At 71.9% G+C, this 57671-nt stretch carries 50 protein-coding genes, 1 pseudogene and 1 riboswitch (1 of these 52 cut by a window edge); of the genes and pseudogenes, 36 read left to right on the forward strand and 15 right to left on the reverse strand.

All coding sequences use genetic code 11. The features are described 5' to 3' along the window. Together OHB41_RS37305 and OHB41_RS37310 are read left to right on the forward strand one after the other, a co-directional pair. Positions 1-768, forward strand: partial view of an SDR family oxidoreductase gene (locus OHB41_RS37305; protein WP_266703585.1) — the 3' portion only. It extends 72 nt beyond the left edge of the window; 768 of the gene's 840 nt are visible here — the last part of the coding sequence; its start codon lies beyond the left edge, outside the window; it ends in the stop codon at positions 766-768. 95 nt (positions 769-863) lie between these two features. Further along, complete coding sequence (locus OHB41_RS37310) at positions 864-1412, forward strand: gluconokinase (protein ID WP_266703586.1); 549 nt, start codon at positions 864-866, stop codon at positions 1410-1412. A gap of 210 nt (positions 1413-1622) precedes the next feature. On the opposite strand, the gene OHB41_RS37315 is transcribed toward OHB41_RS37310, so the two are convergent. Further along, positions 1623-2057, reverse strand: coding sequence for a DUF6325 family protein (locus OHB41_RS37315; RefSeq protein WP_266706430.1), 435 nt, complete (start codon positions 2055-2057; stop codon positions 1623-1625). A gap of 187 nt (positions 2058-2244) precedes the next feature. Here OHB41_RS37315 and OHB41_RS37320 point away from each other — a divergent pair, with 187 nt between their 5' ends. From OHB41_RS37320 to OHB41_RS37375, 12 genes are all read left to right on the forward strand, one after another. After that, positions 2245-3630 carry a hypothetical protein gene (locus tag OHB41_RS37320; protein ID WP_266703587.1) on the forward strand — a complete coding sequence of 462 codons (1386 nt, stop codon included), beginning with the start codon at positions 2245-2247 and terminating at the stop codon, positions 3628-3630. Positions 3631-3761: 131 nt separating this feature from the next. Next, positions 3762-4694, forward strand: a complete 933-nt coding sequence (locus tag OHB41_RS37325) for a cyclase family protein (RefSeq protein ID WP_266703588.1) — start codon at positions 3762-3764, stop codon at positions 4692-4694. 223 nt (positions 4695-4917) lie between these two features. Further along, positions 4918-5811, forward strand: coding sequence for a YhjD/YihY/BrkB family envelope integrity protein (locus OHB41_RS37330; RefSeq protein ID WP_266703589.1), 894 nt, complete (start codon positions 4918-4920; stop codon positions 5809-5811). 166 nt (positions 5812-5977) lie between these two features. After that, positions 5978-7555: a GMC oxidoreductase gene (locus OHB41_RS37335; protein ID WP_266703590.1), complete on the forward strand. Its 1578-nt coding sequence runs from the start codon at positions 5978-5980 to the stop codon at positions 7553-7555. Beyond that, entirely contained in the window at positions 7552-8970 is a 1419-nt protein-coding gene (locus OHB41_RS37340) for a DUF2252 domain-containing protein (protein WP_266703591.1), read from the forward strand. Before OHB41_RS37335 ends, OHB41_RS37340 begins: the two co-directional genes overlap by 4 nt. Positions 8971-8982: 12 nt before the next feature. Then, positions 8983-10806: a glycoside hydrolase family 15 protein gene (locus OHB41_RS37345; protein ID WP_266703592.1), complete on the forward strand. Its 1824-nt coding sequence runs from the start codon at positions 8983-8985 to the stop codon at positions 10804-10806. Between the two features lie 225 nt (positions 10807-11031). Further along, positions 11032-11535: a hypothetical protein gene (locus tag OHB41_RS37350; protein WP_266703593.1), complete on the forward strand. Its 504-nt coding sequence runs from the start codon at positions 11032-11034 to the stop codon at positions 11533-11535. Continuing rightward, a complete protein-coding gene (locus tag OHB41_RS37355; protein ID WP_266703594.1) occupies positions 11505-12923 on the forward strand; it encodes a hypothetical protein in 1419 nt (472 codons plus the stop codon). Before OHB41_RS37350 ends, OHB41_RS37355 begins: the two co-directional genes overlap by 31 nt. 107 nt (positions 12924-13030) lie before the next feature. Beyond that, positions 13031-14497: a vWA domain-containing protein gene (locus tag OHB41_RS37360; protein WP_266706432.1), complete on the forward strand. Its 1467-nt coding sequence runs from the start codon at positions 13031-13033 to the stop codon at positions 14495-14497. Between the two features lie 274 nt (positions 14498-14771). Further along, the gene (locus OHB41_RS37365) at positions 14772-15884 is read left to right on the forward strand and encodes an ATP-binding protein (RefSeq protein WP_266703595.1); all 1113 of its coding nucleotides are present in this window, start codon (positions 14772-14774) and stop codon (positions 15882-15884) included. Next, positions 15881-18685: a DUF5682 family protein gene (locus OHB41_RS37370; RefSeq protein ID WP_266703596.1), complete on the forward strand. Its 2805-nt coding sequence runs from the start codon at positions 15881-15883 to the stop codon at positions 18683-18685. The genes OHB41_RS37365 and OHB41_RS37370 overlap by 4 nt, the downstream gene beginning before the upstream one ends. Positions 18686-19052: 367 nt before the next feature. Continuing rightward, positions 19053-19481: a hypothetical protein gene (locus OHB41_RS37375; RefSeq protein WP_266703597.1), complete on the forward strand. Its 429-nt coding sequence runs from the start codon at positions 19053-19055 to the stop codon at positions 19479-19481. 108 nt (positions 19482-19589) lie between these two features. Here the strand turns inward: OHB41_RS37375 and OHB41_RS37380 are convergent, their stop codons facing one another. From OHB41_RS37380 to OHB41_RS37395, 4 genes are all read right to left on the reverse strand, one after another. After that, positions 19590-20354 carry a YqjF family protein gene (locus OHB41_RS37380; RefSeq protein ID WP_266703598.1) on the reverse strand — a complete coding sequence of 255 codons (765 nt, stop codon included), beginning with the start codon at positions 20352-20354 and terminating at the stop codon, positions 19590-19592. A 55-nt stretch (positions 20355-20409) separates the two neighbouring features. After that, on the reverse strand, positions 20410-22146 hold the full coding sequence (locus OHB41_RS37385; RefSeq protein ID WP_266703599.1) for an LCP family protein: 1737 nt from the start codon (positions 22144-22146) through the stop codon (positions 20410-20412). Positions 22147-22470: 324 nt separating this feature from the next. Further along, the gene (locus OHB41_RS37390; RefSeq protein WP_526025007.1) at positions 22471-23685 is read right to left on the reverse strand and encodes a glycosyltransferase; all 1215 of its coding nucleotides are present in this window, start codon (positions 23683-23685) and stop codon (positions 22471-22473) included. A 255-nt stretch (positions 23686-23940) separates the two neighbouring features. Further along, on the reverse strand, positions 23941-24393 hold the full coding sequence (locus OHB41_RS37395; RefSeq protein ID WP_266703600.1) for a MarR family winged helix-turn-helix transcriptional regulator: 453 nt from the start codon (positions 24391-24393) through the stop codon (positions 23941-23943). A 185-nt stretch (positions 24394-24578) separates the two neighbouring features. Here OHB41_RS37395 and OHB41_RS37400 point away from each other — a divergent pair, with 185 nt between their 5' ends. Continuing rightward, the gene (locus tag OHB41_RS37400) at positions 24579-25556 is read left to right on the forward strand and encodes an alpha/beta hydrolase (protein ID WP_266703601.1); all 978 of its coding nucleotides are present in this window, start codon (positions 24579-24581) and stop codon (positions 25554-25556) included. Between the two features lie 274 nt (positions 25557-25830). Here the strand turns inward: OHB41_RS37400 and OHB41_RS37405 are convergent, their stop codons facing one another. Then, positions 25831-26310: a MarR family winged helix-turn-helix transcriptional regulator gene (locus OHB41_RS37405; protein WP_323138427.1), complete on the reverse strand. Its 480-nt coding sequence runs from the start codon at positions 26308-26310 to the stop codon at positions 25831-25833. 133 nt (positions 26311-26443) lie between these two features. On the opposite strand from OHB41_RS37405, the gene OHB41_RS37410 reads away from it, so the two are divergent. Further along, complete coding sequence (locus tag OHB41_RS37410) at positions 26444-27985, forward strand: MFS transporter (RefSeq protein WP_266703602.1); 1542 nt, start codon at positions 26444-26446, stop codon at positions 27983-27985. A gap of 283 nt (positions 27986-28268) precedes the next feature. Further along, positions 28269-28970, forward strand: coding sequence for an SDR family oxidoreductase (locus tag OHB41_RS37415; RefSeq protein WP_266703603.1), 702 nt, complete (start codon positions 28269-28271; stop codon positions 28968-28970). Positions 28971-28997: 27 nt separating this feature from the next. Here OHB41_RS37415 and OHB41_RS37420 read toward each other — a convergent pair whose 3' ends face one another. Both OHB41_RS37420 and OHB41_RS37425 read right to left on the reverse strand, forming a co-directional pair. Further along, positions 28998-30377, reverse strand: a complete 1380-nt coding sequence (locus tag OHB41_RS37420; RefSeq protein ID WP_266703604.1) for a VWA domain-containing protein — start codon at positions 30375-30377, stop codon at positions 28998-29000. Beyond that, positions 30374-31231, reverse strand: coding sequence for an AAA family ATPase (locus OHB41_RS37425; protein WP_266706438.1), 858 nt, complete (start codon positions 31229-31231; stop codon positions 30374-30376). Before OHB41_RS37425 ends, OHB41_RS37420 begins: the two co-directional genes overlap by 4 nt. A gap of 173 nt (positions 31232-31404) precedes the next feature. Here OHB41_RS37425 and OHB41_RS37430 point away from each other — a divergent pair, with 173 nt between their 5' ends. Next, positions 31405-31983 (forward strand): TetR/AcrR family transcriptional regulator, encoded by a 579-nt coding sequence (locus OHB41_RS37430; RefSeq protein WP_266703605.1) that lies wholly within the window; start codon positions 31405-31407, stop codon positions 31981-31983. A gap of 87 nt (positions 31984-32070) precedes the next feature. Here the strand turns inward: OHB41_RS37430 and OHB41_RS37435 are convergent, their stop codons facing one another. After that, a complete protein-coding gene (locus tag OHB41_RS37435; RefSeq protein WP_266703606.1) occupies positions 32071-33255 on the reverse strand; it encodes a CaiB/BaiF CoA transferase family protein in 1185 nt (394 codons plus the stop codon). A 237-nt stretch (positions 33256-33492) separates the two neighbouring features. Here OHB41_RS37435 and OHB41_RS37440 point away from each other — a divergent pair, with 237 nt between their 5' ends. Next, a complete protein-coding gene (locus tag OHB41_RS37440; protein ID WP_266703607.1) occupies positions 33493-34386 on the forward strand; it encodes a helix-turn-helix domain-containing protein in 894 nt (297 codons plus the stop codon). Positions 34387-34523: 137 nt separating this feature from the next. Then, on the forward strand, positions 34524-35531 hold the full coding sequence (locus tag OHB41_RS37445; protein ID WP_266703608.1) for an SMP-30/gluconolactonase/LRE family protein: 1008 nt from the start codon (positions 34524-34526) through the stop codon (positions 35529-35531). Positions 35532-35553: 22 nt separating this feature from the next. On the opposite strand, the gene OHB41_RS37450 is transcribed toward OHB41_RS37445, so the two are convergent. Then, a complete protein-coding gene (locus OHB41_RS37450; RefSeq protein ID WP_266703609.1) occupies positions 35554-36843 on the reverse strand; it encodes a YhgE/Pip domain-containing protein in 1290 nt (429 codons plus the stop codon). Between the two features lie 327 nt (positions 36844-37170). Between OHB41_RS37450 and OHB41_RS37455 the strand changes: the two genes are divergently transcribed. After that, positions 37171-37965 (forward strand): maleylpyruvate isomerase N-terminal domain-containing protein, encoded by a 795-nt coding sequence (locus OHB41_RS37455; protein ID WP_266703611.1) that lies wholly within the window; start codon positions 37171-37173, stop codon positions 37963-37965. 318 nt (positions 37966-38283) lie between these two features. On the opposite strand, the gene OHB41_RS37460 is transcribed toward OHB41_RS37455, so the two are convergent. Further along, positions 38284-38784 (reverse strand): MarR family winged helix-turn-helix transcriptional regulator, encoded by a 501-nt coding sequence (locus OHB41_RS37460; protein ID WP_266703613.1) that lies wholly within the window; start codon positions 38782-38784, stop codon positions 38284-38286. Between the two features lie 129 nt (positions 38785-38913). Between OHB41_RS37460 and OHB41_RS37465 the strand changes: the two genes are divergently transcribed. After that, the gene (locus OHB41_RS37465; protein ID WP_266703615.1) at positions 38914-39429 is read left to right on the forward strand and encodes a YceI family protein; all 516 of its coding nucleotides are present in this window, start codon (positions 38914-38916) and stop codon (positions 39427-39429) included. Between the two features lie 222 nt (positions 39430-39651). On the opposite strand, the gene OHB41_RS37470 is transcribed toward OHB41_RS37465, so the two are convergent. Together OHB41_RS37470 and OHB41_RS52395 are read right to left on the reverse strand one after the other, a co-directional pair. Continuing rightward, positions 39652-40428, reverse strand: a complete 777-nt coding sequence (locus OHB41_RS37470; protein ID WP_266703617.1) for a glutathione S-transferase family protein — start codon at positions 40426-40428, stop codon at positions 39652-39654. Between the two features lie 91 nt (positions 40429-40519). Beyond that, on the reverse strand, positions 40520-40594 hold the full coding sequence (locus OHB41_RS52395) for a putative leader peptide (protein ID WP_351724231.1): 75 nt from the start codon (positions 40592-40594) through the stop codon (positions 40520-40522). A gap of 36 nt (positions 40595-40630) precedes the next feature. Further along, positions 40631-40777: riboswitch (SAM riboswitch) on the reverse strand. 594 nt (positions 40778-41371) lie between these two features. On the opposite strand from OHB41_RS52395, the gene OHB41_RS37475 reads away from it, so the two are divergent. From OHB41_RS37475 to OHB41_RS37510, 9 genes are all read left to right on the forward strand, one after another. Next, a complete protein-coding gene (locus OHB41_RS37475) occupies positions 41372-42361 on the forward strand; it encodes an amino acid ABC transporter permease (protein WP_266703619.1) in 990 nt (329 codons plus the stop codon). Beyond that, positions 42358-43152, forward strand: coding sequence for an amino acid ABC transporter ATP-binding protein (locus tag OHB41_RS37480; RefSeq protein ID WP_266703621.1), 795 nt, complete (start codon positions 42358-42360; stop codon positions 43150-43152). Before OHB41_RS37475 ends, OHB41_RS37480 begins: the two co-directional genes overlap by 4 nt. Before the next feature lie 68 nt (positions 43153-43220). Continuing rightward, positions 43221-44252 carry an ABC transporter substrate-binding protein gene (locus tag OHB41_RS37485; protein ID WP_266703623.1) on the forward strand — a complete coding sequence of 344 codons (1032 nt, stop codon included), beginning with the start codon at positions 43221-43223 and terminating at the stop codon, positions 44250-44252. 40 nt (positions 44253-44292) lie between these two features. Beyond that, positions 44293-45048, forward strand: a complete 756-nt coding sequence (locus OHB41_RS37490) for a GNAT family N-acetyltransferase (protein WP_266703625.1) — start codon at positions 44293-44295, stop codon at positions 45046-45048. Between the two features lie 63 nt (positions 45049-45111). Continuing rightward, positions 45112-45228, forward strand: coding sequence for a putative leader peptide (locus OHB41_RS52095; RefSeq protein WP_323138428.1), 117 nt, complete (start codon positions 45112-45114; stop codon positions 45226-45228). 170 nt (positions 45229-45398) lie between these two features. Next, positions 45399-46595, forward strand: a complete 1197-nt coding sequence (locus OHB41_RS37495; protein ID WP_266706440.1) for an LLM class flavin-dependent oxidoreductase — start codon at positions 45399-45401, stop codon at positions 46593-46595. Positions 46596-46612: 17 nt separating this feature from the next. Continuing rightward, positions 46613-48001, forward strand: coding sequence for an NtaA/DmoA family FMN-dependent monooxygenase (locus tag OHB41_RS37500; RefSeq protein ID WP_266703627.1), 1389 nt, complete (start codon positions 46613-46615; stop codon positions 47999-48001). Beyond that, positions 47998-49083 carry an LLM class flavin-dependent oxidoreductase gene (locus OHB41_RS37505; RefSeq protein WP_266703629.1) on the forward strand — a complete coding sequence of 362 codons (1086 nt, stop codon included), beginning with the start codon at positions 47998-48000 and terminating at the stop codon, positions 49081-49083. The genes OHB41_RS37500 and OHB41_RS37505 overlap by 4 nt, the downstream gene beginning before the upstream one ends. A 12-nt stretch (positions 49084-49095) precedes the next feature. After that, positions 49096-50247, forward strand: coding sequence for an LLM class flavin-dependent oxidoreductase (locus OHB41_RS37510; RefSeq protein ID WP_266703631.1), 1152 nt, complete (start codon positions 49096-49098; stop codon positions 50245-50247). 78 nt (positions 50248-50325) lie between these two features. Here OHB41_RS37510 and OHB41_RS37515 read toward each other — a convergent pair whose 3' ends face one another. Together OHB41_RS37515 and OHB41_RS37520 are read right to left on the reverse strand one after the other, a co-directional pair. After that, entirely contained in the window at positions 50326-51450 is a 1125-nt protein-coding gene (locus OHB41_RS37515; RefSeq protein WP_451290236.1) for an RNA polymerase sigma factor, read from the reverse strand. A 370-nt stretch (positions 51451-51820) separates the two neighbouring features. Next, entirely contained in the window at positions 51821-52585 is a 765-nt protein-coding gene (locus OHB41_RS37520) for a CDP-alcohol phosphatidyltransferase family protein (RefSeq protein ID WP_266703633.1), read from the reverse strand. Positions 52586-52691: 106 nt separating this feature from the next. Here OHB41_RS37520 and OHB41_RS37525 point away from each other — a divergent pair, with 106 nt between their 5' ends. The 5 genes and pseudogenes from OHB41_RS37525 to OHB41_RS37545 all read left to right on the forward strand — a co-directional run. Next, positions 52692-53672 (forward strand): zinc-dependent alcohol dehydrogenase, encoded by a 981-nt coding sequence (locus OHB41_RS37525; RefSeq protein ID WP_266703635.1) that lies wholly within the window; start codon positions 52692-52694, stop codon positions 53670-53672. A gap of 137 nt (positions 53673-53809) precedes the next feature. Next, positions 53810-54208, forward strand: a complete 399-nt coding sequence (locus OHB41_RS37530; protein ID WP_266703637.1) for a 6-pyruvoyl trahydropterin synthase family protein — start codon at positions 53810-53812, stop codon at positions 54206-54208. Further along, complete coding sequence (locus OHB41_RS37535; RefSeq protein ID WP_266703639.1) at positions 54205-55407, forward strand: glycosyltransferase family 4 protein; 1203 nt, start codon at positions 54205-54207, stop codon at positions 55405-55407. Before OHB41_RS37530 ends, OHB41_RS37535 begins: the two co-directional genes overlap by 4 nt. Then, positions 55404-56393: a class I SAM-dependent methyltransferase gene (locus tag OHB41_RS37540; RefSeq protein WP_266703641.1), complete on the forward strand. Its 990-nt coding sequence runs from the start codon at positions 55404-55406 to the stop codon at positions 56391-56393. Before OHB41_RS37535 ends, OHB41_RS37540 begins: the two co-directional genes overlap by 4 nt. Before the next feature lie 278 nt (positions 56394-56671). Then, positions 56672-57670: pseudogene (locus OHB41_RS37545) on the forward strand (lysylphosphatidylglycerol synthase domain-containing protein); the annotation flags it as partial. Position 57671: the final 1 nt, after the last annotated feature.

A 57671-nucleotide genomic window follows, 5' to 3' on the forward strand; every position in this document is an offset into this window, starting at 1 on the left:
ACGGGGGCCAACTCCGGAATCGGAAAGGCCACGGCGATCGGCCTGGGGCGGGTGGGCGCCGACGTGGTGGTGAACTACGTGGCCGGCCGGGACGCGGCCGAAGAGGTGGTGCGGGAGATCCAGTCCTTCGGTGTCCGCGCCTACGCGCACGAGGCGGACGTGTCGCAGGAGGACCAGGTCGTCGACATGGTGTCGCACATGGTCGACGAGTTCGGGACCATCGACGTCATGGTCGCGAACGCGGGACTCCAGCGTGACGCCGCCCTCACCGACATGACCGTGGAGCAGTGGCAGAAGGTGCTGGACGTCAATCTGACCGGACAGTTCCTCTGTGCCCGCGAGGCGGCCAAGGAGTTCAAGCGCCGGGGCGTCGTCCCGGAGGTGTCCCGCGCCGCCGGGAAGATCGTCTGCATGAGCTCGGTCCACCAGATCATTCCCTGGGCGGGCCACGTGAACTACGCGTCCTCCAAGGGCGGAGTGCAGATGCTCATGGCGACCCTCGCCCAGGAACTCGCCCCGTACCGCATCCGGGTGAACGCCGTTGCCCCGGGAGCGATCCGCACGCCCATCAACCGCAGTGCCTGGGACACCCCCGAGGCCGAGGCCGACCTGCTCCGGCTCATCCCCTACCGCCGCGTCGGCGACCCGGAGGACGTCGCGAACGTGGTGGCCGTGCTGGCCTCCGACCTCCTCGACTACGTCGTGGGTTCCACGATCTACGTGGACGGCGGAATGACCCTGTTCCCCGGGTTCGCCACGGGCGGCTGACCCCTGCCGACCGTCGGCAGTCCGGCGTCGGTCACGGTCGCCCGCCACCAGTCATCGAGGGGCCACGCGAACAGTCGGCTGAGGGGGCGGGGGCTGTGAACGGGCCCGGAGCCCGGGGGAGGCCGCCCGTCGTCGTGGTGCTGGGCGTGTCGGGTTCCGGGAAGTCCACCGTGGGCAAGGCGGTCGCGGAGGAGCTGCGCGTGCCGTTCGTCGAGGGCGACGACGTCCATCCCGCCGCGAACATCGCCAGGATGGCCGCAGGTCACCCGCTGGACGACGGCGACCGCGAACCCTGGCTGCGGACCCTCGCCAACCGTGTCCGCCGGTCGGTCGAGGCCGGGGAGGGGCTGGTCCTCGCCTGTTCGGCGCTCAGGCGCGCGTACCGCGACGAACTCCGGGCGGCCGCGGGCTCCGCGCTCTGGTGTGTGCACCTCGCTCTGGACCGGGACACCGCACGGGATCGTGTGGCACGGCGCACCGGTCACTTCATGCCCGCCCGGCTGGTCGACTCCCAGTTCGAGTCGCTGGAGCCGCTGGAACCGGACGAGCCGGGCCTGACCGTCGACGCCACCGCCGCCCTTCCGGCGAACCTCGCCCTGGTGTCGGCCGCGGTCGGCCGATTCGCGGACCGAACGGCCGACTGACGGGTCAGGACGGCCGACTGACGGGTCTCTACGGCCGGCTGAGGGGTCTGCACGGCCGGCCCAGGGGCCAGCACGGTCGACTCAGGGGCCGGTGCGGTCGGCTGATGCGTCGGCACGGTCGGCACGGACCACCGAGGGGCCGGCCGCTCATGGCCGCGGTGATGTCACGTCGGCCCAGGTCGGCCCGGCGCCGTGGAGGACGGCCGGGGGCTAAGCCCTCGCCGGCCGAGCGCTGTCGGTCGCGTCCAGTGCGGCCAGGACGGCCGGCATCGGGATGCGCCCGGACGCCACCATCTGCGCGCCGCCGCGGCGCAGGGCGGCGGCGAAGGGCGCGGCCCACAGGTTCTCGTAGACCAGGATTCCGGCGGAGCTGCCCGGTTCCAGGGCGTGGCCCGCCTCCTCGATGTCGTCCTCGTCCAGCAGGCCGGAGGACACGCCTTCGAAGACGGCGAGGTCCAGAGCCCCGTCACCGGTGAGGTCGGCGATCTCCAAGCCGGTCACCGACCCGTCGTCCTCCTTTCTGACGAACATCAGATCGAGGATCCGGATGAGGCCGCGGTCCACCAGATCGACCAGCAGCGGAAATCCCTCGCCGGTCATGCGGCTGCCCGGGAACTCGACGACGACGTAGTCGATCGGCCCCATCTCGATGAATTCATCGCGTACGGATTCGCTCACGCCTTCACCCCTGGATGGTCATGGAGTCCTCGGAATCCCCCGGTTCCCGCATGCCATTGCAACATCGGACGGAACCCGTCGCACCTCGGTACCGCGTTCACCCGCCGGACCCGTCCGGGTCGCCGGATCGGGGCCGCGGGGCTCTCGTGGACCCATGACCAGCAGCGCACCTCCGCCCGATCCGGACCGGCATCCCGCGGCTCCGCCCGGCGACGAGCCACGGCTCTCGGCGGGGGAGCGCACCGAGCTGGACGCACTGCGGCACCGGGTCAGCGCTCTTGAGGGCGCGGGACCCGCGGGGGCCGCGCGGCACCACTGGCTGCGGTCGACGGGGTCGGTCCTGCTGATCCTCCTCGCCTCCCTGCTGTCGCTGCTGTCCGTCGTCGCGGTCTGGGCGGACAGCATCGTGCGGGACACGGACCGCTACGTCGCCACGGTCGGCCCGCTGGCCCGCAATCCGGACGTGCAGAAGGCGGTCACCAACCGGGTCACGAGCGCGGTCCTGGCCCAGATCGACGTGGAGAAGCTGGTCAAGGACCTGCAGCGGGCGGCTTCGGAGAAGGGCGTCCCGACAGGGGCGGCCCAACTGCTCGGCGGCCTGACCGGCCCGATCACCAGCGGCCTGAAGAGCCTGGTCGGCGACACCGTGGAGCGGGTGGTGGCCGGCAAGGCCTTCGACACCGTCTGGGTGGACGCGAACCGCAGGGCCCACTCCGCCCTGGACAAGGCCCTGACGGGCGAGTCCGGAGGCGCGGTGTCCCTCGAGAACGACCAGGTCGCCATCGACATCGCACCCCTCGTGAAGCAGGTGAAGGACCGGCTGGTCGGTGCCGGTCTGCAGCCGGCCGCCCTGATCCCTGCCGTGCACACGGACTTCGTGGTGTTCGCGTCGAAGGACATCGGCAGGGTCAGGACGTATCTGAGGGTGCTGGAGATCATCGGCAGCTGGCTGCCGGTCGTCGCCGTGCTGATCGCCGCCCTGGGTGTGTACCTGGCCGTCAACCGCCGCCGGGCCTTGATCGGGGCCGCCCTCGGCGTGTTCGTCGCCATGGTGGTGCTCGGTGTCGCCCTCACGGTCATGCGGGCGATCTACCTCGACCATCTGCCCGTGGGGGTCTCGCAAGGCGCAGCCGCTGCCGTGTTCGACGCGCTGGTCAGGTTCCTGCGGGCCGGTGTGCGGGCGGTCGGCGCGCTGGCGCTGGTGACGGCCGCCGGTGCCTTCCTCGTCGGTCCGTCCCCCGTCGCCGTCCGCGTCCGAACGGGCTGCGGCAGGGGAATCGGGGCCGTCCGCGACGTCGCCGTGTCGGCGGGACTCCCGCTGGGCGCGGTCGGCCGGTTCGTGCACCGATTCAAGCGGTGGATCGGCGTCGTGATCCTGGCGGTCGCCGCGATCGTCCTGTTCACCTGGAGCTACCCCACCACGGCGGTCGTGGTGTGGACACTGGTGATCGTGCTGGCGGCCTTCGCGATCCGCGAGTTCCTCGACACCGGATCCGGTTCCCCTCCCGGTTCCGCACCGTCCGCCGCCCCGTCGGCCTGACGACGCCTTCGAGCTGACAGCACGTTCGCATTCCGGCTCATGGCCCGGCGGGTCGCTCCTCCGGCGAGGCGGTGGCACAGGGCCCGGCGACTCGGCGTGCCGGACTCCGGCAGCTGTCGGATGGTGGGGACATGCGGACGTCCGACGAGCTCAGCGAGGCCGAATTCCGGTCGCTCCACCGACACCTGCGCGCCGTGGCCCCCGGCGCCTCCACACCCCGGGGCGCCCTGGACACGATCACCGAGGAGCAGGTGCTGGCGGCGATCGCCGAGGTGCGGTCGGGACGGACCGTCTCGCTCGCCGCCCCCGTGGAGACCCGTACCGAACCCGACGACGCCGATCCGGCCGAGCACCGGCTCACCGCTCCACCCGACGGCAAACCGGCGCCGAGCGGCCTGGACTTCGCGCGCGACCGCTTCGCCATGAACGTCCACGGCGATGTGGACAGCCACCTCGACGCGCTGTGCCACGTCATCTACGACGGCACCCTGCACGGCGGCATACCGGCGACGGACGCGCTGTCGCCGGACGGATCGAGCGCCCTGTCCGTCGAGCTGGCCCGCGACGGCATCGTCGGACGCGGTGTCCTCCTGGACATCCCCCGGCTGTACGGCCTCTCCTGGCTCGAACCCGGGGCGAACGTGACCTGCGACGACCTCATCGCCGCCGAGGCACGGCAGGGGATACGGGTGCGCCGGGGCGACATCGTCCTCGTACGGGTCGGACACCGCAGGCGCCGCGAGGAGCGGGGCCCGTGGGACGTGTCCCGCGCCCGTGCCGGACTGCACCCGACGGCCCTGGAGTTCCTGGCCTCGCGGCAGGTGGCCGTCCTCGGCAGCGACGGCAACAACGACACGGCCCCGAGCGCGGTACAGGGGGTCGCGTTCCCGGTGCATGTGCTCGCCGTCCACGCGATGGGGCTGCAGCTCCTCGACTATCTGCGGTTCGAGGATCTCGCGCCGATCTGCTCGCGGGAGGGCCGCTGGACGTTCCTCTGCGTCATCGCCCCCCTCCGGCTGCCGGAGGCGACCGGCTCACCCGTCAATCCCCTCGCGATCCTGTGACGGGACGACCCGCTCGGGCTGCCGGCCGGGCCGGTTCGGACGCTCGGCCGGCGGATGCTTCCGGACGGGCCCGCGCATCCGTGCCGGTACCGCTGCCGCCTTCAACTCACCCGTACGGAGCAACGGTGCTCGCGCCGCCGGGTCCGCCGGGCGCGCCGGGACGCACCCTGGTGGCGCGGTAGTGCCTCCGGGCGCGACGAGCAGACCCGACCCGGGGAGCAGGATGCACGCAGGCAGAGGATCCGGCTCGCCGCCGGACGGCGGGGCGAGCGGCCCGCGTGGACGGGCCGCGGATCTCGGGCCCCGGCTGCTGCGGCTGCGCCATGCCGCCGAGACGCGGTTCCCGGTGATCACCCGCCTCACCTCTCACCTGGTCGCGGTCAACCTGCTCGACTCCGCAACGCGGTTGGCGGCCCAGGCCTTCCTGACCGCCGTCCCGCTGCTCTTCATGGTCGCCGCGTTCGCCCCGCAGTCGGTGCGCGAGCAGATCCTCGTCTCCCTGGAGGACGTCCTAGGCATCAACGGCGTCGCCGATCAGCAGCTGAAGAAGGTGTTCGACGCCGACCCCGGAAGCCTGCGGCAGAGCACCGGCGTGGTGAGCGGGCTGATGGTGCTGATCTCCGCCACCGCGTGCAGCCGCGCCATGCAGCGGCTGTGCCAGCGGGCCTGGCGGATGCCGAGCGCGGGCACCAGGATCGCCGTCTGGAGATGGCCCGTGTGGATCGCCGCGTGGCTGGCCATCGTCATCCTCCAGGGCCCGCTGCGGGACGGGTTCGGCGTGGGGCTCTGGCTCGGACTGCCACTGCTGCTGGTCACCGAGGTGAGTGTGTGGTGGTGGACCCAGCACCTGCTGCTGGCCGCACGCGTCCCCTGGGCCCCGCTGCTGCCCGGCGCGCTCCTCACCGGCGCCGCCGTCACCGCACTGACGCTGACCGCCAAGCTGTACGTGCCTGCGGCGCTCAACCGCAGCCTGGACAAGTACGGGTCGCTGGGCGCCGTCTTCACGCTGCTGTCGTGGCTGATCTCGCTCTGCGTCGTCGTGGCCGTCGGTATCACCGCCGGGGCGGTCGTCGCACGGGAACCCGCCGTGTCCCGGCGTCTCGGCTCACCCGACTAGCCCAACTCGCCGGGACCATCACCCAGGGATACCTTGGTCGTCGAGGAGGTCGTCGAGGAATTCGTCGATGAATTCGGCGGGGAGGTTGTCGCGGAACGTGTCGGGTACTTCTCCCCTCTCGAGCCGCCCGGCAGGACCGGACCATGTTCCGAGGACGGTGGCCGGCATGACCGATACGCACTACGACGTCATTGTTGTCGGAACCGGCGCGGGCGGAGGCACCCTCGCCCACCGATTGGCGCCCACCGGGAAAAGCATCCTCCTTCTCGAAAGGGGCGGCTATCTTCCCCGGGAACGCGACAACTGGGATTCCACCGCGGTCTTCGTCAAAGGGAAATACCGGGCTCCGGAGTTCTGGTTCGACAAACACGGGGCCCCGTTCCCGCCCGAGGTCAACTACTACGTGGGCGGCAACACCAAGTTCTACGGCGCCGCCCTCTTCCGGCTGCGCCCAGAGGACTTCGGTGAACTCCGCCACCACGACGGAGTCTCGCCCGCCTGGCCGCTGCGCTACGACGAACTGGAGCCGTACTACACCCAGGCCGAACACCTCTATCGCGTGCACGGCCGGCACGGCGAGGATCCCACCGAGGGCCCGGCCGGCGCCCAGTATGCGTACCCGCCCGTCCAGCACGAGCCGCGGATCCAGCAGCTCAGCGACGACCTGGAGAAGCAGGGACTGCACCCCTTCCACCTTCCCATCGGGGTCGACCTCACCCAGGACGAGCGGGGCGGGGCCGCGCACGGCAGCGCCTGCATCCGCTGCGACCGGGTCGACGGCTTTCCCTGCCTGCTCGGCGCGAAGTCCGACGCGCAGGTCATCTGCGTCGACCCCGCCCTCGCTCACGCCAACGTCGAGATGGTCACCCACGCGGACGTGCGGCGCCTCGAAACCGACCCGGGCGGCCGGAGCGTCACCAAGGTCGTCGCGACGGTGGGCGACGGCTCCACGGTGGAGTTCGGCGTCGACATCGTGGTCGTCGCCTGCGGGGCCGTCAACTCGGCCGTCCTACTGCTGCGTTCGGCCAACGACCGGCATCCACGGGGACTTGCCAACAGCTCCGACGTCGTGGGCCGGCACTACATGCGCCACAACAACCTGGCCCTGATGGCCATCTCCAGGGAGCCGAACGACACCACGTTCCAGAAGACCCTGGCGCTGAACGACTGGTACCTGGGGTCCGACGACTGGGACCACCCCCTCGGGGGCATCCAGATGCTCGGAAAGTCCGACTCCGCGCAGATCCACGGCGAAGCGCCCCGCTGGGCCGGGGCCGTCACCCCCGACATGCCGTTCGAGGTGATCGCCCATCACGCCGTCGACTTCTGGCTGTGCGGAGAGGACCTGCCCGTCGCCGGAAACCGCGTCACCCTGGACCGGGACGGCGGCATCCACCTCGCCCTGGACGAGAAGAACAACATCGCCGGACTCCAGCGACTGCGGCACAGACTTCAGGGCATGCTCGGCCACTTGGGCATGTACGAGCACCATCTGCTGCCACACAGCATCTACCTGCACAAGGGCATGCCCATCGGCGCCACCGCGCACCAGGCGGGCACGGTCCGCTTCGGTACCGACCCCGGCGCCTCGGCCCTCGACGTGCACTGCAAGGCCCACGACCTCGACAACCTCTACGTCGTCGACACGAGCTTCTTCCCGAGCATCGGAGCGGTCAATCCCTCACTGACGGCCATCGCCAACGCCCTGCGTGTCGGCGACCACATCGCGGAGCGACTGCGGTGAACTCCCGTCCCACGGCCGACAGCGGCACCCGGCACCGCACACCGCAGGAGCGAGCGGCACTCGGCAAGGACGCCCGCTCCCGGGTACCCCGGTCCAGCCACGCGGAGTTCGCGCCCACGGCGAAGCGGCCCGACCCGGTGGACGTCATCGAGGCCCAGTCGGCGACGAGGGTCCCCGAGCTCGTACCGATCCGCTACGGCAGGATGACCGAGTCGCCGTTCCGCTTCTACCGGGGAGCGGCCGCCGTCATGGCCGGGGACCTCGCCGACACCCCGCGGACCGATATCAGGACACAACTCTGCGGCGACGCCCACCTGTTGAACTTCCGGCTGCTGGCCTCGCCGGAACGCCGCCTGATGTTCGACATCAACGACTTCGACGAGACGCTCCCCGGCCCCTGGGAATGGGACGTCAAGCGGCTGTCCGCCAGCTTCGTCGTCGTGGGCCGGGCCAACGGCTTCAGCACCAAGGAACGGGCCGGCATCGTACGGTCGACGGTGCGGTCCTACCGCGAGTGGATGCGGCACTTCGCCGAGATGGGCAATCTCCCCGTGTGGTACGCCCAGTTCGACGAGAACTGGGTGTGGACACACTTCATCCAGGACGTGGACGCACGGGCCCGCGACCGCTGGGCGCAGTCGGTGACGAAGGCGCGCACCCGCGACAGCCTCCAGGCCTTCGGCAAACTCACCCACCTCGTCGACGGAAAGACCCGCATCGCCGCGGGCCCACCGCTGATCACGCCGTTCGAGGACCTGCTCGCGGACGTGGAACGCGGCGCGCTGGAGAAGCAGATCCGCCGGATGATCGAACGGTACGGCCGGAGCCTCCAGGCGGACCGCCGGTTCCTGTTGGAGCAGTACCGCCTCGTCGACATGGCCCGCAAGGTGGTGGGGGTCGGCAGCGTGGGCACCCGTTGCTGGATCGTGCTCCTGCTCGGCCGCGACGACAAGGATCCGCTGCTCCTGCAGGCCAAGGAGGCGGGCGAGTCCGTCCTCGCACCCTTCGTCGGAGCGGGCCGCCACCGGGCGCAGGGCGAGCGTGTGGTCTCCGGTCAGCGGCTGATGCAGGCCACCAGTGACATCTTCCTCGGCTGGGAACGGGCCGAAGGTGTCGACGGCCGCCGACGGGACTTCTACATACGGCAGTTGCGTGACTGGAAGGGCATCGCAGAGCCCGGCACGATGGTGCCGGCCGGGATGCGCGCCTTCGGCGAACTGTGCGGTGCCACGCTGGCCCGCGCGCACGCGAGGTCGGGCGACCGGATCGCCATCGCCGCGTATCTGGGTGCGGGCGACGTCTTCGACAGGGCGCTGGTGACGTTCGCCGAGTGCTACGCCGACCAGAACGAGAGGGACCACCAGGCACTCGTGGACGCCGTCCGTACGGGGCGGGTGACGGCCGAAGCGGCCTGAGAAGGAGACACCATGGATCGCTACCCGCCCATCGCCGACCACGGGCTCATCGGGGACCTCCAGACCGCGGCGCTGGTGTCCTCCCACGGCGTGATCGACTGGTTCGCGGCGCCGCGATTCGACTCGCCCAGCGTCTTCGCGGCCCTGCTCGACCACGACGGTGGCGGTCACTTCCTGCTCGCGCCCGAGAGCCCCGAGGGGACCTGGAAGCAGCTCTACTACCCGGACACCGCCGTCGTGGTGACCCGTTTCATGTCACCCGACGGGGTCGGCGAGATCATCGACCACATGCCGGTCCAGCCGGGCCCGACGCCGAGCGACCGGCACAGTATCGTCCGGGTCGTGCGCGCGGTGCGCGGCACCGTGCGCTTCACCCTCGACTGCCGGCCGCGGTTCGACTACGCGCGGCTCCACCACGAACTCGACCTGACCGCGGACAAGGCGACGTTCCGTGCCCCGGGCGTGACCGCCCACCTGCAGGCCACCATGCCGCTCGAACGGGACGGGCACGACGTCCGGGGCGGCGTCACCCTCAGCGACGGGGAGACGGCGGCCGTGGTGTTCAGCATGTCCGCTCCGGGCGGCGAGGCACCACCACCCCCCACCGACGAGGGGATCACCGAAGGGCTCTGGGAGAACGTCGACTTCTGGCAGAGGTGGGTGCGTACCTCGCGCTACCGCGGCCGCTGGACGGAGACGGTGCACCGCTCCGCGATCACCCTCAAGCTCCTCACGTACGCCCCCACGGGCGCGCCGGTCGCCGCCGCCACCATGGGACTTCCCGAACAGGTCGGCGGGGAGCGCAACTGGGACTACCGGTACACCTGGGTGCGGGACGGCTCCCTGTCGGTGCGGGCGCTGCTCGACCTCGGCTTCGTGGAGGAGGCGACCCAGTTCACCCGCTGGCTCGGCGACCGCCTGGAGGCCGGGGAAGGCCCGGACGACGAACCCCTCCAGATCATGTACCGGGTCGACGGCGACCCCCGTCTGACGGAGGAGATCCTGGGCCACTTCGAGGGCTACCGTGGCTCCTACCCGGTGCGGGCCGGTAACGCCGCCGCCGGCCAACTGCAGCTCGACATCTACGGCGAGGCCCTGTACGCGCTGGCCGAGAGCCGCTCGGTCGGTGAACAGGCCGGCTACCACGGGTGGAAGGGCCTGGCCCGCACCCTGGACTGGCTGGCCGACTCCTGGGACCGGCCCGACGAGGGCATCTGGGAGACCCGCGGCGGACGCAAGGACTTCACCTACAGCCGGGTGATGTGCTGGGCCGCTTTCGACCGCGGTCTGAAGCTGGCGGCCGAGTTCAGCAGGCCGGCCGACACCGTCCGCTGGACCCGGGCCCGGGACGAGATCCTCGAACAGGTCATGGAGCGCGGCTGGAACGACCGGGAACAGGCCCTGGTCCAGCACTACGGCGGCGATGTCCTGGACGCCTCGCTGCTGCTCGCCCCCCGCGTCGGGTTCCTGGCCCCCCGCAGCCCCGCCTGGCTCAACACGCTCGACGCCATGGACCGCGTCCTCGTCTCCGACAGCCTCGTCTACCGCTACGACCCCGAGGCGTCGCCCGACGGACTGCGCGGCTGCGAGGGCACGTTCAGCCTGTGCACGTTCCTGTACGTCGACGCCCTCGCCCGCGCGGGACGCCTCTCCCAGGCCCGCTACGCGTTCGAGAAGATGCAGACGTACGCGAACCATGTCGGCCTGTTCGCCGAGGAGATCGGCCCCAGCGGCGAGCAACTCGGCAACTTCCCACAGGCCTTCACCCACCTCTCGCTCATCATGGCCGCGACGACGCTGGACGAGGCGCTCGACGCCCTCAACCTCCGCCGCTGAAGGGCGCGGACCCGCCGCGGCCCGCGGCGAGCGCGGCGTTGCGCCGCGGGTCCCACGACGCGGCTCCGAGCCACGCCGCACCGCCCGGAATCCCTCCGGGCGGACGCGCGGGCCGGGGCCGCGGCGACGCCGTCGTGATCGGCGTTGTCAGTGGTCGCCAGTAGGTTCGTTCGTGTCCCCGCCGTTGTGGCGCGGACGTTCCCCTGGCGCAGAGGAGATGGTGCGTTGTCGGACTGGGAGAGGTCGAGCACGGCCCGGGTGACAGCACCCGCGCGGCCGCGCAAGCTCGCCAAGGTTCCGTTCGTGGAGCTGGCCGACGGACGCCTGCAGGGCGTGGTGTCCAGCGGCTCCGACATCGAGCGGGTCTATGTCTCGTCGGTCGCGGCGGGCACGTACATGTTCGCCTGCAGCACCAACAACAACCGGCCCTGCGGCGGAGCCCGCGGCGGGTTCTGCAACCACATCAAGGCCCTGATCAACGAGGCGGTGCTGCAGTACGGCCCCGAGCGCGTCGCCCGCTACCTGCGAGCCGAGAGCACGGACGGGGAACCGAGCGCGCAGACCATCGCCGACGGCATGAGCGCCACCCGCCCCTCGCAGGGGGACACCAAGGCGGCCGCGCCCGTCTTCAGCCGGTTCCTGCGTCATCTGGCGTATCTGGAACTCGCCCCGGTCACAGCGCCGTTGCCGGAGATGCAGTGGTTCCCGCCGACCAGGGCGGTGGCGTGATGCGCGCCGACCTGCTCGCCGAATCCGTCGCCGGGCTCGACGAGGTCCTGACGGCCGTCGACGCCTTCGACCGGGCGCTCGTCGGCGGCCTGCTGCGGCCCCGGCCCGACCAGGCCGCGGGCCTGGCGGAGCTCGCCGACGCCGTCGCGGGAACACCGCTGGCCACCCGGGTCGCCGAGGCGGCCGGGAAGGCGGCGGCCGGAGCCGCGAGCGAGGACGACTTCGTCGCCCTGGCCGCCGCCCGCGCCGCCCTGCTCGGCTCCGTCCACGACGCCCTCGTGAGCCGTATCGACGAGGCGACCGGCCGCGACCGCGGCCGGGAGACGGCCCCGCCGGCCGCCGGCCGGCACCCCGCGAACCTGCTCGCCGCCGCCCGCTCCTGGCTGTCCGACCTGGCGCGCTGCGGGTGGCAGGGCATCGACCACGAGGTGGTGTCCGGAGCGTCGCACGTCGTCTCCGCGATGCTTCCGGACCCGGCGCTGCGCCGTCAGGCGACGCTCCTCGACGGCTTCGCCGCCGAACTTGCCGCGTCCTGCCCGGGCGCGTCCCTGGACCGTGTCCCGGTACGCCGCTGGGGCGACCTGTGGTCACGCGCGCTGCTGCTGACGGTGCCCGGCGCCGCGGTGGTACCCCCGACCGGCACGGCCACCGGCCGCCTGCTGCCCCTCGGCGTCGACGTGCAGGAACACGCGACCGCCGTGCAGGCCCAGGTGCACGCGGTGTTCGAGCCCGCGGACGGCACCGCGCCCCGGCTGGTCCGGGCCGCCGTGTCGGTGCCGAAACCGGACACGGTCGTCGGAGCGGGCCTGTGGCAGCTGCTGCGCCCGCACATGTCGCTGCTGGCGGCCGTCGGCGAGGGCCGCGCGATGGACCTCGCCGACATGCCGCTGACCACCGAGGGCGACCTGCTCTGGAGCGACGCCCAGGCACGTGCGGGTGAGCCCGCCGACGCGTTCGCCACCGCCCGTGTCGTCCTGCCCACCGCGACCGACGCGGCGACCGCCCCCCTGGACCGGCATCCGGCGCGTATCGCCGTGCCCGTGTTCCTGGACGGCTATACCGTGCGGAAGGCCGACGACGCGCTGGCCTTCACCGTGGCCGGACACACCCTCGTCGTCGACACCGACCGCATACCTGCCGCCGGGCCGCTCACCCCCGAGGCCGTGGCGGCGTCCGGGGCGTGCATCGGACTGCTGCGCTGGGACGCCGGAACGTTCGGTGTCCAGCCGCTGGCCGTCGAGACGACCGTGCGGAAGAAGCCCGTCGCGGTCCACGCCGGGGGATGGGCCGGTGGCACCACCGACAAGGCCGGCGTCCGGGCCGAGAAGGCCGCCACCGACGCCGTGGCCGTGCTGCGGGAACGTGCGGGAAGGCTGCTGCGGAAGTGACCGAGCACATCACCGAGTACACGGCTGACCAGACGGCCGAGGACACGACCGATCGGACGGCCGAGCACACGGCTGATCCGACGGCCGACCGGACGGCCGAATCAGAGATCACGGACGGCACCGCACCCGGCGCGGACCCCCATGACAACCGCCGTCAGGCCTTGTACTGGCGGCTCCTCGCGAGGCTCTTCGACCACGAGGAGCAGGCCGCGCTCGAATCGGCGAGCCTCGCCGTCGTCGAGGACATCGGTCTGCCGTCCGCGCTGCTGGACCCGCAGGCCTCCGTCGACTCGATCGTGCAGCGCCACCCGGAGCTGGCCGCCGAGTTCGACGGTCTGATGACACCCGTGTCCGGATCCGCGCCGGAGTCCGAGTCCGGTTCGGACGACGAGGGCGACGGTGACGGCGACCGCGACCGGGCGGCCGAAGTACGCCGCGCCGCGTTGGTGTCGAAGGTGCTCCTGAACGTCTTCGCCTCCGGTTCCGGCACGGTCACGGCAGGGCAGTTGGCGCGCTGGCAGTCCGACGCCGGCTGGCTGGAGCGCGCGCTCGGCTGCAAGCCCGGCGACCTGCGCGGCGGACGCGCGGCCGGCGGTGCCGGCTCGGCCGCCGCCGCCGGACCCGGGGCCGGCCCGACCGGCACCGGCGGCCACGGTACGACGCCCGACCTCAGCCGGCTGATCCCGGCGATCGGCCCGGAACTGGGCGCCATCGAAGCCGACCTCGTCAAGCGGATGCAGCTGCGCGAGGTACTGGCCGACCCTGAGCTCGCCGCGCAACTGACCCCGAGCATGTCGCTGATCGAGCAACTCCTGCGGGACAAGAACAACCTCTCGGGCGTGGCCCTGGCCAACGCCAAGGCCCTGATCCGCCGATTCGTCGACGAGGTCGCCCAAGTACTGCGCACCCAGGTCGAGAAGACCTCGGCCGGCGCCCTGGACCGCTCCGTCCCGCCCAAGCGGGTGTTCCGCAACCTCGACCTGGACCGCACGATCTGGAAGAACCTCACCAACTGGAGCCCGGACGAGGAGCGGTTGTACGTCGACCGCCTCTACTACCGGCACACCGCCCGCAGGACGACGCCCCAACGGCTGATCGTCGTCGTGGACCAGTCGGGTTCGATGGTCGACTCGATGGTGAACTGCACCATCCTGGCGTCGATCTTCGCCGGACTGCCGAAGGCCGACGTCCACCTGATCGCGTACGACACCCAGGCCCTCGACCTCACGCCGTGGGTGCACGACCCCTTCGAGACCCTGCTGCGCACCAACCTCGGGGGCGGCACCGACGGCACGGTCGCCATGGCATTGGCACAGCCGAAGATCGCCGAGCCGCGCAACACCGTCGTGGTGTGGATCTCCGACTTCTACGAATGGCGGACCGAGCAGCTGTTCGCGAGCATGGCCGCCCTGCACCGCTCGGGCGCCAAGTTCATCCCGGTCGGGTCCGTGACCAGCTCCGGGCGCGGCAGCGTCAACCCGTGGTTCCGGGAGCGCTTCAAGGACCTCGGCACGCCGGTGCTCTCCGGACACATCCGCAAGCTCGTCCACGAACTCAAGACGTTCCTCGCCTAAGGGCTGTCCCGTGATCCCCGGTGGACCAGCGCGCGGCGTCAGATGCGGTGCATCGCAAGCCGGAGGGTCGTCCTCGTACTGGGCGTATTCGGGCGATCCGACAACGCGGCGAGGCCGCAGCTGTCGTCGTGCGCCCGCCGGGGATCACGGGCCAGCCCTTAGGGCCTGTCCGGCATTCCCGGTCCGCCCTCCGCGCGACGACGAAATGACCAGGCAAGCCCCGGTGCCGCGTCACCGGCAACCTGCCCACCAGAACCTTGAGAAAGGCCCTCACATGTCCGACCTGTTGCGCGCCCCCGCCGAGATCAAGTACGCCGAGGAACTCGACTGGCTGGAGTCCGTCGACGACAACCCCAAGCCCTTCTCCTGGCGGCTGTCCCCGAAGATGGTCCGCCTGTTCGTCCTGGGCTCCGAGCGATCCGACGGCCTGGACCGGGAGATCTCCCCGAAGTGGTTCGGCGACCGGAGCTTCGTCGAGCGCTCGATCGTCACGCTGGCCTCCGACCGCGGACTGCTGCTCATCGGCGACCCCGGCACCGGCAAGAGCTGGCTGGCGGAGCTGCTGTCCGCCGCGATATGCCGCAGCTCCACACTGGTCGTGCAGGGAACGGCCGGCACCACCGAGGACCACATCAAGTACTCCTGGAACGTGTCCATGGTCATCGCCAAGGGCCAGTCACGGGAGTCGATGATCCCCTCGCCGATCATGACCGCGATGGAGACCGGCGCGATCGGCCGGTTCGAGGAACTCACCCGCTCCACCAGCGACGTCCAGGACGCGTTGATCTCCATCCTGTCCGAGAAGTACATCTCGGTTCCCGAACTCGACAGCGACAGCATCGTCTTCGCCAAGCCCGGCTTCTCCATCATCGCCACCGCCAACAGCCGTGACCGGGGCGTCAACGACCTGTCCTCGGCCCTCAAGCGCCGCTTCAACTTCGTCCGCATCCCGGTGGTCACCGACAAGAAGAGCGAAGCGGAGATCGTGCGCTTCCGCACCGAGGAGCTGCTGCGCCGCCACCGTATCGAACTCGACGTGCCGCCCACGCTGCTCGACGTGCTGCTGCAGAGCTTCGCCGATCTGCGGGCCTCGGCGGCCGCGGCCGGCAGCGACGACGAGAAACTGGAGTCCGCGCTGTCCACCGCCGAACAGATCGGCGTGCTCGAGGACGCCGTCCTGCACGGCGACTTCTTCGGCGAACGCGCCCTGACCGCCCACACGCTGGCCTCCTCGCTCGTCGGGTCACTGGCCCGGCGCGAACCCGAGGACCTGGCCATCCTCAACAAGTACCTGCACGGCGTCGTCGAGCCGCGCAGCAGGGCAGAGGGCGGATCCTGGCCGGAGTTCCTGGAGGGCGGCCGCGAAGCGATCGCCACCCTGTCATGACCGGCCCGACCGAGGGAACCTTCGCCTCGCTGCGCACACAGTTGCAGGAGGCCGCCGCGACGTTCGCCGGCGGGCCCGACGCCCTGGAGGGCATCCTCCTCGGCCTCGTCGACGACGTCGACCGCGCGGTGCGCGAACCGCTGGAGATCTTCCCCGTCTGCCACCACTCACCGGCCTCGGCGATCGCGATGGCACGCCGGCTGCGGGAGAAGCAGCCGAAGGTCGTGTACCTGGAGCTGTGCGAGGACATGGCGCCGCTGCTGACCGAACTGCGCAACTGCCGGCTCCCCGTGGCGGTCCAGGCGTTCGCGACCGAGGTCGACGGCTTCCCGGCCGAGTGGTCCCCGCTGTCGGTGGTCGCGCCGATCACCGAGGCCTCCGCCGAGTACCAGGCGATCGCCTACGCCCTGGACACTCCGGGCGTCGAACTGGTCCTCGTCGACCGTTCCTCGGACCACGTCTTCCAGTGGGACGAGCGCGGGACGCAGGACGCGGAGCCGGCCGATCCGGACGCGCCGCCCGCCGAGGAGGAAGCCGCGCTGCACGGCGACGCGGTCGGCGTGGAGCTGGGAGACCTGCGCCCGCGCTTCGCCGAACTGGAGGAACACCTGCTGCGCCACGGCAGGGTGCGGCACTGGTCCGAGTGGTGGCACCAGTACGTCGAACTGCCGCTCGGCGACAGCGACCACGACACCTACCGTCAGGTCATGCTCCTGATCGGCAGCCTCTTCCGGCGGCTCGCCCCGGGTGACTCCCACCGGGTCCGCGTGGACGAGGACCGCGAACGCCACATGTGGACGCGGATGCGCGCACACCTCGCCGCGACCGGCGCCGACCCCGCGGACTGCCTCTACGTCTGCGGCGCCTTCCACGCGGCCAGCCGGGTCGAGGAGTTCGGGATCCACGGCACCGACACCTTCGAGATCGGCCCGCGCACCGCCACCAAGTGGCAGTACGGCCTGATCCCGTCCAGTCACGCGGCGATCGAGGCACAGTTCGGTCTCGCCGCCGGGTCGGTGTCGATCGCGGCGACACTCTGGGCGAAGAACGTCAGACGCACCCGTGTGCAGCCCTACCGGCTGGCCGGACAGTCCGGCGCCGGCACACCGCGGGCCCGGAAGACCGCGGCGACGACGGCTCCCGTACCGGCGCTCCCGCCCGCGGACATGCTGACCGGCTTCCTGCGCCGGCCACCCGTCCTGGACCCGCTGGACGAGGCCGAACTGCTCGGCTGGTCGGTGGAGGTCGTGCGCGCCGCGCGCCGCAACGGCTACCTCGCGTCCACCGCCGACGCCATCGCCGTGTTCGAGACGTCGATCCTGCTGGCCGGGATGCGCGACCGGGCCAAGCCGACGCCGTACGACTTCCAGGACGCGGCCGTCACCTGCATCGAGAAGGACACCGTGCCCGGCCGCCGGGACGTCCGCCGCATCGTGGCGATCATGATGGGCGGCGACCGGGTCGGGCAGGTCGGCTACGACGCGCTGCCGCCCCTGGCCCGCGACGTGCACGACCGGCTCGCGCCCCTGAACCTGAGGCTCCAGCAGCGCGGTGTGCAGCGGGCGTTGCTGGACATGACGGGCCGGCCGGAACTGGAGCGGTGCTCCGACGTGCTGTGGATGCTGCGCCGGCTGCTGCCGCAGGGCGTCGCACGGCCGATCATGGGCGAGCGGAGACTGGGGGAGCGGTCGATCCAGGAGTCGTGGGACCTGGCGCTGGGCACCCATCAGCGGGCGCTGATCGAGCTCGGCTACGAGGGCGTCAGCATCGAGCAGGTCCTCGAACAGCGGCTGCGCCGCACGGCGTACGCTCCGCGGGCCACCGCGGCGACCGTCCTGGAGGCCGTCGAGGACGCGACGCTGTATCTGCGCGGCCGCCGCCTCCCCGACGAGCTGGGCACCCGTGCCCTCGAGGTGCTCTCGGCCGAACGCACCGTGGACGGCGCGCCGGAGGTGCTGCGCCGGGTGCGGCGGCTGCTGGCGTACTACCGCACCGGCGAGTCCGTGCTGCCGCCGTGGATCGAGTCGTTCGTCAAGGCCGGATACGCGCACTACTGCACGCTGCTGCCGACGGCGTTCACCGACGAGGACGCCACCGTGCGTCAGGTGGCGGCGATGCTGGGCTTCCTGTTCAGCATGGAGAGCCTGGCGCTGTCGCTGGGCTGCGACCGGACCCAGCTGGAACTGGCGGTCGCCCAGTCGCACCCGCGGGATCCGTCGAGGACGGCGCTGCTGTGGGCGGCCCTGACGCAGCTCGGGCACCTCTCGCGGGCGGACCTGCGCGCACAGTGCGACGAACTGCTGGGCAACCCCTTGGTGGTGCCCGCCTATCCGCGCTACCTCAGCGGCTTCGTGCACGCCCTGGAGCCTGTCCCGGGGCTCACCGACTTCGTCGTGGAGGCGGTGTCGAACGCGTTCGGACGGTTGCCGGACCCAGTGCTCCTGCCGTGGCTGCCGACCCTGATCACCACCCTGCGCTCGGGAGGCGCCGAGCTGGCCCCGCTGCTGATCCGCGAGGCCGGGCGGATCTTCCCCGGGCGGCTCGCCGCCCTGGACGAGTGGGTGCCGCCGTGGCGGGCGCAGCCGGAGCCCGTGGCCGCGCGTACGGTGCCGCGCGCGGCCGGCGGCGGGGACGGATACGCCCTGCTCGCCGCCCACCCCGCGACCTGTGACGCGGTGGCGGCCCTGCTGGGCTGTGAGGGGACATGGCGGACGGCGGGCCCCGGCCCCTCGGGCGCCGCACTGATGACACGCCATCCGGACACGGCGGTGGCGCTGGAGGCGTTGCTGACGGGCGGCTGACGGAGCCAGGCAATCGGCGAACCCGCCACCGGCGGGGGCCGGTGGCACGGATGCCTCGACGGGGCTCGTCCGCGGGGGCGGGCCCCGTGCGAGCTGCCCCGGTGCCGGACCCGCGGATCGTGGGGCGAGCGCGGCTGTGCGCCGAACTCGCCTGGATCGCCCGCCTGTTGAGGTGCTGACGCCTCGGGCCGCCCGGAACCGGGCGGTGACCGTGGGAGCCGGCGTAGGCCCGAGCGGACGCGCGGTTTCCCCGGCTTCTTGTTCCGGCGCGGAGCAACCGGCCCACCCGGCACGGGAAACGACGTGTCGGGAAGGGGCCCGCGTCGCCGGGGCGGGTGATTCTCCTACGCCGGCGGGTCGGCTTCGCGTGCTTCCTGGGCATGGAGGTGGAGGCGGCGACGAGTCGGCCCGGCTGTACTTGCGGGCGCAGGATGCGCAGCAGGACGGGCACGGTGACCAGTGCGAGGGCGGCTCCGATCCAGATCACCACGTGCAGGGCGTCGGTGAAGGCTTCGGAGGCTGCCGGGAGCGTGGTGCGGACGCCGCCGTCGAGGTCCTCGGTGACCTTGTCCGGGTGGGCCACCTCGCCCGCCAGGCGGGCGGCGGACGCCCGAACGCTGAGCGGCCCTCGTCGGCCGGAGACCGGGCCGCCCGGCCCACCGCGTACGCCGGCCTCGGAGCCGCCCTCGCCACCGCGGGCCCGGCCGTCGTCCTCACCGCAGGGCGCCTCGACCACCACCCGAAGGACCCTGCCCTGACACACCCCGACCAGGAGCCTGCCCGCACCCCCCGGTAACCCCCTCCGAAATCCGCCCCGGCCGGGGCGGGGCCGGGTTCGCACCTCGCAGTCTGCGGGCGGCACGTGAACGTCGTACCGAACGACCCCACAGGGCGGAACTCTCCTTCAGGGTGTCGGGATGCCCGCCGGTCGGGCCGGACGGCCGAGTCGGACCGGGACACCGGGGGAGTACAGCACGCTCACCGGTTCTCCCCGCGGCACGGGTACGCCCGCGGCCTCGAGGAGGTTCTCCTCGCACGTGAGCAGCCGGGCGCGGTGCAGGGGCCAGCCGGGGTGGTCGTTGGGCAGGTATCCGACCTTGCCGAAGAAGGCGTTGTGCATGCCCCAGCGGGCGGTCAGGAAGTGCTCCAGCTCGGTGGGTTCCCGGATCCGTTCGCCCTTGCGCAGGACGATCCGGCTGTGCGCGCCGCGTGGCCCCGGCCAGCGCCGTGAGCTGGTGTAGGTGATGACGTCGTCCTCGGCGCGGACGCCCATACGGGACCACACGTACGGAAGCCGGAAGCCGGCCCGTCCCATCAGCACGGGTACCAGCCGGGCGGCGTCCATCGACCGGAAGACCACGCCGCGCCGCCCGAGCGCGTCCACCGAGTACAGGCGCACGTTCGTCTCCGGGAACGTCCCCAGGTACGGCACTCCGGGGGAGCGGAGCCAGCCGACGCGGCGCATCCGGAACGCGACCAGGCCGACGTAGGTGACTCCGTCCAGCACATCGGGGACGGTGCCCTCGGGCAGCAGACCGGCGACGGTGTCAGGGGCGACCGCCCAGTGGACGAAGGCGAGGTCGAGCCACTGCTGGGTGAGCAGCGGTCTCGGCAGGTTCCTGGGCGCGTGCGGGGTGACGGGCTCCGGTGACTGCGGCGTGGTCGGCACGGGGCCAGCATCCCAGGCGGGCGCGGGCGGGCCCGGCACGCGGTGGTGCCGCGTGTCAGGGCGCCGAGTTCTTCTTGCCGACGGCTGCCGCGTAGGCCTGGGACGGGGTCATGGCGATGCCGTTGAGGCTGACCGTCCTGTACGTGCTCACCTTCGCGCAGGGCTTCGACTCGTCGGCGGTCTGGGAGTGGGCGTCGGCGGTGGCGGCCTTGGTGTCGGCCGGGGCGCCGGCGGCTCCGGCGCTCCCGGGGTAGCTGGTGCCGCTGGTCCAGTCCGTGCCGATCACCAGGGTGAGGCCGCTGCCGGTGCCCTGCTCGAGGTGGGAGGAGGAGAGCCCCAGCGCGCGGGCGGCGGTCTGGGCCTTCGCCTTCTCCCCGGTGCCGTACGTGAGCGTGGTCGTGGCCGCGCCGCCGGGGGCGTTGCCCGTGGTCGTACCCGAGCTGAAGCCGCGGTCGATCAGGGCGCCGGCGACGGCCGAGGCGCGGCCGCTGATGCCCGTGCCGTTCTCCACCGTCACCGCGATCCGCGCGGCCGGTACCGCGGAGGCCGAGGCGGTCGCGGTGGCCGCGGCGGACGTCCCGCCGGATGCGCCCGTCAGCGACTGGTCGCCCGCGATGGTGGCGAACAGGCTGCGGGCGGCCGGGGCGGCCACGACCCGGTCGCTGTTGTTCGGGTCGGGCGCCGTCTGCATGGTGGCGAACGTGATGCGCTTGGCGGGGACCTTGTCCAGATCGGTGGCGAGCCCCACCAGCTTCTTGACGCTGCCCAGGCCGGTGTCCACGGTGAGCGCCTTGGTGGCCGCGTCGGCCAGCCTGTAGACGGCCGCGGGGTTGGTGAGGGTGCCGGCGCTCTTGAACTTGCGGATCATGGAACTGAGGAAGATGTGCTGGGCGTACGTGCGACCCAGGTCGCTGCCGTCGCCGAAGCCGTGTCGTGAGCGGACGAACTCCAGCGCGGCGACGCCCTTGAGGGTGTGGGTGCCCTTGGCGAGCTTCAGATGGGAGTACGTGTCGTAGACGTTGGCGTCGACACACGCGGACACTCCGCCCACCGCGTCCGACATCTTCACCACGCCCGAGAAGTCGAGCTGGACGAAGTGGTCGATGGGGATGCCGGTGAGCTGGTGCACGGTGGCCACCTGGCACGCCGGACCGTACTGCAGAGCGCTGTTGACCATGCCGGAGTAGCCGGCGGTGGACGTGCCCGTCGCGCTGTTCTTGCAGGCGGGGACGGTGGTCACGGTGTCGCGGGGGATGCTCATCACGGTGGCGTTGGACCGGTCGGCGGAGATGTGCAGCACCATTTCCACGTCGGCGTTGCCGCTTCCCGACTGCACGCCCGTCTGTGAGCAGCCGCCGCCGAGTTTGCAGTCGCTCGCACTGGTGCGGCCGTCGCTGCCCATCACCAGGATGTTGATCGGCGTCCGGCCGAAGGAGTCCGTCTTCTCCTTGCCCGCGCTGTCGCTCGCCGTGCCGTCGGTCAGCGGGACGCTGTGGAGGTTGCCGTTGAGGTGCTCGTAGAACCACCAGCCGGCGCCCGCGGTGACCAGGAGGAGGAGCGACAGGGATATCGCGGCCGTCCGCAGGACCCGTCTGCCGCGTCGGGCGCGGCGCCGTCGGGCGCCGCGGCGCCCGCGGCCGGGTGCCGCGGACCTGGCACGTGTCGCGGCGCGGGAGGCGGCCCGGCCCTCCGTCCCGGGCGCGGCGGAGTCCTCTCCCGCACGCTGCCGGGGCACCGCCGGCGCATGTCGGCGCGTGGCCCGTCCGACGGGGCCGTCCCCTGGGTCAGTCATCTCGCACTCCCACGAAACGGTCGGGCCGCTCAGGCCGTCGGTGCTGTGGCGAAGGGGGATTCCGGGGATTCCCACTTGCTTGCGTGGTTGCGCAATATAGCAATCGCATATGACAACCCTCGGGGCGCCCGGTTTCTCCGCTGTGAACGGCCGTGCTCCACCCCCCTCGGTGGCCGATCCAAGCACTCCTTCCTGTGGGCGCGCCGGGAGGGGGTGGTGCGGGCGGGCGGTTCGCCGAGGGGGTGAGGGGCCGGCGCGAGGGAGCGGGGGCGAGGAGGATGCGGGAGCGAGGGAGCGGGGCGAGGATGCCGGAACCCGCCGGCCCTAGAACGGTTCCGGGAGGGGTTCGGAGACGGACAGGGACATCCGGCCCGCCCCACCGCGGACCCGCTCGATGAGCCCGGCGTACGCGGCGATCATGCGGGTGCGGCTGAACCGTTCGCGGCTGAGGGCGAGGGCCGGGGCGAACTCGGCGCCGCGCTCCACCGCCTGACACCAGGCCTGCGCGACCGCCTCGGCGTCGAGCGGGGTGAGGAAGCCGTGCCCGGCGACGATCGAGGCGCAGTCGCCGACATCGGTGGCGACCGGTACGGCGCCGCACATCATGCCCTCGATCAGCGACAGCGGTGCCGCCTCACCGCTGGAGGAGGTCAGTGAGACCACGTCGGCGGCCGCGTAGACGAGCTCCATGTCGTCGCGTACGCCGAGCAGCGATATGCGGTCGGTGAGCGGAACCTCGTCACCGAAGGCGGCGACCATGTCCTCGCGCAGGCCGGCGTTGGCCCGCGTCATCCCGGCACCGCACATCAGGATGCGGCCCTCGGGCTGCCGGCGCAGCCAGGCCCTGGCCGCCCGCAGGAACAGCGGCACGTTCTTCATCCCGGCGTAGCGGGCCGCGAAGACGATCACGGGCGCGTCCGCCGGCACCCCCAGTGACGTCCGCAGCAGAGCGCGTCCGAAGGGGTCGGGGCGGAAGCGCAGCAGGTCCACGCCGTTCGGGATGACGTGCAGCAGCTCCGCCGGGATCCCGGCGGCGGCGTACGCCGCACGGGTCGACTCGGCGCAGCAGATCGCGGCGGCGATCCGGCCGTCGTCGACCGCGTTCCTCAGTTCGTCCAGGGCGGCTCCCTGGTTCTCCGGATCGGAGCGGTGCAGGCACACCACGACGGGTCGTCGGGGCAGGCCCGCCTGGTTGAGCAGGCCGAGCGGCTGCTCCTTGAGCGACAGGATGACGTCCGCGCCCGCCATGGCCCGGGCGGTTGCGGCCAGTTCCGGCCCGGTGAAGGCGTCCGCGCCGTCGGGCGCCCCGTGGCTGCGGCCCAGGGAGGTGACCGGAACGCCGGCTCCGGTCAGCGACCGGTAGCAGGCGTCGTCCTCCATCCGCTGACGGGTCGCCTCCCGATACATCTCGCCATTCAGGCTCAGCACCGAGTGGCGCTGACCGCCCTCGTGGAGCCCCATCACGACATCGCTGTGCACGATCCGGGCCCCGCCCGAAAAGAATCCTTCGTAGATCGACAGCACACGCAGTTCGTCCAACACGCGCACCTCACGGCCCGTCTCGCAGAAAGGGAGGAAGCCTTTTCAACCCCTGTGATCTGCGGGTTAGCCGCTATGGACACAAGAGAAACTTGCGCGCTTGTGAACTCGTCGTTTCAAATTCGGACACGTTCGGTTACGTCGCACCGTGGCGCCGTACGAGAGGGAAAAGGGCGGGAGGTGCGGAGGGGTGCGACATCCCCACGCGCGCGGTGGTAAAGAACAGGCCAGAATTCTCGCGCTCCGGGAGGCGGCTCAGCGCTCCGTGACGTTGGCGGTGAGCAGGCGCAGAAGGTGCTTGGCCGTGGCGTCCTGTTCGGGGGTCAGGCCCATGGCGTCGCCGATGGCGAGGGGGACCGTGTCCGCGCGCTCCCGCAGCCGGGCCCCGGTCTCGGTGAGGCGGATGGCCACGGACCGTTCGTCCTCCGCGCGACGCTCACGGCGGAGCAGACCGCCCGCCTCCAGACGCTTGAGCAGCGGGGAGAGTGTGCTCGACTCCAGCTGGAGAGCGGTGCCGAGGTCGCGAACGGAGATCGAGTCCTGTTCCCACAGGACGAGCATGACCAGGTACTGGGGATAGGTCAGCCCCAGCTCGTCCAGGAGTGGCCGGTAGCGCGCCGTCACCGCTCGGGACGCGGCGTACAGGGCGAAGCAGAGCTGGTCGTCCAGCAACAGGGAACCCCCCTGCGGCGGTTCGGCTGTGCTCATGGCGCTGCTCCCGGTCTCCGTGCCTGCATGGCGATCCCATCCTATCTTTTAGGTCCCCTCGATTGTATCGATCCCTAATGAGTTGTGCACGACTAAGTCGAGCGCTACTCTCATGTCGTGCCGCTGCTCCTCGGCGAAGACCGCTGCCGGAGTCTGCCCGCGGCACCGGATCCGAGGAGATCGCCATGACCGGCACCACCGGTACCACCGGCAACCGTCCCGTTCTCGAGCCCGCCGCCGCGGCGTTCGTGGAGGCGACCGCGAACCCGCCGTACCTGTTCGACCTCGCCCCGGCGGAGGGTCGCAAGGCCGTCGACGAGGTGCAGTCCGGCGAGATGGCGGCGCCCGAGGTCGACGAGGAGTGGATCACCGTGTCGGGCGGTCCGACCGGTGCGGTCCGGGTGCGTGTCGTCCGCCCGGCGGGCGCCTCCGGCACCCTGCCGGTGATCGTGTACATCCATGGCGCGGGCTGGGTGTTCGGCAACGCCCACACGCACGACCGCCTCGTGCGCGAACTCGCCGTCGGCGCACGTGCCGCGGTCGTCTTCCCCGAGTACGACCTCTCGCCCGAGGCCCGCTATCCCGTGGCCATCGAGCAGAACTACACCGTCGCCCGCTGGGTCGTGACCGACGGCGCCGAGCACGGCTTCGACGCGTCGCGTATCGCGGTGGCCGGTGACTCGGTGGGCGGGAACATGACCGCGGCGCTCACCCTGATGGCCAAGGAGCGCGGCGACGTCCCGCTCGTCCAGCAGGTGCTGTTCTACCCGGTCACCGACGCGAACTTCGACACCGGCTCCTACCACCAGTTCGCCACCGGCTACTTCCTGCGCCGTGACGGCATGCAGTGGTTCTGGGACCAGTACACGACCGACGAGAGCGAGCGCGCCCAGATCACCGCGTCCCCGCTGCGCGCCACCACCGAACAGCTCACCGGCCTGCCCCCGGCCCTCGTCATCACCGGCGAGGCCGACGTCCTGCGCGACGAGGGCGAGGCGTACGCCAACAAGCTCCGCGAAGCCGGCGTCCCCGTCACCGCCGTCCGCTACCAGGGCATCATCCACGACTTCGTGATGCTCAACGCCCTGCGCGGAACACACGCCGCCGAAGCCGCCATCGGGCAGGCGATCGCCACGCTGCGGACGGCCCTCGGTACGGTCTGACCTCCGGCCGGGTCTCGGATCCCGAAGCTCGGATCACCGACCTCGGCACCCGGACCCCGGCACCCGGGTCGCGGACCTCGGCACCCGGGTCGCGGACCCCGGCACCCGGGTCACGGACCCCGGATCACCGAACGCCGGATCACCGAACGCCGGGTCACCGAACCCGAACCCCGGGTCCCGGGTCACGGACCCCGGGCCGCGGAACCCAGAACCCCGGATCACTGACCCCGGCGCCCGCGGCAAGGGTTCCGGGGTCGGCGGCGTCCCCGGTCGGTCAGGAGTGATCTCCGTCGGCCTGGAACAGGCGCGAGAGCAGGCTGTCGAGGGTGGCCCGCTCGTCCTCGCTCAGCGCGCCGAGGGCCTGGTGGGTGGCGTGCATTCCGTCGCGGACGCGCACCACGACGGCCGCGCCCTCCTCGGAGAGGATGACGTTCTTCACGCGGCGGTCGGTGGCGCTGGCCTCGCGGTGGACGAGACCGCGGGCCTCCAGGCGGTCGATGATCCCGGTGATGTTCGACGCGTCGCAGCGGAGCGTGTCCGCGAGGGACCGCATGGGGGCGGGCCCCTGGCGCAGCACGTTGAGTGCCTTGGCCTGGCTGTAGGTGAGGCCGTGCGCGGCGGCGGCGGTGGTGAGATCCGCGTAGAGGCTGACCATGGACGCCCACAGGGTGTCGAGCAGCACGGCATGGGAGACGCCGGGGTGCCCGCCGTCCGGCGCGTCGGCGGAGCGGCTCGTTCCAGATGAAGCGGACATGGGTCCAGCGTACCTGAAACTTGACTACCTCAACCTTCGATGCTTACCTCTGTCCAGTTACTTGAAGACATCAACCTTCAAGAACTTGCAGCTTTATATGGCTCCCCGGCATTTGCTCCTAAGGAAGAACGTCGTGACACCCTCCGATCGCGTGGCGCCCAGCCGCCCCGCAGGCGATCTCTCGCTCGTCCTGGTCCTCGGCCTCGCGGCCATGATCGTCTCGATGATGCAGACCCTCGTCGTACCGATCCTGAGCATCATCCAGAGCGATCTCGGCACCAGCACCGCCGACGTCAGCTGGGTCACCACCGCGACCCTGCTGTCCGCCGCGGTCTTCACCCCGCTGCTCGGCCGCTTCGGCGACATGCACGGCAAGAAGCCCACGCTGGTCGGGGTTCTGCTGCTGATGATCGCCGGTTCCGTGCTGGCCGCGACCACCACGTCGCTGCTGTGGCTGATCGTCGGCCGGGTACTCCAGGGCGCGGCCACCGCGATCTTCCCGCTCGCCCTCTCGGTACTGCGGGAGGAGATGCCTCCGGCGAAGCTGCACGGCGCGATGGCGATGGTCAGCGGAACGCTCGCCGTCGGCAGCGGACTCGCCCTGGTGGCGGCCGGACTGCTCACCCGGGGCTCGGATCCCGACTACCACCGGGTGTTCTGGCTCGCCGTGGCCCTCGCCGCCGTGGCCCTCGTCGGCGTCCTCCTGCGCGTACCCGCCTCGCGCTCGACGACCGGCGGCCGTACCGACTGGCTCGGCGCGGTGACGCTCGCCGCGCTGCTCGTCCTGCTCCTGCTGCCGATCTCGCAGGGGCATGAGTGGGGCTGGTCCTCCGCGCGCACCATCGGTCTGTTCGTCGCGGCGGTGGCCATGGCGGCCGTCTGGGTGTTCGTGGAGCGCACGGTCCGCGGGCCGATGGTGGACATGCGGATGTTCGCCCACCGCCCCGTCCTCTTCACGAACCTCGCCGGTCTTTTCCTCGGGTTCGCGATGTTCTCGCAGTTCATCGGCGTGGCCTATCTGGTGCAGATGCCGAAGGAACTCACCGGGTACGGGTTCGGCGCCTCGGTCCTGCGCGCTTCCGTCGAGTACCTGCTGCCCACCACGGTCGTCTCCCTGCTCGCCGCGCAGTTCGGGGGGATCCTGGTCGGACGGATCGGGGCGCGGTTCACCCTGGCCGTCGGCGCCGTGTTCGGCGTCGCCGGGTTCGCGTGGCTGACCGCCGCGCACGACACCTCCGCGTCGATCATCCTCGCGGGCCTGCTGATCGGCGTGGCCGTCAGCTTCGGATACGCGGCCATGCCCGCCCTCATCGTGGCGAGCGTTCCGCACCACCAGACCGGCATCGCCAACGGCCTCAACTCCATCTCCCGTTCCGTCGGCAGCGCGATCGCCAGCGCGGTGATCACCTCGCTGCTGGCGTCCAGGGCGATCGCGCACCTGCCGGCCGGGGTGCCCGCGCTGCCTGCCGAGAGCCAGTTCACCCTGAGCTTCGCGATCGCCGGTGTCGCGTTCGCGCTGATCGTGGCGGTCGCGCTGGTCGGCCTCACCAGGGGAGCGACGCCTGCGTACGTGGTCGACAAGGACGCCTCCCCGGCGGAAGCGGCGGTCACCGAAGAGGTGACCGAACTCGCGGGGGAGGACACCGGCGAGAAGGTGGACGCCGCGACGACCTGACCGGGGGGCGCCTCCCGCGCACCTCTCGTCACCCCCGGTACGGCCGGGTACGACCGCCTGCGGCCGGGAACGCCGCGCACCGCCCCTCGGCGGGCGCGAGCCGTTCCCGGCCGTAGCCGTAGCCGTAGCCGTAGCCGTAGCCGTAGCCGTAGCCGTAGCGGCCGCGGTAGCCGCAGCCGTGCGGAGCGGACCCGTGGCCGCGTACGGCTTGCCCTTGGAAACCGATCGGTTTACGCTGGCGCGGACAGGTAAACCGATCGGTTTCTCATTTTCGGGAGTACTCATGACATCCATCGAAGGTTCGGTCGCGCTGGTCACCGGCGGCAGCCGGGGTATCGGCCGGGCGCTCGTCCAGGGCCTGTACGAGCGCGGTGCCAAGAAGGTGTACGCCACCGCACGCGACCCGCGGACCGTCGCGCACCCCGACGCCGTGCCGCTGGCCCTGGAGGTCACCGATCCCGCGTCCGTCACCGCGGCCGTCGAGCAGGCGCAGGACGTCACCCTCCTGATCAACAACGCCGGCGCCTCCGTGAACGCGAACTTCCTGGAGTCCCCCGTCGAGGACGTACGCCGCGAGTTCGAGACGAACTTCTACGGCCCGCTCCTCGTCACCCGCGGCTTCGTCCCGGTCATCGAGCGCAACGGCGGCGGCCACATCCTCAACGTCCACTCGGTGCTCTCCTGGATCGGCCTGCTGGGCTCCTACAGCGCGTCCAAGGCCGCGTTCTGGTCGCAGACCAACTCCCTGCGCGTGGACCTGAAGCCGCGCGGCATCGAGGTCACCGGACTCCATGTCGGCTATGTGGACACGGACATGGCCGCGCACGTCGACGCACCGAAGTCGTCGCCCGACGCCGTCGCGGCGCAGGCCCTCGACGGCATCGCGTCCGGCGCCTTCGAAGTCCTCGCCGACGACCTCACCCGACAGGTCAAGGCCCAGCTCTCCGAGGACATCGCCGTGATGTACCCGCAGCTGCTGGCCTGAGCGGGCAGGCGCGGGCCCGACGCCCGCTCAGACCGGCAGCAGGTGGCCGATCAGGTCGCCGAGCTGCCGGGCGTTGCGGCACTCGTGCATCTCGACGAGCCCGGCGTACTCGGGTGCGGCGGAGTCGCCCGTGCCCCACTGGGACCGCGGCTCGGGGTTCAACCAGTAGACGCGTCGGGCCCGTTCGCACAGGTGCCGTACGGCCGGCAGGTTCGGGTCGCCCATGTTCGTACGGGCGTCTCCGAGGACGAAGACGGTCGAGCGCGACCCCACCGCGTCGGCGTACCGCTCGGTGAACTCGCCGAGCGCGACGCCGTAGTCACTGCTCTCGTGCCAGCCCGTCAGCGTGGCCTCCGCCCGGATCCGGGCACCCAGCCCCTCCGGGTCGGCCGCCCCGTGCACCAGCAGCCCGGTCACCTCGTCGATCCGGTTGACGAAGGCGAACACCCGTACCTTGCTGAACTGGTCGTGCAGCGCCTGCACCAGCAGCATCGTGAAGTCCGAGAAACCCGACACCGACCCCGACACATCGCACAGCAGCACCAGTTCGGGCCGGACGGGCCGCCGTCGGCGCAGCACCGGCCGCATCGGCACCCCACCCGTCGACAACGAAGCGCGCAGCGTCCGCCGCAGGTCGATGGTGCCCCGGGCGGCACGGCGACGGCGGGCGGCGAGCCGGGTCGCCAGCTTGCGTGCGAGCGGCTGAACCACCCCGCGCAGCTCGGCGAGCCGGTCCCGGCCCGCGAACAGGAAGTCCACCCGGTCGACCGTCGGGGCCACCGCCCGCCGGGCGATCTCGTCCCGGCCCCGTCGCTCGGCGACCCGGCGCCGCGCCTCCGCGGCGACCAGAGCGCGGAAGGCGTCGATGCGCCGCCGGATCTCGTCCTCCAGGAGCCGGTCGGTGAACCCCCCGGCACCGGTGCGTGCCCGGACGTCGTCACGGGCACGCGCCAGCAGGGTCTGCGGCCGCAGCCGGTCGAGCGTCTGGTAGGAGGACCAGCCGTCCGACCCCGGTGAGGAGCCGTATCCGCCGAAGCCGTCCACCGCCTCCACCGCCAACCGGGCCAGCAGCGCGGCGTCGTCGTCCGCGAGCGCGGCCGCGAGGCGGTCCCGCAGTTCCGCCCGGTCGGCGGCGGGCGCGTCGGTGTCCGCCGCGCCGGTCTCCGGCCCTCCGACGACCCGCGGAAAGTACAGGTCGAAGGCCGGATCGAAGACCCGGCGCTGCGCCTTGCCGTGCAGCAACGCGGCGGCGAGGCCCTCGCGCAGCCGTTCCCGGTCCGTCAGGCCGAGTGCCTCCATCGCGTGGGCGGCGTCCACCGTCTCGCCGGTGCCGATCCGTACGCCGTGCGAGCGCAGCGCGCCGACGAGTTCCGTCAGCCGGCGCGTCACTCCGGCCGGCGCGTTCACATGGCGTCCAGATCGAGCTTGGCGGCCGCCTTGAGGACGTCGTCCTGGTGCTTGAGGAGCACACCGAGGCTGTCGCGGACGACGGACTCGTCGAGGGTGCCGGCGCCGAGCGCGAGCAGGGTGCGCGCCCAGTCGATGGTCTCGGCGACCGACGGGACCTTGCGCAGATCCATCTCGCGCAGCGCGCCGACCACCCGGACCACCGACTGCGTCAGCGCCTCGTCCAGGCCCGGCACCTTCAGCCGTACGATGCGGCGCTCCAACTCCTCCTCCGGGAAGCCGATGTGGAGGAAGAGGCAGCGGCGGCGCAGCGCCTCGGACAGCTCACGGCTCGCGTTCGAGGTGAGCACCACGAAGGGCCGGCTGGTCGCGGTGATCGTGCCCAACTCGGGGACGGTGACCTGGAAGTCGCTGAGCACCTCGAGCAGCAGGCCCTCCACCTCGACGTCGGCCTTGTCGGTCTCGTCGATCAGCAGCACCTTGGGGCCGTCGCCGCGGATGGCGGTCAACAGCGGCCGGGGCAGCAGGAATTCCTCGCTGAAGATGTCCGTGCGGGCCTCGTCCCACGTCTCGTCCCGGCCCGCGCTGATGCGCAGCAGCTGCTTGGCGTGGTTCCACTCGTACAGCGCCCGGGATTCGTCGACCCCCTCGTAGCACTGCAACCGGATCAGCCGGGCCCCGGCGACCTGGGCGACGGCCTTGGCGAGCTCCGTCTTGCCGACGCCGGCGGGGCCCTCCACCAGCAGGGGCTTGCCGAGGCGGTCGGCCAGGAAGACGGTGGTGGCGACGGCGGGCGACGCCAGATAGCCGGTCTCGGCGAGGCGCGCGGAGACATCGTCGACGGATGTGAACAGCAACGGGGCCTCCAGTGCGGTGCGGGCGAGGGCGGGCGCACTCTGCGAACGGCACTATCCAAGCGCTTGCTCAGTCATCTGTCACGTGTACCCCGGCGCATGTGACAACGCCCACTCGCCCGCGGTATACCGATCGGTTTCCCCGCTGCGTTCCCGCGCGGTAACCTTCCCGTATGGCCACTACAGACAAGGCGTCCACGAGAGACCGGCTGCTGGACGCCGCGGCCGACCTCTTCTACAGCGAGGGCGTCTCCGTGGGCATCGAGGCGCTCTGCAGGACGGCCGGTGTCTCCAAGCGGTCGATGTACCAGCTCTTCGCCGGCAAGGACGAGGTCCTGGCGGCGAGTCTCGAACGCCGGATCCCGCTCTACGAGGAGCAGCTCTCGCCCGCGGCTGCGGCTGCGGCTGACGCGACACCGCGCGAGCGCATTCTGCGCGTCTTCGAGCGGATGGAGTACTTCTCCACGCTCCCCGAGTACCGCGGCTGCCCCTTCCTGGCCGCGCTGGTCGAGCTGAAGGACCCCGAGCACCCGGCGAGCGTGGTGGCCGGCGCTGCGAAGGACCGCCTCGAGGCGACGTTCCGCGCCGAGGCCGAGCTGGGGGGCGCGCGTGACGCGCGGCTCCTCGCCCGGCAGTTGATGCTGGTCTTCGACGGCGCGAGCGCCCGCGCCGGGTCCCGTATCGAGACCCTGGACGACGGCCTGGCCACGACGACCGTGACACTGCTGCTGGACGCGGCGGGCGTCGGCTGACCACCACGACGGGACGCCTGCGGCACTTGCGGCGCCTGCCGAGATGTGGCCCGTCTGCCGGGAGGGCATCCCCGGTGCCCCGGCGGCTCAGACGACGCCGTCGGCCCGCAGGGCGGCGATGTCGGCCGGGCTGTACCCCAGCGCGGCAAGGATCTCTTCGGTGTGCTCGCCGAGGGCGGGCACGGCGTCCATCCGGGGATCGACTCCGGCGAGATCCACGGGCGGCAGGAGCGCGGGCACCACGGCTCCGGGCACCTGTACGTCGCGCCAGCGGTCGCGTTCGCGCAGGACCGGGTGGGCGAGGAACTCCTCGACGGTGTTGACGCCTGCGTTGGCGATGCCCGCGGCGTCCAGCAGTTCCCCCGCCTCCTGACTGTGCAGGGCGCGGAACCGGTCGGCCACGATCGTGTCGAGCGCGTCGCGGTGGGCCACGCGGTCCGGACCGGTGGCGAAGCGCGGGTCGTCGACGAGGTCCGGCCGCTCCAGGAACCGCTCGCACAGCGCGGCCCATTCGCGCTCGTTCTGGATGGAGAGGAGCACCTCCTTGCCGTCGGCCGCCGGGTACGTGCCGTAGGGGGCGATGGTGGCGTGCCGCGTGCCGATCCGCGGCGGCTGGGTGCCGCCGTGGCGCGTGTAGAGGGCGGGCTGGCTCATCCACTCGGCCAGCGCCTCGAAGAGGGAGACCTCCACGGCGCGGGCGACGCCCCGGGTGGCGCGGGTGAACAGGGCGGTGAGCACGCCCGAGTAGGCGTACATGCCCGCCGCGATGTCGGCGACCGACACCCCGGCCCGGGCGGCACCGTGCTCGTTCCCCGTCAGGGAGACCAGGCCCGTCTGGCACTGCACGAGCAGGTCGTACGCCTTGCGGTCCGCCCACGGCCCCTCGGAGCCGTAACCGGTGACGGTGCACGGGATCAGGGACCGGTGCCGCTCCCGCAGCGACGCGGCGTCGAGGCCGAGCCGGGCTGCCGCTCCGGGGGCCAGGTTCTGTACGAACACGTCCGCGTCGGCGAGCAGTTGCTCCAGGATGTCGCGTCCCCGGGCCGACTTCAGGTCCAGGGTCAGTGACTCCTTGGAACGGTTGAGCCAGACGAAGTAGCTGGACTCGCCGTGCACGGTGGTGTCGTAACGGCGCGCGAAGTCGCCCTCTCCCGGACGTTCCACCTTGATCACCCGAGCACCGAGGTCGGCCAGTTGACGGGTCGCGAAGGGCGCCGCCACCGCTTGCTCGACGGTGACGACGGTGATGCCGGCGAGCGGAAGTTCGGTCATCGGTCGGACCTCCGGAGAGCTGGCCGGGAGAACATGGCGACGCGGGTCATGCTGCCATCATGGGCACGCACGCGGTGATCACGTGAACACCGGGACGCGACGACTTCACGCAGCCGCAGCCGCAGCCGCAGCCGCAGTCGCTTCCGCTTCCGCAGCCGCCGACGCGGCTGCCGCGCGCGCCCGGGTATCCCGGACAGGGTGTGGTCGGCCGGTGCCGGGGAGTCCAATACTCGGGGCATGGACGGAAAACGACAGCTCGGTGAGTTCCTGCAGGCGCGCCGCTCCCAGGTGCGCCCCGAGGACGTCGACCTGGTGACCTACGGCGACCAACGCCGTGTGCCCGGGCTGCGGCGCGAGGAACTGGCCCAGCTGGCGGGTGTCAGCCAGTCGTACTACGCGCGGCTGGAGCAGGGGCAGTCCCACGCCTCCCCGGAGGTCCTGGAGGCGATCGCCCAGGCGCTGCGGCTGAGCGAGACCGAACGCCGGCACCTGCTCGAACTGGCCGCGGGCGCCCGCCGCCGGACCCGCGCACGCCGGCCGGCGCCGGAACGGGTGTCACCGGCCCTCGCGCAGCTGACGGCCGCGCTGGACGACGTCCCCGTGGTGGTGCTGGGGCGGCGCAGTGACGTCCTGGCCTGGAACCGCGCCGGTCACGCGCTGTACGCCGGGCACCTCGATCCGGAAGGACCGGACCGGCCGGGGGAGCGGCCGAACATGGCGCGCCTGGTGTTCCTGGACGAGCACACCCGTGATCTCTACGCGGACTGGCCGGCCAAGGCCAGAGCCGTGGTGGGCGCGCTGCGGCTGACGTCCGGCCGGTTTCCCGACGACCCGGCCCTCGCCTCACTCGTCGGTGAACTGACGCTCAAAAGCCCGGAGTTCGCCTCCATGTGGGCGGACCACCGGGTCAAGACCGGTGCGGCCGCCGGCTACGGGATGCGGCATCCGCTGGTGGGCGCCATGGATGTCGTCCAGCAGACGCTGCACGCCGAAGACGGTCTGACGGTCGTCGTCGCGACCACCGAGGCGGACTCGCCGTCCCGGGCCGCCATGACACTGCTCGTGCACAGCGCCAGGACCGACCGGCCCGGCATGCGACCGGCCCGGTCACCGGGACACACCCAGGCATAGACCGCGGCTTCCCTCCCGTTACGGACACCCGGCGTCCGCAGTTCCCGGCGGCCCCGACACGTCCGGACAACCCGTCCACCCGCACCGCGCACGCGATGCCGTGCGCCCGAAAACCGTTGTGAAGGAAAGAGAAGGACATGAGAAACAAACTGGCCGTCCTCGCCTGTGCCGTCACCCTCGCCGCGACGACCGCGGTCACGGCCCTCACCCAGACCTCCGAAGCGGCCGCGACGGGTCCGGCCGTGACGGGTCGGGCCCTGACCGGGCCCGTCGTGACATCCCGTATCGCCGCGCACTTCGACCTGGCGCGGGGGCAGATGCCGGAGAACATCGCACCGGAGCCCGACGGCACGGCCGACGTCACCTTCGCGGCCGCCCGTCAGGTGGCCGCCGTCAGCACGACCGGCGCGACGCGCGTCCTGGCCACCCTGCCGGCACCGGCCGACGGTGGCGTCCACACCCCGGCGCTCGGCTTCGCCCTGACCACGGGCATCGTCCGGGCCCACGACGGCACGCTGTACTTCCTCTACGCGAGCGGCACCCCGGACCTGACCGGTGTGTGGCGGCTGCGTCCGGGCGGCACCCCGCACCGCGTCGCGGCACTCCCGGCCGACGGTCTGCCCAACGGACTGGCACTGGACGAGCACCACCACCGGCTCTACATCGCCGACTCCGTACGGGGAGAGATCCGCACCGTACCCACCGCGGGCGGTGACCCCACCACCTGGTCCGCCGCCCCCGAACTCGCCGCGGCGGGTTTCCTCGGGGTCAACGGCCTGAAGATCCACCGGGGCGCGCTGTGGGCGACCAACCTCGACCGGGGCACCGTCCTGCGCATCCCGTTCGGCCCCGCAGGCCGGCCTGGACCGGTGCGCATCACGGCGAAGGACCTGACCGGTATCGACGACTTCGCCTTCACCGGCCGCGGCGACGAGATCCTGGCGGCGCTCAACGGCCCCGGCACGGTCGTGCGCATCCCGCGCGACGGCACCTCCTCGACCGTCCTCACCGCAGCGGACGGCCTGCAGAACCCGACCTCGGTCGCGCTGCGCCACGGCACCCTCTATGTCCTCAGTGCCGCGTACACGACGGCCACCGACCCCAACCTCCTGCTCGCCCGCGTTCGTTCCTCGTCGTCCTCCTGACCGCCTTCCTCCAGGAACCGGTTCAAGCGGGCTGCGGGGTGAGCCGATGCAGGCCCTTGCGGTCGTAGTAGCGGGTCATCGCCAGCCCGAAGAGCAGGGCGACGGCCGTGCCGATCGCGATCATGAGCCAGGCGCGGGCGAGACCGGCGTCGGCGCGCGCGTCGAAGAAGACGATGGCGCGGACGCCACCGCCGAGCTGGCGCATCGGCTCGAAGACGGCGAGGAAGCGGTAGAAGCCCGGGACGGCCTCCAGCGGGACGGTCGATCCGGAGGAGGGCAGGCCCAGCACGATGAACACGAACATGGACACGAGCTGGCCGATCCCGCCGAAGGCCGCGTTGATGGCCTGGACACCCAGGCCGACCGCGACGCTCGCACAGTAGGAGTAGATCCACAGCAGCGGCAGGTGGGAGGCGTCCATGCCGAGGATCCCGAGGGTGGCGACCATCACCAGCGTGGTGGTCAGGACGGCGATACCGGCCGTCATGCCCATCTTCAGGAGCAGCGTCTGGGTACGGCTGATCGGCAGGGTGGGGCGGCGGGTGTGCCAGGGACCGATCTCGTTGTCGGCGTAACCGAGCGCGGTGTCCACGCCGTTGTTGATGACGTTCGCACCCAGGAACCCGGCCAGGACCAGCAGCAGCGTGTAGTAGAACGCCGTCAGGCCCAGGCCGCTGTGCTCACCGATGGGGTGGCCGACCCGGGTGGTGACCGTCACCGGGTCGGCCAGCAGCAGACGGGTCGTGGAGTCGGTCCCCGCGGCGGCGGGGGAGGCCGTGAGCTGCTTGCCGATGGTCAGAGAGGCCTGTTGGGCGGTCTGCTGGGCGATCCGGCTCGCCAGTGAGGAGCCGAGGCTGCCCAGGCCGGGGTTGGTGAGCACCGTGAGGGTCGGCCGGGCCGTCGCGGTCGATCCGGTGAGCGCGGTGACGGAGGCCGTGAAGTCGGCGGGGACGACCAGGGCCCCGAAGATCCTGCCGGAGGTGAGTCTGTCCTGGAGCTGGGCACGGGTGAGCCGTTGCCAGCGGGCCTTGCCGGAGGTGTCGGCGACGACCGCGCGGGTGAGCTGTGCACCCAGGTTCGTCGTCTGCCCGGGCAGTGGTCTGCCCTGGTCGGAGTCGACGATGCCGATGGGCAGGTCGTGCAGGGCTCCGTTCGGATTGACGATGCCGCCCATGTAGAGGAGGGCCAGCAGCAGTGCGAGCAGCCCGCTGAGCACGGTCGGCAGCAGCCACAGCCTGGGGCGCCGCAGGAGTGAGGTGGCACGGGCCGGGACGGGAGGGTGGTCGGGAGCGGGGGTGCTGTCGGCGGCCATGGTCCTCCGTAGGTCAGGGGCGGCGCGGGAGGGACGGGACCGGATGGGAGGCGCCCGCCAGGTCAGGATGCGGGGTGCGGCGGCGCCGTGTTCAGCGACTCGCCGGGTGCGGGACGGGGGCGGGCGGGGGCGAGTGGAGGGGGCGCGTGGAGGGCGCCGTGTCCCGCCCGTCGTCGCCGGTCGTGTGGAGCGGGCTGCCGCTCGGCCGGACGGCGCGCGGACGACCGCCCCGGGACGGACCGACGACCCTCTTACCCCCACCGTCTTTGACGGCGACCGTCCTGGGTACGGTTCCGGCACCATCCCACCCCTCCCCGGAGTCGAGACATGACCGACCGTGCCGACCAGACCATCGCCGCGCTGCGCAGCGGACACGACTACCTGACCTCCGTGGTGCACGGGCTCGCCACCGCCGACCTCACCCGGCGCTCGGGCGCGTCGGAGTGGGACGTGTCCCAGGTCCTCAGCCACCTGGGCAGCGGCGCGGAGATCGGCCGCGCCTCGCTGGAGGGCGCGCTGAACGGCACCGGACCGCGGGACGGCGACTTCAACAAGTCGGTGTGGGCGCGCTGGGACGCGATGTCCCCGGCCGAGCGCGCCGAGGGGTTCGTGAACGCCGACGAACAACTCGTGCGCGGTTACGAGGCACTGGACGCGCGGGCCCGGGAGGAACTCCGCGTGGAGCTCGGCTTCCTGCCGGCACCCGTGGACGTCGCGACACTGGCGGGCCTTCGGCTCGGCGAGTTCACCCACCACACCTGGGACGTCGAGGTGGCCTTCGACCCGACGGCGGCGCTGCTGCCGGTGGCGACCGAGCCGCTCCTCGCCCAGGCCGGTCTGCTCATAGGGTTCCTGGGCAAGGCCGACGCCCTGGGCGGTCGCCACGCCCGTATCGCCGTGCGGACGGTCTCTCCCGTGCGTGCTTTCGGGCTCGACCTGGGCGACTCGGTCGCGCTCGTCGACGAGCCCGCCCACCCCGACGCCGTACTGAGCGCCCCTGCCGAGTGGTGGCTGCGGCTCGTCACCGGCCGCCACGCCCCCGCCCACACCCCGGCCGAGGTGAACCTGAAGGGGGACGCCCTCACCCTGGACGACCTGCGACGCGTCTTCCCGGGCTTCTGACCCGCGGGGTCGTCGCGGGGACGGTTGTTTCCGTCCAGGAAGCCGTCGCCGGGCCGAATGTCTCCGTGGGCGGGGTCGTTCGCGGCAGCCGGGCTTTCCCCGGCGGCGAGGTCGTCGCGGCGGCCGTCATCCGATGCGCGAGGCCGTCCGCCGGGGCGGCCCCGCGCGCTTCCGGGCCGTGGCGCGCGTATACGCAGCGTCACGGCACTCTTCAGCCGGTCTTCCCGGCCGTCCCGCTCACGGTCTCCCCGGGCCGCCCCGTTCACGACCCGTGCTTCACGACCCGTACTTCACGACTCGTGCCTCACGCCCCGTGCTTCACGAATCGTCGCCGGCAACCTCGGAGGGCGGCAACAAGTCGTGCAGCTGCTCGTACCGCTGCGCGCAGGCCGTGCGGGCGATGGCCTGCGAGACGGCGTCGGCCAGCGGGCGCGAGGACTCGCGCAGCAGCGTGCGCGCCTTGTCCGTGAGCGCCACCTCGATACCCCGCTTGTCCCCGCAGGCCGAGCGCCGCGTGATCAGGCCCGCGTGCTGCAGACAGGCCACCTGATAGGTCAGCCGTGTCTTGGGGCGGCCCAGCAGCTCGGCGATCTGTGTCATGCGCAGACTGGAGCCGGGCTGGTCGGCCAGCAGGCACAGCACCAGGAACTCGTCGTGCGAGACACCGAGGGCGTCCTTGACGCGAGCGCGCAACTGCTGCTCGATCGCCCCGGCCGCCGCGAGCAGCCTCATCCAGGACCGCAGTTCGGTCGGCAGCAGGCCGTCATCGGCCGCCGGCTCGTGTTCGGGCAGGTCAGCGGGGGCGAGGAAGTCGGCCATGGTGTCACAGTCTACCGGTTGTCCAAATTTGGAGAACGGGCTAGCCTGTGATCGTCCAAATTTGGATGACTCCTGGTTGTCCCACGGCTCGTGCCTCACCTCTCACTGTTAACCGTCTGGAGAACTCTCATGACCGTCGCCGTCGAAACCGGCCTGTGGCAGCTCGACCCCGCCCGCACCAGCGTCGTCATCCGGCACAAGACGATGTGGGGCCTGGTGACGGTGAAGGGGGCCTTCGCCGCTGTCACCGGGGAGGGCGAGGTGCAGGCCGACGGGACCGCCCGCGGCACCGTCACCCTGGACGTGGCGTCCCTCGACACCAAGAACGGCAAGCGCGACAAGCACCTCCGCTCGGCCGACCTCTTCGACGTGGAACGGCACCCCACGATCACCTTCGCGGTGGACAACGCCGTGGTCGCCCAGGACGACACCGTCGAGGTCGCCGGGCAGTTGACCGTACGCGGCATCACCAGGCCGCAGCCGGTCGTCGCCCGGGTGACCGCGGCGAGCGCCGAAGACGTCACGCTCGGCACGGAGTTCACCGTGGACCGCGACCAGTTCGACATGGGCTGGAACCAGATGGGCATGCTCCGCGGCCTGACCACTGTCGTCGGCACACTCGTCTTCACCCGCGTCAAGGGCTGATCCGGCGGATCACCGCCCGCCGTCGGCGCGGCGGCAGGCAGTGGCCGTCCGGTTCCACGGTCCGCCGGATACGGCGGCCGACGTCCCGCGGTTCCTGCTGCCGCGCCTTGCCGGGCGGGTCGAGGAGAAGACGGCGAACGGTCCCCCGTGGCCGGGGGCTCCGTTCGCCACGGGCCCGGGTGGGTGCGGCCCGGTCGTCCGGGGAGACGCCCCGGCGGCCCGTCAGGCCCGGCGCGCCGCTGCGTGGAAGGCCGGGTGGCCGTCCAGCCGGCGGACGTAGTCCCGCAGACGGCCGTACGGGGAGAGGACGTCCTCGGTGCCGAGGTGGGTGAGGGCCACCCACAGGTCGACGTCGGCTGCCGTCAACTCCTCGCCCAACACATTCTGGTGTGCGGTGAGTTGCTGATCCAGTGAGCTGAGCGCGGCCGACCGCGCCGTCGGCCGGGCGGCCGGGGTGAGATTCCGGTCGAGGAAGACGCGGAAGGTGTCGATGTCCGCGGCGAGGGACTGCGGGTGCAGCCGGGGGAGTCCGTTGCCGCCGCGGCAGCCCGGGAGTTCGCCGAGGTCGCGCAGGATGTCGGGGGTGTGATTGCTGACGATGCGTCCGCTCCAGCGGTCGCACAGCGCCGGCGCGGTGAGCGGACCGTCGTAGTGGTGCCAGGTGGCCTCGTACGCGGCCCGCAGGGCGGCGCAGGCGTCCGGCGTCCCGGCGGGCCCCGTCAGCAGCGTGGTGGTGACCGAGTCGCGCAGTCCCAGCAGGCCGAGGGTGATCGAGATGCGCAGCGAGCGCGGACAGCCCTCGGAGAGGTACAGCTGATAGCGGTGCGGCGCCGGATAGAAACCGCCGGCCGGACCGACTCCGATGCGACTGCGGATGCGGTGTCCACGCGCGGGGGCCGCCGCCCGAGGGGCGGCGACAACCGCCCCCGCGGCGGGTGAGGCCGAGGCGCAGTGGTGGGAGGCGGCGGCGGTCGGACTGAGCGAGACTGTCTCGGGCATGACTCTCCATGGGGACGACGAAGCCCTGCCACCCGAGGGGCGGCAGCGGCGGAACGGAGTGACTGCGCTGACGTACCGTCCGGACCGTGGACTAGTAGGCGCTGGAGACCCGCTGCAGATCGATGTGCAGGCGCCTGGTCAGACCGCTCGTGCCCTTTCCGGTCATTCCCGTCGCTCCCGTGTCCGGGGCTCGCGAGAGGCGAGACCACGCTTGCCCCGCCGCTCCGGCGGGACCCGGTCGTCACCCGGGGCACCCCGTCGCGGTGGAAGGGTTGCCTGTCAGCGGGCCGGGGCCGATCAACCGCATCGCACGGAAGGAACCGTGCGAAGGGCGCTGACAATCGTGACCGTCCCCGCCAGTCTCGGTCCGCCCCGTGGCCTCGTCAAGAAGGCGTCCGCGCGGTCTCACGACGTGGTCATCCGGGCTGCCGAGCGTTGACATTCGTTCGGGGCCGTGCCTAACTTACGCCGCATCGGGCCGGAGCAACTCCGGTGAACACGAGGCCCCACGGGCCGGAACGGTGACGGTGACCGCGATGTACGCAGCCCAGGGGAAGACCGCCTCGCGGTCCCACGGCCGCGACCGCGTACTCATGAACCGTCGTCCGGAGCGGCACCTCGCCGACGGCGGCGACGCCCGCACGGCACGGTGTTGTCCCTCCCTCGACGCCCGCTGTCTCTGTCGGGGCTGACGCACTTCCTCGCTGATCGCCGGTCCCTGAACTCCGGTCCCTGAACCCCGGTCCCTGAACCCCGGTCCTTGATCCGCGGTGTCCGATCCGGGGTCCGTGATCTCCGAACCACCGTGTGCCGCCGTCGAACGGGCGGACTTCCGGTGGTCCTCCCCTTCTCGTCCCCGCATCGGGTTCGTTCCCCCGTGCGCGTGCCCGTCGTCTCGTCGTACGGCCCGTGCCGGGGGAGTCCGAGCCGCCTGGAGCCCTCCATGAGTGAATCCCTCAGCTCCGCCGTGCCGTTGAGCACGGCGCAGCCGCCTCCCGCTCCCGTGGTCGAACCGAGGCCGTACGCGGCGCAGCGGGTGCTGCCGCTGCGCCGTCCGGGCCGCTGGATCGTCTCGGCGATCGTGCTGGTCGTGGTCGCCCAGCTCGTCCACGGCCTGGCGACCAATCCGTTCTTCCAGTGGGACAGGTTCCAGTACTGGTTCCTGCGTCCCACGATCCTCGACGGCCTGCTCATCACCCTCGAAGTGACCCTCTACAGCGCCGTGTCGGGACTGCTGGGCGGCATCCTGCTCGCACTCGCACGGCTCTCCCGGAGCCCGGTGCTGCGTGCCGTGAGCTGGGTCTACATCTGGTTGTTCCGGTCGGTGCCGCTGATCGTCGTCCTGCTCTTCCTCTACAACTTCTCCGCGCTCTACCGGACGCTGAGCCTCGGCGTGCCGTTCGGCCCCGCCTTCCTCACGTTCGACGAGTCCCGGCTCGCCACCGACATGGTCGTCGCGGTCGTCGGACTGAGCCTCAACGAAGCGGCGTACGCGGCCGAAGTGGTACGGGGCGGCATCCTCTCCGTCGACCAGGGCCAGCACGAGGCGGCCTCCGCGCTGGGTCTGCCGAAGGGCTACCAGTTCACGAGGATCGTGTTCCCGCAGGCCCTGCGCTCCATCACCCCCAACTACGTCAACCAGCTGATCGGCCTGATCAAGGGCACCTCACTGGTCTTCTACGTCTCCCTGCTCGACCTGTTCGGCTCGGTGCAGAGCATGGGCAGCACCTACCCGGGCGACATCGTGCCGCTGCTGCTGGTCGCCACCGTCTGGTACCTGATCCTCACCAGCGTCGTCTCGGTCGTCCAGTTCTACGTCGAGCGGTACTACTCGCGGGGCGCGCTGCGCACCCTGCCGCCCACCCCGTTGCAGAAGCTCCGCACCGGTCTGCGTGACCTGCGGGACCGTGTCCGGAAGGAGGCGGCCCTGTGACCGCCCAGGTGACGGAGCAGCCCGACGTCCGGCCCGCGGCCGTCGAGGTCCATGACGTGCACAAGTGGTACGGGACCCAACGTGTCCTGGACGGAGTGGAGTTGACCGTACGGCCCGGCGAGGTCACCGTCGTCCTCGGACCGTCCGGCTCCGGCAAGTCCACGCTCCTCAGGGTGATCAACCACCTGGAGAAACCCGAGATCGGCCATGTCAGCCTGAACGGCGAGCCGATCGGCGTACGACGGCACGGCGGCCGGCTCAAGGAACTGAGCGAGCGGGCCATCCTGGCCCAGCGCAGCCGGATCGGCTTCGTCTTCCAGAACTTCAACCTGTTCCCGCACCTGACGGTGCTCGACAACGTGGCGGCCGCGCCGGTCGCCACCGGCCGGCTGAGCAGGCCCGAAGCGCGGGAACTGGCGCGCACCCTGCTGGGCCGGGTCGGGCTCGCCGGCAGAACCGCCGCCTTTCCACGGCAGTTGTCGGGCGGCCAGCAGCAGAGAGTGGCCATCGCCCGCGCTCTCGCGCTGCGCCCCGGAGTCATCCTCTTCGACGAACCCACCTCGGCCCTCGACCCCGAACTGGTCGGTGAGGTCCTCGCCGTCATCAAGGACCTGGCCACCAGCGGCACCACCCTCCTCATCGTCACCCACGAGATCGGCTTCGCCCGTGAGGTCGCCGACCGGGTGGTCTTCATGGACGCCGGCCGGATCGTCGAACAGGGGCCGCCCGCCCAGGTGCTGGACCACCCGGCACACGAGCGGACCAGGGACTTCCTGAGCAAGGTCCTCTGATCCCGCCCGGACACCGCTCATCCGCCCCCCGCACCACGCCCTCACGGCACACCTGACAAGGACGACCCATGCAAACCCGAACCCGCACCCTCCGTACCGGACTCCTCCGTGGCCTGACCGTGTCCACCGCCGTCGCCACCCTCGCCACCGGACTCGCCGCGTGCGGGGGCGAGAGCGACGCCGCCACCACGACCGGCGGCGCGGCCCCCGGCACCGTCACCTTGGGCGCGCTCTCCAACGGCGCCGCACAACAGACCGAACTCACCGTGCCCGAGGTCAAGTCCATCAGCGCCGAGCTGCCCGAGTCGGTGGCCAGGAGCGGCAAGCTGGTGATCGGAGTGGGCGCGCTGCCCGCCGGGTTCCCGCCACTTGCGTACGTGGGGCAGGACCAGAAGACCCTCACCGGCGCCGAACCCGACCTCGGCCGGCTGGTCGCCGCGGTCCTCGGCCTGAAGCCGGAGGTGAAGAACTCGACCTGGGAGAACCTGTTCGTCGGTATCGACAGCGGCAAGGCCGACATCGCCTTCTCGAACGTCACCGACACCGAGGAACGCAAGAAGAAATACGAGTTCGCCTCCTACCGGCAGGACAACCTCGCCTTCGAGGTGCGGAAGAAGAGCACCTGGAACTTCGACGGCGACTACCGGAACCTGGCCGGCCGGACCGTCGCGGTGAGCGCCGGGACCAACCAGGAGAAGATCCTGCTGGAGTGGAAGGCGAAGCTCGCCAAGGAGGGCAAGAAGCTCACCGTCAAGTACTACCAGGACAACAACGCCACGGCCCTCGCACTGTCCAGCGGGAAGATCGACGCCTCCTTCGGGCCCAACCCCGGTATCGCCTACCACATCACCCAGACCGCGAAGTCTCCCGACCCGACGCGCAACGCGGGCACGTTCTCCGGGGCGGGCGCGACGCTCCAGGGGCTGATCGCGGCCACGGCGAAGAAGGGCAGCGGGCTGGCCGCGCCGGTCGCCGACGCCATCAACCACCTGATCAAGAACGGTCAGTACGCCAAGTGGCTCGCCGCGTGGAACCTCTCCAACGAGGCCGTCGACACCGCCCGGGTCAACCCGCCGGGACTGCCGCTCGACAACTCCTGACCCACAGCTTTCCGCCCCGCCCCGGAGACACGACACCCTCATGGCATCCCCCGCCCGGCCGGCCCCGCCCCGGAGCCCGGTCGCACCCCACCTCCTCGACAACGCCGCGTGGGCCGCGCTGACCGGCCCGCACGCGTCCTTCGCCGAGCGCGTCGGACGCGCCGCCCGCTACCCCGTGGACGTCTCCCCGTTCACCGCCCTGGCCGACCCCGCCGACCCGCGCGCCTGGACGGATCTGGCCACCCTCGTCGGCCCGGGAACCGTCACCCCGGTGACAGGCGCCGGGTCCGCCCCCAACGGCTGGCAGACCGTCCGCAGCGGCCAGGGGGTGCAACTGGTCGACACCGGGCTGCGCGCCGAACCCGCACCCGACGCGGTGCGCCTCGGGCCCGACGACGTGCCGGAGATCCTGGACCTGATCGCCCTGACCGAGCCCGGCCCCTTCCTCCCGCGCACGATCGCGCTCGGCACCTACCTCGGCATCCGGCACCGCGGCCGCCTGATCGCCCTGGCCGGCGAACGCCTGCGCCCGCCCGGCTGGACGGAGATCAGCGCGGTCTGCACCGCCCCGGACCACCGGGGCAAGGGCCTGGCCACCCGACTGGTCAGAGCGGTCGCGGCCGGCATCAGGAAGCGCGGGGACACCCCCTTCCTCCACGCCGCCGCCACGAACACCGGCGCGATCCGGCTCTACGAGTCGATCGGCTTCACCCTGCGCCGCCGTACGGACTTCCTTCTGGTCCGAACTCCGGCCGCCGAGCCGGAACAGACGGCGCGGGCGGTCCGTTGTGCTTGAGAGGACACCACGAAGCCGGTGCGCCCCCGGGCCCGCCGCGACGGAAGGGCGGAGGTGACGGACGTGCCAGTCGTGTCCGTACTCCGCGTCAGGGTGCTCACCCCGCGCCGCCGTGTCCATCTGCACTCCCGGCCGCACATCGATCTGCAGCGCGTCGCCGGCTCGCTCTGTCGTCCCTGACCTGTCACCCCGCTGCCGCCGCCCTCCGCACGGAGGGCAGGAGCCCTCGTACGGTCGATCAGGAAGGCACCCCTTTCGTGTCCTCGTCATCCCCCTCCCCGCTGCCCACACCCTCCCCTTCCTCCGCTTCCTCTCCTTCCTCACCCGCCTCCTCCACTCCCTCCGACGCCCTGCACCTCGCCGTCGCGCTCGACGGGGCCGGGTGGCACCCGGCCGCCTGGCGCGAACCGGTGGCCCGCCCCCGTGAGCTGCTCACCGCCGCGTACTGGACGGACCTGATCACCGAGGCCGAGCGCGGCCTGCTCGACCTCGTGACCATCGAGGACGCGCTCGGACTCCAGTCCTCGCAGGTCACCGGTCCCGACGGCCGGACCGACCAGGTACGCGGGCGGCTGGACGCCGTCCTGATCGCCGCCCGCGTCGCCCCGCTCACCAGCCACATAGGACTCGTGCCGACCGTGGTGGCCACCCACACGGAGCCGTTCCATATCTCCAAGGCGATCGCCACCCTCGACTATGTGAGCACCGGACGCGCGGGTGTACGGGTGCAGGTATCGCCGCGCCAGAACGAGGCCGCACACTTCGGCCGTCGTACGTTCCCCCCGTTCCGCCTCGAGGACCTGGACACCCCCGCTCTGCGGGAGCTGACCGTCGACCTCTTCGGCGAGGCCGCCGACCACGTCGAAGCGGTACGCAGGCTCTGGGACAGCTGGGAGGACGACGCGGAGATCCGGGACGTCGCCACCGGCCGCTTCGTCGACCGCGACAAGCTGCACTACGTCGACTTCGAGGGCAGGCACTTCAGCGTCAAGGGGCCCTCGATCACCCCCCGCCCGCCGCAGGGCCAGCCTCCCGTCAGCGCCCTCGCCCACGAGTCGGTGACCGGCGCGCCCTTCCGTCTGCTCGGCCGCTCCACCGACATCGGATACGTCACTCCCCACGACACCGGGCAGGCGCGCACGATCGTCGCCGCGGTCCGCGCCGAACAGGACGCGGCCGGGCGCTCCGGCGAACCCCTGCACCTCTTCGGCGACCTGGTGGTGTTCCTGGACGACGTTCCCGCCGCCGCGGCGGCCCGCCGCGAACGCCTCGACACCCTCGCCGGCCACCCGTACACCAGTGACGCCCGGATCTTCACCGGCACCCCGGCACAACTCGCGGACATGCTCCAGGAGTTGCACTCGGCCGGACTGTCCGGCTTCCGGCTGCGCCCCGCCGTCGCCGGCCACGACCTGCCGGCGATCACCCGGGGCCTGGTCCCGGAACTCCAGCGTCGCGGCGCCTTCCGGCAGTCGTACGAGGCCGACACCCTGCGCGGGCTGCTCGGACTCTCCCGCCCCGCCAACCGCTACGCCGCCACCGCCTGAGCCGGAGGGACCCACTCATGAGCACGACACAGGACAAGCCCCTCAAGCAGATCCACCTCGCGGCGCACTTCCCCGGCGTCAACAACACCACCGTCTGGAGCGACCCGGAGGCCGGCAGTCACATCGAGTTCAGCTCGTTCGCGCACTTCGCGCGGACCGCCGAACGCGCCAAGTTCGACTTCCTCTTCCTCGCCGAGGGCCTGCGCCTGCGTGAACAGGGCGGCCGGATCTACGACTTGGACGTCGTCGGACGCCCCGACACCTTCACCGTCCTGACCGCGCTCGCCGCCGTCACCGAACACCTGGGCCTGACCGGCACCATCAACTCCACCTTCAACGAGCCCTACGAGGTCGCCCGCCAGTTCGCCAGCCTCGACCACCTCTCCGGCGGACGCGCCGCCTGGAACGTCGTCACCTCCTGGGACGCCTTCACCGGCGAGAACTTCCGCCGCGGAGGGTTCCTCCCGCAGGACGAGCGCTACTCCCGGGCCAAGGAGTTCCTGGCCACCGCGAACGAACTCTTCGACTCCTGGCACGGGGACGAGATCGTCGCCGACCAGGACACCGGAACCTTCCTGCGCGACGCGAAGGCCGGAGCCTTCGTGCACCAGGGCCCGCACTTCGACATCCAGGGGCAGTTCAACGTCCCGCGCAGCCCGCAGGGCCGCCCCGTCGTCTTCCAGGCCGGAGACTCCGAGGAGGGCCGCGAGTTCGCCGCCGCGGACGCCGACGCGATCTTCAGCCGGTACGCCACCCTCAAGGAGGGCCAGGCCTTCTACACGGACGTCAAGCGCCGGCTGGCCCGCTACGGCCGCACGCGCGACCAGCTGCTGATCCTGCCCGCCGCGACCTTCGTCCTCGGGGACACGGACGCCGAGGCGGAGGAACTCTCCCGCGAGGTGCGCCGACAGCAGGTCAGCGGCGCCACGGCGATCAAGCACCTGGAGTTCGTCTGGAACCGTGACCTGTCCGCCTACGACCCGGACGGACCGCTCCCCGACATCGACCCCGACCTCGGCGAGCACACCATCGCCCGCGGCCGCGCCCAGGTGCGGATGTACCGGGACCCGCTGGCCACCGCCAGGGAGTGGAGGGAGCGAGCCGCCGCCAACAAGTGGTCGATCCGGGACCTGGTCATCGAGACCGGCAACCGGCAGGCGTTCGTCGGGTCCCCGGCCACCGTCGCCGAGACGATCAACGACTTCGTCCAGGCCGACGCGTCCGACGGCTTCATCCTCGCCCCGCACATCACCCCCGGCGGCCTCGACACCTTCGCCGACACCGTGGTCCCGCTGCTCCAGGAGCGCGGCGTGTTCCGTACGGAGTACGAGGGCACCACCCTCCGCGACCACCTGGGCCTCGCCCACCCCGACGCCGAGGCGGCGGCCGCCCGGGTGGCGTCATGAAGTTCCTGGCCATCACCCTGATCGTGCACGCCCCCCACCCGGTGACCGGAGAGCGGAAGCCGACCAACGACCGCTTCCGAGAGGTGATCGACAACGCGCTGCTCGCCGAGGAGCTCGGCTTCGACGGGTTCGGCGTGGGGGAGCGGCACGAACGGCCCTTCATCTCCTCCTCGCCGCCCGTCGTCCTCAGCCACCTCGCCGCGCTCACCTCCCGCATCCGGCTCTTCACGGCGGTGACCACGCTCAGCCTGCTGGACCCGGTGCGCGCGTACGAGGACTACGCGACCCTCGACCAACTCTCCGGCGGCCGACTGGAGCTGATCATCGGCAAGGGCAACGGCGCCGCGCAGCGCGAGCTGTTCCACGTCACACCCGAGGACCAGTGGGACCGCAACGCAGAGAGCTACGAGGTGTTCCGGCGGATCTGGCGGCAGGACAAGGTGACCGCCGCGACCCGCTTCCGTCCGGAGCTCAAGGACGCGGAAGTGTGGCCGAGACCCTTCCAGCAGCCGGTCCGGATCTGGCACGGCAGCGCGACCAGCAAGGAGTCGGTCGATCTGGCCGCCCGCCACGGTGACCCGCTCTTCTCCGCCAACGTCACCAACCCCATGGAGCCGTACGCCGAGTTGATCCGCTACTACCGCGAGCGCTGGGAGCACTACGGTCACGATCCGGCCGACATCGCGGTGGGCGCGGGGACCGCGGGCGTCTACGCGGCCCGGACCTCGCAGGAGGCGCTCGCCGTCTATCGGCCGGTGTTCGAGGGGAACCTGGCGTTCCAGAGGAAGCTGGGCCTGGAGCCGGTCTTCCCGACGCTGGAGGACTTCGTCGCACGCAGTTCGGCGCTCGTGGGCAGCCCGCAGCAGATCATCGAGAAGGTGCACCGCTACCACGAGCGGTTCGGGCACACGGTCCTGCATCTGCACGCGGACGCGGGCGGTCTCTCCGACCGCAGGCACCGCGAGTCCCTGGAGCTCTTCCAGGCCGAGGTCGCCCCGGTGCTCCGGCGCGACATCCCCGATCCGCCGTTCACCTGGGGGCCCGTACCCGCGACGCCCGAGCCCGTCCCCGCCGACCGCTGAGGAGGCACGTCCATGTCCGGCGCCCCCCTCGGCGTCCTCGACCTCGTCCCGGTCTCCTCCGGCTCCACGGCCGCCGACGCCCTGCGCAACTCCATCGATCTGGCCCGGCGGACCGAGCGCCTGGGCTACGCCCGTTACTGGTTCGCCGAGCACCACCTCAACCCGGGGGTGGCGGGCACCTCTCCCGCGGTGCTCCTCGCCCTGACCGCCTCCGCCACCTCCAGGATCCGGCTGGGCTCGGGGGCCGTACAGCTGGGGCACCGCACCGCGCTCTCCACGGTCGAGGAGTTCGGCCTGCTCGACGCCCTGCACCCCGGCCGGCTCGACCTGGGCCTCGGCCGCTCCGGCGGCCGCCCGCCGGGCCAGGCCGCCGTCCCCCCGCCGGGCCAGGCCGCCGTCCCCCCGCCGACCGCGACCCCGGTCGTCGACGGGCGCGCGCCCAACGGCCTGCGCATACCGCCCCGGTTCTCCTTCGCGCACCTCCTCGGCTCACCCCGTGTCGCCCTCCAGCGCACGCTGCTCCAGCAGCCGCACGCCCGGTCGCCGGACTACGGCGAGCAGATCGCCGACATCCTCGCGCTGCTCGCGGGCACGTACCGGTCGGTGGACGGCGTGGAGGCACACGCCGTACCCGGCGAGGGTGCCGACGTCGAGGTGTGGATCCTGGGCAGCAGCGGCGGCGAGAGCGCCGGCGTCGCGGGCCGCAACGGCCTGCGGTTCGCGGCGAACTACCACGTCAGCCCGGCGACGGTGCTGGAGGCGGCGGAGGGCTACCGCGCCGCGTTCCAGCCGTCCGACGTACTCGACAAGCCGTATGTGGGCGTGTCCGCCGATGTCGTCGTCGCCGAGGACGACGAGACCGCGCGTGAACTCGCCACCGGTTACGACCTCTGGGTACGCGGCATCCGCACGGCCGAGGGCGCCATCCCGTACCCGACGCCCGCGCAGGCTCGCGCCCATGTCTGGAGCGACGCGGACCGGGAGCTGGTCGCGGACCGCGTCGAGACCCGGTTCGTGGGCTCCCCCGGACACGTCGCCGACCGGCTGGAACAGCTCCAGGAAGCCACCGGCGCCGACGAGTTGCTGATCACGACCATCACCCACGGCCACGCGGACCGGGTGCGCTCGTACGCGCTGCTCGCCGAGGAGTGGCGGCGGCGATGAGCGGGACGAGCAGGATGGGCAGGGAGGCGGGGTGACGAGGGCACAACGAGTGCCTCCGCCAAGGGATCTGGCGGAGGGTCAGCTGACGTCGAGGTAGTCCCGGAGCGCCTCGGAACGTGAGGGGTGGCGCAGTTTGGACATCGTCTTGGACTCGATCTGGCGGATGCGCTCGCGTGTCACCCCGTACACCTGCCCTATCTCCTCCAGCGTCCGGGCCTGTCCGTCCACGAGGCCGTAGCGCAGCGTGATGATTCCGGCCTCGCGCGCGGTCATGTTCGCCAGGACGGCCTGGATGGCGTCCTTGAGGAGCAGGAAGGTGACCATGTCCGCCGGGGAGATGGTCTCGCTGTCCTCCAGCACGTCACCCAGTTCGGTGCCGCCCTCCTCGCCCAGGGGGGTGTGGAGGGAGACCGGCTCCTTGGTGTAGGTCTCGATCTCGGAGATCTTCTCCACCGGTACGTCCAGCCTCCTCGCCAGTTCCTCCTGGGTCGGGTCGGCTCCCGTGTCCTGGATGATCTCCCGGCGGACCTTGGCCATTCTGTTGATGACCTCCACCATGTGGACGGGAATGCGGATGGTCCGGCTCTGGTCCGCCAGGGCCCGTGAGATCGCCTGCCGGATCCACCAGGTCGCATAGGTGGAGAACTTGAACCCTCTGGCGTAGTCGAATTTCTCCACCGCGCGGATGAGACCCGTGTTGCCCTCCTGCACCAGGTCCAGGAACAGCATCCCGCGCCTGCTGTAGCGCTTGGCGATGGAGACGACGAGACGCAGGTTCGCCTCGACGAGATGGGACTTCGCCCGGTGTCCGTCCGCGGCCAGGATCTCCAGCTCCCGCCGGAACTCCGGGTCGATACCCGGCTCCTCCTGGAGCCTGCGCTCGGCGAACAGGCCCGCCTCGATCCGCTTCGCCAGATCCACTTCCTGCGCGGCGCCCAGCAGGGGGACCCGGGCGATCTGCTTGAGGTAGTCGCGTACCTGATCGACCGAGGCACCGGGGGAGGTGAGCCGGGGCCCGGGGGCGTCGTCGTCCTCCTCCGTCCGCGCAACGGGCCGGGGCGACTCCTGGTCCCACGCCTGGGAGTCCGTCTCCATGGCCCTCAACTCCTGTCCGGAAGCGGTCGGAGGAACTGCCCGGCGCGGGACTGCGGCTGGGCCGCGTGGTGCGGACCGTGCCGGCTCGTCGAGGACGGGGAGCGTCATGGCGGGCCGACCGGGATTCCCGTACCCCGGTCCGACGTGATGGAGCGTCCTGAGGTGGTGGAGGACGATCGCGCGCTCCGCGAAGAGTCCGGGCATACCCCGAAGGTCGTGGACAGGACGTCGGCGAGGGACTTGCCCTTGAAGTGTACGTCCAGGGCCTCGCGGTTGTACTGCGCTCCGGGCCGCGGCCGGGGAGAGGGCGGGTCCGGCTGCGGACGGTTCGCAGCCGTGGGCCCACAAGTGGGGGACGGTCTCCGGTGCGTTCGCCCTCGCCGGCGTGATCGTCCGCCCGGCGCCGGGTCACGTACGACGGCTCACCGCCGCACCGGTTGCGCGGGGACGGTCGCCCGGCCGTCCCGGTCCTTCCGTGTCAGCCCACCTCGGCGAGCTCGCGGACACTCCGCGGCCGTTCCTGCGCGGGGTGGTGGCGGTGGCGGCACAGCCACACGATGTCGCGGCCGAACGACCAGACCAGCAGCGCGAGCGCCAGCAGCACCGCCGCCGCGTCACCCTCCCGGGGCAGGATCCCCGCGCCGGCGACGAGCAGCACGATCCCCTGAAGGGCCGCCACGGTCTTGCGGGCCATGCTGTGCGGCAGCGCCGCGTTCAGCCAGGGCAGGATCCGGGCGGCCGCCACGAACACGTACCTCATGGTGCCGATCAGCAGCACCCAGGGGCCGAGCGACATCGAGACGTACACGCTGAGCACGAGGATCAGGAAGGCGTCGACCTCCATGTCGAAACGGGCGCCGAGGGCGGTCGAGGTGCCGGTGCGCCGGGCGACCTTGCCGTCGACCCCGTCGAGGATCAGGGCGACCGCCGTGAGGCCGACGAGCAGGGACACCGGGGGCGAGCTCTGGAAGGAGTCCGCGACCAGCGCGGTGACGCCGCCGACCAGGATCGCGCGGCCGAGCGTCACCCGATTGGCCGGTCCGAAGGAGCGGGGCCGTGAGCGGCGCAGGGCGCGGGTCAGGACCGCCCAGGTGGCGATCGCGAAGGCCAGGCCGGTCAGCCAGCCCGCCGGTCCCATCCCGATCGCCGTGCCCAGCAGAGCCAGCACCAGGAGCTGCACACCCGCTCCCACCGTGGTCTCCTGAGCCAGGAGCCTCGCGTCGTACGTGTTGTTCAGGGCCACCGCACATCCTCCGGCCATATGACAGAGTCGATCAACGCCGCGTACTGTGCGCGGCTTGTCACCGCTCCGTACGTGAAGATCTGCTCGATCGTTCAGGGGGACGCTCATGGAACTCACAGCTCGCGCCTTCTGGCTGGGCTCGCCCGGCCACGGCGAGATACGCGAGGTGGCCCTGTCGGCCCCCGCGGAGGGTGAGGTGCTGGTGCGCACGCTCTACTCCGGAGTCAGCCGGGGCACCGAGTCCCTCGTCTTCCGTGGCGGTGTGCCGGAAAGTCAGCATGCCTCGATGCGTGCACCGTTCCAGGACGGGGATTTCCCCGGACCGGTGAAATACGGCTATCTGAGTGTCGGCCAAGTGGAGGAAGGCCCGGCGGGCCTGCTGGGCAGGACCGTGTTCTGCCTGTATCCGCACCAGACCCGGTACGTCGTCCCGGTGAGCGCCGTGACGGTCGTACCTGATTCGGTGCCCGCTGCCCGTGCCGTCCTCGCCGGGACGGTGGAGACCGCGGTGAACGCCCTGTGGGACGCCGCTCCGCTGGTCGGCGACCGGATCGCGGTGGTGGGCGGCGGCATGGTCGGCTGCTCCGTCGCCGCGCTCCTGGCCCGTTTCCCGGGCGTACGGGTCCAGCTCGTCGACGCCGACCCCGGCCGCGCGGGCATCGCCCGAGCCCTGGGTGTCGACTTCGCGCTGCCCGCGGAAGCCGCCGACGAGTGCGACCTCGTCGTGCACGCCAGCGCCACCGAGGCCGGACTCAGCCGGGCGCTGGAACTCCTCGCCCGCGAGGGGACCGTCCTCGAGATGAGCTGGTACGGCGACCGGCGGGTCAGCCTGCCGCTGGGGGAGGCCTTCCACTCGCGGCGGCTGGTCGTACGCAGCAGCCAGGTGGGTTCCGTTTCGCCGGCGGCCCGGCCCGGCCGGACGTACGCCGACCGCCTCGCGCTCGCCCTCGAACTGCTCGCCGAGCCCGCCTTCGACGCTCTCGTCACCGGAGAGTGCGACTTCGCGGAACTACCCGGCGTGATGGCGAAACTCGCCTCCGGATCGATACCCGGGTTGTGCCATCGCGTCGTCTACGACGGAGTTTGAGGACCGGGCAACCGGCCTGACCTCCGAGGACTGCGAAGAAAGGGGAACGGGCAGCTGAACAAGGAGAACGGGGCAGCCGTACTACACGGCATGGTCCCGGCAGGGGATCAGACGTGCCGCACCTGGAGGGTCGTCCGTTGTTCAGCATCACCGTCCGCGATCACCTGATGATCGCCCACAGCTTCCGTGGCGAGGTCTTCGGCCCCGCGCAGCGCCTGCACGGGGCGACGTTCCTGGTGGACGCCACGTTTCGCCGCGCCGAACTGGACGACGACAACATCGTCGTCGACATCGGTCTGGCCACCCAGGAACTCGGCGCCGTCGTGAGCGCGTTGAACTACCGCAACCTCGACAACGAGCCGGACTTCAAGAACACGAACACCTCGACGGAGTTCCTGGCCAAGGTCATCGCCGACCGCCTCGCCGAGCGTGTGCACGCCGGGGCGCTGGGCGAAGGCGCCTACGGCCTCTCCGGCATCACGGTCACCCTGCACGAATCGCACATCGCCTGGGCGAGTTACGAGCGTGCCCTGTGACCGACACGGCCATCGGCCCGACGGCCGCGGACAGCGACCAGTCGCCCCTGAACTACGTGCCCGTCCAGCACACCGCTCTCAAGAATGCGGCGATCATCCCCATGTCCCTGCGCTCTGTGCACTTCGTGATGCCGGGCGGCGTCGACGACGCGTCCGCGCCCAGCGGCGGCAACGCCTACGACCGGCGGCTGTGTCTGGACCTTCCCGGCTTCGGCTGGCAGGTCCACCGGCACGCCGTCCCGGGCGACTGGCCGCGGCCCGCGACCACCGCCCGTACGGAACTCGCCCGCACCCTGGCCGAGCTGGCGGACGACGCGATCGTCCTCCTCGACGGCATCGTCGCCTGCGGCGTCCCCGAGATCATCGTCCCCGAGGCCGAACGGCTGCGCCTCGTCGTCCTGGTGCACCTGCCGCTCGGCGACGAGACCGGCCTGGCACCGGCGGTGGCCGCGGAGCTGGACGCGAAGGAACGCACGACTCTGCGGGCCGTGTCCGCCGTCGTCGCCACCAGCGACTGGGCGGTCCGCCGGCTCGTCGCCCACCACGGACTCGCCCCCGACCGCGTGCATGTCGCCGCTCCCGGCGCCGACATCGCCCCGCTCGCCTCCGGCACCGACGGCGTCTCCCGGCTGCTGTGCGTCGCGGCGGTCACCCCGCGCAAGGGCCAGCACCGGCTGATCGAGGCCCTCGCCACCGTCACCGACCTGCCCTGGAGCTGCGTCTGCGTCGGCGGACTCACCCAGGACCCGGCGTACGTCGCCCAACTGCGCGGCCTGATCGAGAAGTACGGCCTCGGCGACCGGCTGCACCTCGCCGGACCGCAGGCGGGCGCGGAACTCGACGCCAGCTACGCCGCCGCCGACCTCATGGTCCTCACCTCGTACGCCGAGACGTACGGCATGGCCGTCACCGAGGCGCTCGCCCGGGGCATTCCCGTGCTGGCGACCGATGTCGGCGGCCTGCCCGAAGCGGTCGGGCGCGCGCCCGACGGCGGGGTGCCCGGCATCCTCGTCCCCCCGGAGAACCCGGCCGCCCTGGCCGTGGAGCTGCGCGGCTGGTTCGGCGAGGCCGATGTGCGCCGCCGGCTGAAGGCGGCCGCCCGCGGCCGGCGCGCCGCGCTGGACGGCTGGGCCGCCACGGCCCGCAGCCTGGCCGGCGTGCTGGCACGCCTTCCGCAGGAACCCCGGAGGGCGGCATGAGGACGACGGCTACCGGGTCGGACGCTCCCGGGCAGGGGACGCCGGGTGCGACCGGAACCGGTGACGCGGGCCAGGACGTGAAGCAGGTCGTTCCCGGGGCCGGCCCCACCACGAGCGGTTCGGGTGCTCCGGGGCGGCGCGCGGAGACGCCCGACGACGACATGCCCCGTTACGCCCCCCAGTGGCTCCAGTTGCGGGAGGGCGCCGACGCCGCGGCACGGGCGGCCGACCTCCTCGACCCGCTGCGCATCCGGCTGGCCAACCAGCCCCGGCGCGGCGGCGACCTGGTGATTCACGACCTCGGCTGCGGCACCGGGTCCATGGGCCGCTGGCTCGCCCCGCGTCTGGACGGCGCCCAGCACTGGGTCCTGCACGACCGGGACCCGTATCTGCTGCACTTCGCGACGGTGGGCTCGCCCACCGCGGCCGCCGACGGCAGCCGGGTCATGGTCACCACCCAGCGCGGCGACATCAGCCGGCTGACCGCCGACGCCCTGACCGGGGCCTCGCTGGTGACGGCGTCCGCCCTGCTGGACGTGCTCACCCGTGAGGAGATCGACCGGCTCGCGGCGGCCTGCGCGGAGGCCGGGGTCCCGGCGCTGCTGACCCTCTCCGTCGCGGGCCGCGTCGAGTTCGCGCCCGGCGACCCGCTGGACGCCGAGTTCGGCGAGGCGTTCAACGCCCACCAGCGGCGCGGGGACCTGCTCGGCCCGGACGCGATCACGGCGGCCTGCGAGGCCTTCGACCGGCACGGAGCGACCGTTCGGGTGCATCCGAGTCCCTGGCGGCTCGGGCCCGACGAGGCCGCGCTCACCGAGGAGTGGCTGCGCGGCTGGGTCGGTGCGGCCGTCGAGCAGCGGCCCGAGCTGGCGGAGCGTGCGGAATCGTACCTGCGGTCCCGTCTGGCGGCCTGCGCCGCGGGCGAGTCGCGAGTGGTCGTGCACCACAGCGACGTCCTGGCGCTGCCGGCAGGCGGTGCGAAGTGAGTGCGGGCGTGGAAGCGGTCGGCGTGGACGCCGCCACGGTCCCCGCCCTCGGCAGGCGCGTCGCCCTGCGGATCCGTGGCGCGGCCTCCCCCGCCCGGCGGCGCCCCGGCACGGAGGTGCTCGGGACCCAGGGGCAGGGGACGGCGGACGCGGACCGCACCGAGATCGAGGCGGAGGGGACACGCTCCACCGCCGTCGCCGTCCCGGCCCCCACGGCCGACGCCGCGCGACCGCGCACCGCCGACGCCCCGGCGCACCCGCACGCCGCCGAGACGATCGTGCGCCCGCGCACCGCCGACGTCACGGCACGTCCGCCCGCCGCCCGGGCCACCGCGCTCCCGTCCACGGCGGGCGCGGCGGGCGACCGGTCACCGGCCGGCCCCGGTGCCGCCCGCGCGCCCGAGCAGGGCGACCCGGCACCGGCGACCGACGAGGGGCGTCCCGCGGGCGGCCTGCGCGCGCTGCTCGACTCCCGCCGGCTGCGCACCCACTTCGGCACCGTCGCCGGCGCCGCCATCCTCGGCGTACTGCTCTGGCGGCTCGGCACCGGCGTCTTCCTGGACGGACTGCGGAAGATCGACGCCACGACCCTGCTGGCCGGGGTCGGACTGGGGCTGCTCACCACGGTGTTCAGCGCCTGGCGCTGGTGTCTGGTGGCCCGCGGGCTGCGGATCCGGCTGCCGCTGGCAGGCGCTGTCGCCGACTACTACCGCGCGCTGTTCCTGAACGCGGCGCTGCCCGGTGGTGTCCTCGGCGACGTGCACCGCGCCGTACGGCACGGCCAGAGCGCGGGGGACATCGGGCGCGGTGTGCGCGCGGTGGTCCTCGAACGGACCGCCGGGCAGGCGGTCCTGGTCGCCGTGGGCGCCGTGGTCCTGCTCACCCAGCCGTCACCGGTCCTCACGGACGCCCGTCGACTGGCTCTCGTCCTGGCGATCGTCTCGGTGTGCTCGGCAGTCGCGGTGGCCGCGGCCCGCAGGGCCGGGCCGGCCGCGCCTTCCCGCCGGTACGGAGCCGTACGCGCCGCGCTCACCGAGGCGCGCGGCGCGCTGCTGGCCCGCGGCAACTGGCCGGGTGTGCTCATCTCGTCGGTCGTGGTGCTGGCCGGACACCTGGCGATGTTCCTGATCGCCGCCCGCGTCGCCGGATCCACCGCGTCCGTGGCCGAGTTGCTGCCGCTGGCACTGCTGGCCCTGCTCGCCATGGGCCTGCCGCTCAACGTCGGCGGCTGGGGCCCCAGGGAAGGCGTCATGGCCTGGGCCTTCGGTGCCGCCGGAC

The sequence above is a fragment of the Streptomyces sp. NBC_01571 genome, from assembly GCF_026339875.1.
In the GTDB taxonomy this organism is placed as follows: Bacteria; Actinomycetota; Actinomycetes; order Streptomycetales; family Streptomycetaceae; genus Streptomyces.

What these genes read in the sequence shown, in the direction of transcription:
- OHB41_RS37400 (WP_266703601.1), top strand. Translation starts at nt 24,579, where the DNA reads ATGACCGGCACCACCGGTACCACCGGCAACCGTCCCGTTCTCGAGCCC.
- OHB41_RS37370 (WP_266703596.1), top strand. Translation starts at nt 15,881, where the DNA reads ATGACCGGCCCGACCGAGGGAACCTTCGCCTCGCTGCGCACACAGTTG.
- OHB41_RS37515 (WP_451290236.1), bottom strand. Translation starts at nt 51,450, where the DNA reads ATGACGCTCCCCGTCCTCGACGAGCCGGCACGGTCCGCACCACGCGGC.
- OHB41_RS37455 (WP_266703611.1), top strand. Translation starts at nt 37,171, where the DNA reads ATGACCGACCGTGCCGACCAGACCATCGCCGCGCTGCGCAGCGGACAC.
- OHB41_RS37465 (WP_266703615.1), top strand. Translation starts at nt 38,914, where the DNA reads ATGACCGTCGCCGTCGAAACCGGCCTGTGGCAGCTCGACCCCGCCCGC.
- OHB41_RS37510 (WP_266703631.1), top strand. Translation starts at nt 49,096, where the DNA reads ATGTCCGGCGCCCCCCTCGGCGTCCTCGACCTCGTCCCGGTCTCCTCC.
- OHB41_RS37405 (WP_323138427.1), bottom strand. Translation starts at nt 26,310, where the DNA reads ATGTCCGCTTCATCTGGAACGAGCCGCTCCGCCGACGCGCCGGACGGC.
- OHB41_RS37415 (WP_266703603.1), top strand. Translation starts at nt 28,269, where the DNA reads ATGACATCCATCGAAGGTTCGGTCGCGCTGGTCACCGGCGGCAGCCGG.
- OHB41_RS37385 (WP_266703599.1), bottom strand. Translation starts at nt 22,146, where the DNA reads ATGACTGACCCAGGGGACGGCCCCGTCGGACGGGCCACGCGCCGACAT.
- OHB41_RS37335 (WP_266703590.1), top strand. Translation starts at nt 5,978, where the DNA reads ATGACCGATACGCACTACGACGTCATTGTTGTCGGAACCGGCGCGGGC.
- OHB41_RS37330 (WP_266703589.1), top strand. Translation starts at nt 4,918, where the DNA reads ATGCACGCAGGCAGAGGATCCGGCTCGCCGCCGGACGGCGGGGCGAGC.
- OHB41_RS37490 (WP_266703625.1), top strand. Translation starts at nt 44,293, where the DNA reads ATGGCATCCCCCGCCCGGCCGGCCCCGCCCCGGAGCCCGGTCGCACCC.
- OHB41_RS37470 (WP_266703617.1), bottom strand. Translation starts at nt 40,428, where the DNA reads ATGCCCGAGACAGTCTCGCTCAGTCCGACCGCCGCCGCCTCCCACCAC.
- OHB41_RS37475 (WP_266703619.1), top strand. Translation starts at nt 41,372, where the DNA reads ATGAGTGAATCCCTCAGCTCCGCCGTGCCGTTGAGCACGGCGCAGCCG.
- OHB41_RS37320 (WP_266703587.1), top strand. Translation starts at nt 2,245, where the DNA reads ATGACCAGCAGCGCACCTCCGCCCGATCCGGACCGGCATCCCGCGGCT.
- OHB41_RS37460 (WP_266703613.1), bottom strand. Translation starts at nt 38,784, where the DNA reads ATGGCCGACTTCCTCGCCCCCGCTGACCTGCCCGAACACGAGCCGGCG.
- OHB41_RS37325 (WP_266703588.1), top strand. Translation starts at nt 3,762, where the DNA reads ATGCGGACGTCCGACGAGCTCAGCGAGGCCGAATTCCGGTCGCTCCAC.
- OHB41_RS37450 (WP_266703609.1), bottom strand. Translation starts at nt 36,843, where the DNA reads ATGGCCGCCGACAGCACCCCCGCTCCCGACCACCCTCCCGTCCCGGCC.
- OHB41_RS37395 (WP_266703600.1), bottom strand. Translation starts at nt 24,393, where the DNA reads ATGAGCACAGCCGAACCGCCGCAGGGGGGTTCCCTGTTGCTGGACGAC.
- OHB41_RS37365 (WP_266703595.1), top strand. Translation starts at nt 14,772, where the DNA reads ATGTCCGACCTGTTGCGCGCCCCCGCCGAGATCAAGTACGCCGAGGAA.
- OHB41_RS37500 (WP_266703627.1), top strand. Translation starts at nt 46,613, where the DNA reads ATGAGCACGACACAGGACAAGCCCCTCAAGCAGATCCACCTCGCGGCG.
- OHB41_RS37430 (WP_266703605.1), top strand. Translation starts at nt 31,405, where the DNA reads ATGGCCACTACAGACAAGGCGTCCACGAGAGACCGGCTGCTGGACGCC.
- OHB41_RS37435 (WP_266703606.1), bottom strand. Translation starts at nt 33,255, where the DNA reads ATGACCGAACTTCCGCTCGCCGGCATCACCGTCGTCACCGTCGAGCAA.
- OHB41_RS37345 (WP_266703592.1), top strand. Translation starts at nt 8,983, where the DNA reads ATGGATCGCTACCCGCCCATCGCCGACCACGGGCTCATCGGGGACCTC.
- OHB41_RS37315 (WP_266706430.1), bottom strand. Translation starts at nt 2,057, where the DNA reads ATGGGGCCGATCGACTACGTCGTCGTCGAGTTCCCGGGCAGCCGCATG.
- OHB41_RS37525 (WP_266703635.1), top strand. Translation starts at nt 52,692, where the DNA reads ATGGAACTCACAGCTCGCGCCTTCTGGCTGGGCTCGCCCGGCCACGGC.
- OHB41_RS37540 (WP_266703641.1), top strand. Translation starts at nt 55,404, where the DNA reads ATGAGGACGACGGCTACCGGGTCGGACGCTCCCGGGCAGGGGACGCCG.
- OHB41_RS37440 (WP_266703607.1), top strand. Translation starts at nt 33,493, where the DNA reads ATGGACGGAAAACGACAGCTCGGTGAGTTCCTGCAGGCGCGCCGCTCC.
- OHB41_RS37505 (WP_266703629.1), top strand. Translation starts at nt 47,998, where the DNA reads ATGAAGTTCCTGGCCATCACCCTGATCGTGCACGCCCCCCACCCGGTG.
- OHB41_RS37445 (WP_266703608.1), top strand. Translation starts at nt 34,524, where the DNA reads ATGAGAAACAAACTGGCCGTCCTCGCCTGTGCCGTCACCCTCGCCGCG.
- OHB41_RS37485 (WP_266703623.1), top strand. Translation starts at nt 43,221, where the DNA reads ATGCAAACCCGAACCCGCACCCTCCGTACCGGACTCCTCCGTGGCCTG.